General features: G+C 57.7%; 55 protein-coding genes (1 of these 55 only partly in view). 30 read left to right on the top strand and 25 right to left on the bottom strand.

Annotated elements, in window-relative coordinates; genetic code table 11:
- From ACR0KN_RS20990 to ACR0KN_RS20965, 6 genes are all read right to left on the bottom strand, one after another.
- Nucleotides 1-357: the 5' end (the start) of an AAA family ATPase gene (locus ACR0KN_RS20990; RefSeq protein WP_170541618.1), read on the bottom strand. It extends 879 nt beyond the left edge of the window; 357 of the gene's 1236 nt are visible here — the first part of the coding sequence; its start codon is at nt 355-357; the stop codon falls past the left edge of the window.
- Nucleotides 358-561: 204 nt separating this feature from the next.
- Complete coding sequence (locus tag ACR0KN_RS20985; protein ID WP_170473293.1) at nt 562-1182, bottom strand: OmpA family protein; 621 nt, start codon at nt 1180-1182, stop codon at nt 562-564.
- 16 nt (nt 1183-1198) lie between these two features.
- Complete coding sequence (locus tag ACR0KN_RS20980; protein ID WP_480656310.1) at nt 1199-2605, bottom strand: type II and III secretion system protein family protein; 1407 nt, start codon at nt 2603-2605, stop codon at nt 1199-1201.
- A gap of 196 nt (nt 2606-2801) precedes the next feature.
- The gene (cpaB, locus tag ACR0KN_RS20975) at nt 2802-3683 is read right to left on the bottom strand and encodes a Flp pilus assembly protein CpaB (protein WP_480656308.1); all 882 of its coding nucleotides are present in this window, start codon (nt 3681-3683) and stop codon (nt 2802-2804) included.
- 156 nt (nt 3684-3839) lie between these two features.
- Nucleotides 3840-4034 (bottom strand): hypothetical protein, encoded by a 195-nt coding sequence (locus ACR0KN_RS20970; protein WP_170541609.1) that lies wholly within the window; start codon nt 4032-4034, stop codon nt 3840-3842.
- Between the two features lie 92 nt (nt 4035-4126).
- Entirely contained in the window at nt 4127-4321 is a 195-nt protein-coding gene (locus ACR0KN_RS20965; protein ID WP_010441661.1) for a hypothetical protein, read from the bottom strand.
- Nucleotides 4322-4674: 353 nt separating this feature from the next.
- Between ACR0KN_RS20965 and ACR0KN_RS20960 the strand changes: the two genes are divergently transcribed.
- Nucleotides 4675-5541, top strand: coding sequence for a lytic transglycosylase domain-containing protein (locus ACR0KN_RS20960; RefSeq protein ID WP_319545162.1), 867 nt, complete (start codon nt 4675-4677; stop codon nt 5539-5541).
- Nucleotides 5542-5589: 48 nt separating this feature from the next.
- Here the strand turns inward: ACR0KN_RS20960 and ACR0KN_RS20955 are convergent, their stop codons facing one another.
- The 5 genes from ACR0KN_RS20955 to tldD all read right to left on the bottom strand — a co-directional run bounded on the left by ACR0KN_RS20955 (nt 5590) and on the right by tldD (nt 12612).
- The gene (locus ACR0KN_RS20955; RefSeq protein ID WP_010441664.1) at nt 5590-6216 is read right to left on the bottom strand and encodes a 3-oxoacid CoA-transferase subunit B; all 627 of its coding nucleotides are present in this window, start codon (nt 6214-6216) and stop codon (nt 5590-5592) included.
- Nucleotides 6216-6920, bottom strand: a complete 705-nt coding sequence (locus tag ACR0KN_RS20950; RefSeq protein WP_010441665.1) for a CoA transferase subunit A — start codon at nt 6918-6920, stop codon at nt 6216-6218. Before ACR0KN_RS20950 ends, ACR0KN_RS20955 begins: the two co-directional genes overlap by 1 nt.
- Nucleotides 6921-7012: 92 nt before the next feature.
- Complete coding sequence (gene topA / locus ACR0KN_RS20945; RefSeq protein WP_480656304.1) at nt 7013-9634, bottom strand: type I DNA topoisomerase; 2622 nt, start codon at nt 9632-9634, stop codon at nt 7013-7015.
- A gap of 180 nt (nt 9635-9814) precedes the next feature.
- Nucleotides 9815-10951, bottom strand: a complete 1137-nt coding sequence (dprA, locus tag ACR0KN_RS20940) for a DNA-processing protein DprA (RefSeq protein WP_480656302.1) — start codon at nt 10949-10951, stop codon at nt 9815-9817.
- A gap of 239 nt (nt 10952-11190) precedes the next feature.
- Nucleotides 11191-12612: a metalloprotease TldD gene (gene tldD, locus ACR0KN_RS20935; protein ID WP_480656300.1), complete on the bottom strand. Its 1422-nt coding sequence runs from the start codon at nt 12610-12612 to the stop codon at nt 11191-11193.
- A 176-nt stretch (nt 12613-12788) separates the two neighbouring features.
- On the opposite strand from tldD, the gene coxB reads away from it, so the two are divergent.
- The 11 genes from coxB (at nt 12789) to ACR0KN_RS20880 (ending at nt 22737) form a co-directional block, all read left to right on the top strand.
- Nucleotides 12789-13700 carry a cytochrome c oxidase subunit II gene (coxB, locus tag ACR0KN_RS20930; protein WP_480656298.1) on the top strand — a complete coding sequence of 304 codons (912 nt, stop codon included), beginning with the start codon at nt 12789-12791 and terminating at the stop codon, nt 13698-13700.
- Nucleotides 13701-13774: 74 nt separating this feature from the next.
- Nucleotides 13775-14731, top strand: coding sequence for a heme o synthase (gene cyoE, locus ACR0KN_RS20925; RefSeq protein ID WP_480656296.1), 957 nt, complete (start codon nt 13775-13777; stop codon nt 14729-14731).
- The gene (locus tag ACR0KN_RS20920) at nt 14728-14889 is read left to right on the top strand and encodes a hypothetical protein (RefSeq protein ID WP_010441671.1); all 162 of its coding nucleotides are present in this window, start codon (nt 14728-14730) and stop codon (nt 14887-14889) included. The genes cyoE and ACR0KN_RS20920 overlap by 4 nt, the downstream gene beginning before the upstream one ends.
- A complete protein-coding gene (locus ACR0KN_RS20915; RefSeq protein WP_170541589.1) occupies nt 14889-15464 on the top strand; it encodes a cytochrome c oxidase assembly protein in 576 nt (191 codons plus the stop codon). The genes ACR0KN_RS20920 and ACR0KN_RS20915 overlap by 1 nt, the downstream gene beginning before the upstream one ends.
- A 22-nt stretch (nt 15465-15486) precedes the next feature.
- Nucleotides 15487-16302, top strand: a complete 816-nt coding sequence (locus tag ACR0KN_RS20910; protein ID WP_170541585.1) for a cytochrome c oxidase subunit 3 — start codon at nt 15487-15489, stop codon at nt 16300-16302.
- Between the two features lie 156 nt (nt 16303-16458).
- Nucleotides 16459-17136 (top strand): SURF1 family protein, encoded by a 678-nt coding sequence (locus tag ACR0KN_RS20905; protein WP_480656293.1) that lies wholly within the window; start codon nt 16459-16461, stop codon nt 17134-17136.
- Nucleotides 17133-18521 carry a threonine synthase gene (thrC, locus tag ACR0KN_RS20900; RefSeq protein ID WP_480656291.1) on the top strand — a complete coding sequence of 463 codons (1389 nt, stop codon included), beginning with the start codon at nt 17133-17135 and terminating at the stop codon, nt 18519-18521. Before ACR0KN_RS20905 ends, thrC begins: the two co-directional genes overlap by 4 nt.
- The gene (locus ACR0KN_RS20895) at nt 18518-19780 is read left to right on the top strand and encodes a M16 family metallopeptidase (protein ID WP_480656289.1); all 1263 of its coding nucleotides are present in this window, start codon (nt 18518-18520) and stop codon (nt 19778-19780) included. The genes thrC and ACR0KN_RS20895 overlap by 4 nt, the downstream gene beginning before the upstream one ends.
- Entirely contained in the window at nt 19780-20364 is a 585-nt protein-coding gene (locus ACR0KN_RS20890; protein WP_480656287.1) for a GNAT family N-acetyltransferase, read from the top strand. The genes ACR0KN_RS20895 and ACR0KN_RS20890 overlap by 1 nt, the downstream gene beginning before the upstream one ends.
- A gap of 100 nt (nt 20365-20464) precedes the next feature.
- Complete coding sequence (locus tag ACR0KN_RS20885; RefSeq protein WP_480656285.1) at nt 20465-21283, top strand: MBL fold metallo-hydrolase; 819 nt, start codon at nt 20465-20467, stop codon at nt 21281-21283.
- 38 nt (nt 21284-21321) lie between these two features.
- Nucleotides 21322-22737 (top strand): FAD-binding oxidoreductase, encoded by a 1416-nt coding sequence (locus tag ACR0KN_RS20880; RefSeq protein WP_480656283.1) that lies wholly within the window; start codon nt 21322-21324, stop codon nt 22735-22737.
- 36 nt (nt 22738-22773) lie between these two features.
- On the opposite strand, the gene ACR0KN_RS20875 is transcribed toward ACR0KN_RS20880, so the two are convergent.
- The 5 genes from ACR0KN_RS20875 to ACR0KN_RS20855 form a co-directional block, all read right to left on the bottom strand.
- Nucleotides 22774-23256, bottom strand: a complete 483-nt coding sequence (locus tag ACR0KN_RS20875; RefSeq protein ID WP_480656281.1) for a fasciclin domain-containing protein — start codon at nt 23254-23256, stop codon at nt 22774-22776.
- 171 nt (nt 23257-23427) lie between these two features.
- The gene (locus ACR0KN_RS20870; RefSeq protein ID WP_480656279.1) at nt 23428-23967 is read right to left on the bottom strand and encodes an adenine phosphoribosyltransferase; all 540 of its coding nucleotides are present in this window, start codon (nt 23965-23967) and stop codon (nt 23428-23430) included.
- Nucleotides 23968-24195: 228 nt separating this feature from the next.
- Nucleotides 24196-24825 carry a LysE family translocator gene (locus ACR0KN_RS20865; protein ID WP_480656277.1) on the bottom strand — a complete coding sequence of 210 codons (630 nt, stop codon included), beginning with the start codon at nt 24823-24825 and terminating at the stop codon, nt 24196-24198.
- Between the two features lie 52 nt (nt 24826-24877).
- Entirely contained in the window at nt 24878-25078 is a 201-nt protein-coding gene (locus ACR0KN_RS20860) for a DUF418 domain-containing protein (RefSeq protein WP_480656275.1), read from the bottom strand.
- Nucleotides 25063-25893 carry a heparan-alpha-glucosaminide N-acetyltransferase domain-containing protein gene (locus ACR0KN_RS20855; RefSeq protein WP_480656273.1) on the bottom strand — a complete coding sequence of 277 codons (831 nt, stop codon included), beginning with the start codon at nt 25891-25893 and terminating at the stop codon, nt 25063-25065. The genes ACR0KN_RS20860 and ACR0KN_RS20855 overlap by 16 nt, the downstream gene beginning before the upstream one ends.
- Before the next feature lie 222 nt (nt 25894-26115).
- On the opposite strand from ACR0KN_RS20855, the gene ACR0KN_RS20850 reads away from it, so the two are divergent.
- Nucleotides 26116-26973, top strand: a complete 858-nt coding sequence (locus ACR0KN_RS20850; protein ID WP_480656271.1) for an alpha/beta hydrolase — start codon at nt 26116-26118, stop codon at nt 26971-26973.
- 2 nt (nt 26974-26975) lie between these two features.
- On the opposite strand, the gene ACR0KN_RS20845 is transcribed toward ACR0KN_RS20850, so the two are convergent.
- Complete coding sequence (locus ACR0KN_RS20845; RefSeq protein ID WP_480656269.1) at nt 26976-27848, bottom strand: S-methyl-5'-thioadenosine phosphorylase; 873 nt, start codon at nt 27846-27848, stop codon at nt 26976-26978.
- Nucleotides 27849-28053: 205 nt separating this feature from the next.
- Here ACR0KN_RS20845 and ACR0KN_RS20840 point away from each other — a divergent pair, with 205 nt between their 5' ends.
- On the top strand, nt 28054-29688 hold the full coding sequence (locus ACR0KN_RS20840; protein WP_480656267.1) for a SulP family inorganic anion transporter: 1635 nt from the start codon (nt 28054-28056) through the stop codon (nt 29686-29688).
- A 30-nt stretch (nt 29689-29718) separates the two neighbouring features.
- Here ACR0KN_RS20840 and ACR0KN_RS20835 read toward each other — a convergent pair whose 3' ends face one another.
- Complete coding sequence (locus tag ACR0KN_RS20835; RefSeq protein WP_480656265.1) at nt 29719-30363, bottom strand: CatB-related O-acetyltransferase; 645 nt, start codon at nt 30361-30363, stop codon at nt 29719-29721.
- A complete protein-coding gene (locus ACR0KN_RS20830; RefSeq protein ID WP_480656263.1) occupies nt 30363-30968 on the bottom strand; it encodes a flavin reductase family protein in 606 nt (201 codons plus the stop codon). Before ACR0KN_RS20830 ends, ACR0KN_RS20835 begins: the two co-directional genes overlap by 1 nt.
- A gap of 72 nt (nt 30969-31040) precedes the next feature.
- Between ACR0KN_RS20830 and ACR0KN_RS20825 the strand changes: the two genes are divergently transcribed.
- The 5 genes from ACR0KN_RS20825 to ACR0KN_RS20805 all read left to right on the top strand — a co-directional run bounded on the left by ACR0KN_RS20825 (nt 31041) and on the right by ACR0KN_RS20805 (nt 34094).
- Nucleotides 31041-31535 (top strand): GNAT family N-acetyltransferase, encoded by a 495-nt coding sequence (locus ACR0KN_RS20825; protein ID WP_480656261.1) that lies wholly within the window; start codon nt 31041-31043, stop codon nt 31533-31535.
- 53 nt (nt 31536-31588) lie between these two features.
- Nucleotides 31589-32356, top strand: a complete 768-nt coding sequence (locus ACR0KN_RS20820; RefSeq protein ID WP_170473211.1) for an EcsC family protein — start codon at nt 31589-31591, stop codon at nt 32354-32356.
- 101 nt (nt 32357-32457) lie between these two features.
- Nucleotides 32458-32919 carry an NUDIX hydrolase gene (locus tag ACR0KN_RS20815; protein WP_260023036.1) on the top strand — a complete coding sequence of 154 codons (462 nt, stop codon included), beginning with the start codon at nt 32458-32460 and terminating at the stop codon, nt 32917-32919.
- A 71-nt stretch (nt 32920-32990) separates the two neighbouring features.
- Entirely contained in the window at nt 32991-33452 is a 462-nt protein-coding gene (locus ACR0KN_RS20810) for a DUF1178 family protein (RefSeq protein WP_170779378.1), read from the top strand.
- Between the two features lie 3 nt (nt 33453-33455).
- Entirely contained in the window at nt 33456-34094 is a 639-nt protein-coding gene (locus ACR0KN_RS20805) for an SDR family NAD(P)-dependent oxidoreductase (protein ID WP_480656258.1), read from the top strand.
- Here the strand turns inward: ACR0KN_RS20805 and ACR0KN_RS20800 are convergent.
- Complete coding sequence (locus ACR0KN_RS20800) at nt 34088-34444, bottom strand: hypothetical protein (protein WP_010441693.1); 357 nt, start codon at nt 34442-34444, stop codon at nt 34088-34090. The genes ACR0KN_RS20805 and ACR0KN_RS20800 overlap by 7 nt on opposite strands.
- Before the next feature lie 154 nt (nt 34445-34598).
- Between ACR0KN_RS20800 and ACR0KN_RS20795 the strand changes: the two genes are divergently transcribed.
- The 6 genes from ACR0KN_RS20795 to ACR0KN_RS20770 all read left to right on the top strand — a co-directional run bounded on the left by ACR0KN_RS20795 (nt 34599) and on the right by ACR0KN_RS20770 (nt 43423).
- Nucleotides 34599-35837 (top strand): aspartate kinase, encoded by a 1239-nt coding sequence (locus ACR0KN_RS20795; protein WP_010441694.1) that lies wholly within the window; start codon nt 34599-34601, stop codon nt 35835-35837.
- 45 nt (nt 35838-35882) lie between these two features.
- Complete coding sequence (gene ptsP / locus ACR0KN_RS20790) at nt 35883-38126, top strand: phosphoenolpyruvate--protein phosphotransferase (RefSeq protein ID WP_480656256.1); 2244 nt, start codon at nt 35883-35885, stop codon at nt 38124-38126.
- A gap of 164 nt (nt 38127-38290) precedes the next feature.
- The gene (gene zwf, locus ACR0KN_RS20785; protein WP_480656254.1) at nt 38291-39736 is read left to right on the top strand and encodes a glucose-6-phosphate dehydrogenase; all 1446 of its coding nucleotides are present in this window, start codon (nt 38291-38293) and stop codon (nt 39734-39736) included.
- A 2-nt stretch (nt 39737-39738) separates the two neighbouring features.
- Complete coding sequence (gene edd, locus ACR0KN_RS20780) at nt 39739-41544, top strand: phosphogluconate dehydratase (RefSeq protein WP_480656252.1); 1806 nt, start codon at nt 39739-39741, stop codon at nt 41542-41544.
- Nucleotides 41545-41548: 4 nt separating this feature from the next.
- On the top strand, nt 41549-42181 hold the full coding sequence (locus tag ACR0KN_RS20775) for a bifunctional 4-hydroxy-2-oxoglutarate aldolase/2-dehydro-3-deoxy-phosphogluconate aldolase (protein ID WP_480656250.1): 633 nt from the start codon (nt 41549-41551) through the stop codon (nt 42179-42181).
- Nucleotides 42182-42232: 51 nt separating this feature from the next.
- Nucleotides 42233-43423 (top strand): pyridoxal-phosphate-dependent aminotransferase family protein, encoded by a 1191-nt coding sequence (locus ACR0KN_RS20770; protein ID WP_480656248.1) that lies wholly within the window; start codon nt 42233-42235, stop codon nt 43421-43423.
- Nucleotides 43424-43501: 78 nt separating this feature from the next.
- Here ACR0KN_RS20770 and ACR0KN_RS20765 read toward each other — a convergent pair whose 3' ends face one another.
- Nucleotides 43502-44611 carry a pyridoxal phosphate-dependent aminotransferase gene (locus ACR0KN_RS20765; RefSeq protein ID WP_480656246.1) on the bottom strand — a complete coding sequence of 370 codons (1110 nt, stop codon included), beginning with the start codon at nt 44609-44611 and terminating at the stop codon, nt 43502-43504.
- A 93-nt stretch (nt 44612-44704) separates the two neighbouring features.
- On the opposite strand from ACR0KN_RS20765, the gene ACR0KN_RS20760 reads away from it, so the two are divergent.
- Both ACR0KN_RS20760 and ACR0KN_RS20755 read left to right on the top strand, forming a co-directional pair.
- On the top strand, nt 44705-45775 hold the full coding sequence (locus ACR0KN_RS20760; protein ID WP_480656244.1) for an SMP-30/gluconolactonase/LRE family protein: 1071 nt from the start codon (nt 44705-44707) through the stop codon (nt 45773-45775).
- A gap of 67 nt (nt 45776-45842) precedes the next feature.
- Nucleotides 45843-46625, top strand: coding sequence for a crotonase/enoyl-CoA hydratase family protein (locus ACR0KN_RS20755; RefSeq protein WP_480656242.1), 783 nt, complete (start codon nt 45843-45845; stop codon nt 46623-46625).
- Here ACR0KN_RS20755 and ACR0KN_RS20750 read toward each other — a convergent pair whose 3' ends face one another.
- From ACR0KN_RS20750 to ACR0KN_RS20735, 4 genes are all read right to left on the bottom strand, one after another.
- Nucleotides 46626-46958, bottom strand: coding sequence for a DnaJ family domain-containing protein (locus ACR0KN_RS20750; protein ID WP_170772719.1), 333 nt, complete (start codon nt 46956-46958; stop codon nt 46626-46628).
- 39 nt (nt 46959-46997) lie between these two features.
- On the bottom strand, nt 46998-48161 hold the full coding sequence (locus ACR0KN_RS20745) for a benzoate/H(+) symporter BenE family transporter (RefSeq protein ID WP_480656240.1): 1164 nt from the start codon (nt 48159-48161) through the stop codon (nt 46998-47000).
- 140 nt (nt 48162-48301) lie between these two features.
- A complete protein-coding gene (locus ACR0KN_RS20740) occupies nt 48302-51460 on the bottom strand; it encodes a valine--tRNA ligase (RefSeq protein ID WP_480656238.1) in 3159 nt (1052 codons plus the stop codon).
- Nucleotides 51461-51553: 93 nt separating this feature from the next.
- Complete coding sequence (locus ACR0KN_RS20735) at nt 51554-52453, bottom strand: phytanoyl-CoA dioxygenase family protein (protein WP_480656236.1); 900 nt, start codon at nt 52451-52453, stop codon at nt 51554-51556.
- A 176-nt stretch (nt 52454-52629) separates the two neighbouring features.
- On the opposite strand from ACR0KN_RS20735, the gene ACR0KN_RS20730 reads away from it, so the two are divergent.
- The 3 genes from ACR0KN_RS20730 (at nt 52630) to gntH (ending at nt 57237) form a co-directional block, all read left to right on the top strand.
- Entirely contained in the window at nt 52630-54921 is a 2292-nt protein-coding gene (locus tag ACR0KN_RS20730; protein WP_480656234.1) for a xanthine dehydrogenase family protein molybdopterin-binding subunit, read from the top strand.
- The gene (locus ACR0KN_RS20725; protein WP_480656232.1) at nt 54899-55975 is read left to right on the top strand and encodes a DUF2235 domain-containing protein; all 1077 of its coding nucleotides are present in this window, start codon (nt 54899-54901) and stop codon (nt 55973-55975) included. Before ACR0KN_RS20730 ends, ACR0KN_RS20725 begins: the two co-directional genes overlap by 23 nt.
- A gap of 134 nt (nt 55976-56109) precedes the next feature.
- The gene (gene gntH / locus ACR0KN_RS20720) at nt 56110-57237 is read left to right on the top strand and encodes a guanitoxin biosynthesis MBL fold metallo-hydrolase GntH (protein ID WP_480656230.1); all 1128 of its coding nucleotides are present in this window, start codon (nt 56110-56112) and stop codon (nt 57235-57237) included.
- Nucleotides 57238-57477 lie beyond the last annotated feature (240 nt).

Raw genomic sequence — 57477 nt, 5'->3', positions numbered from 1 at the left:
CGGGTAGGGGACAAACTCATCAGCGCCCTTACGCAAAAGCTGATGCAGGGAAGCCGGAGTCACATCTTCTGCGATCAAAACAACCTTTATGCCCTTTTCCTTGGCACGCGTGATGATTTCACCCATCATGGTCAGGTTGTCTTCGTCATCACCATCCAGCGCGAGGGCAACAAACTGAAGCGATTCTGCTTCGGGCTGGCTAAAGAACGCGAGCGCCTCGGCAAACCCCAGATCCCCCCAGCGTTCTCCTAGCGCGGCTTCCATATCTTCGATCAACAGATCGAAATTCTGGACATCACGGCTAATCGTGCAGGCCAGAATGGCGTCGTTTTCATCTTGCGGCGTCGCGCTCGTCATAAACACAATCCTCGTCGAGAGGGCTGAGCAAACCTGATGAACGCGTGAAAGGTCAGTTCTAGCTTGCTGTCGCCCGATGCGGTCAATTTTGGCCGCAGGTCACCCTATTGTTCACAATGTTGCTTGGAAGTGGGGCGAGAATTGGGCGCAAAAGAACCAATTGTAGGGAAATGGGCGACAATGCCGCCCATTTCTTAGGTATTATTATTCACCGGATTCGCCTTCACCGATTTGGATGAAGCTGACCGGGGCCGCGCTTGAGATATACTCGCGGTAGATAACGTCAGCGTATTTCCCATCCAGGATATTCTTGTGACTATCAACAAATCCTGAAACCTCGGTAACCGTCCTACGGTTACGACGATCCCGATCCGGAGTCGCCACAAGAGGGCGGGATTTCCCAAACGAAACAACCGCTTCCAGTCGTGATCGCGAGATCCCTTGCCGCGTTAGGAATGCCACCGCCGCATTGGCACGGCGTTGCCCCAGACGGTTGTTATAAGCAGTTGAACCTACAGCGTCGGTGTGACCGTAAACACGGAACCGCGCTTCGGGGAACTGTTTGATCCATGCGGCTTGCTGCAGCAGAATCTTCTGCGCTGATGCATCCAGCTGTGCGCTATCAAACGCAAAGTTGATCTGCGTCGGAACCTCTGCGGCGAATCTCTGAGCCAGGATCTGGCCATACGTCAACTCGCCATTCATGACCTGAATGTTATTCAGCGTCGCGTTTCCGAAAGTGCCCTGATCGATTTCATACCCAGCTTCGCGAGTACAGCCAGCGACAGCAACCGAAAGGCCCAGTGTTAAGATCCACTTTTCCATTGGTCCTATCCTCCTATCAATCCAGAACATAGCCATAGGAGGCGCCAAAGTCCTGCTTGGCCACTTCCGATGCAGCACCGCTTCCGGCTCGTTCAGTCCGGGCGACTTTGCCATTCATAAACAGATCGAACTCGCTGGGTGGTTTGACCCGGTCAGTTGGCAGGGCAAGCGCCTCACCACGAGTGGGCGAAACCAGATGTGCGGTAACAATGATGATCAGTTCGCTTTGTTCGCGCTGATATTGTGCGCTGCGGAAAAGAGCACCCAGAACCGGCACATCACCCAACCACGGAACCTGACTGTTCAGATCTGTGAAGTCATCCTGGATCAAACCAGCAATTGCAAAGCTTTCACCATCATTCAACTCGATCGTCGTGCGTGTGGTACGCGAGATGAAGCTCGGGACGTTGTCGCCGTTGATCGTGAAATCGGAACTCTGATCGATTGACGATACGGATGCGCCCATTTCCAGATTGATGCGGTCGCCGTCCACGACACGAGGAACGAACAAGAGCTGAACGCCGAAGGCTCGATACTCGATCGCAACCACGCCGTCACCTTGCGGAACAGGGATCGGCACTTCGCCACCGGCCAAAAATTCAGCCTCTTGTCCGGATAGTGCCGAGAGGTTCGGTTCGGCCAAACTGCGGACTAAGCCTTTGGTTTCAAGCGCTTCCAGTAGCAGACGAACCTGCGTCGAGCCTGCGCCGAACCCAAACAAGATAGCACCCGTATTGGTTTGCACGAACGGGATGTTATTCGCCAACGCGTTGTTAAGTGCAGCTTGGTTGTTCAAGCTGTTGAAGCCGCCGGTCGCGTCTCCACCGCCAAAGCCCAGAGATGCCGACAGGCTCTTCGCTACCGAACGGTTCATTTCGGCGAATCGCACTTTCAGCATGACTTGCTGTACGCCACCAACATTCATCAAGTTCGATACACGTTCAGGCGCGTAGCGCTCGGCGAGTTCAAGAGCACGTGCCAGTCTTGCACTACTTGATACCGTACCGGATAGAACAATACCGTCATTTGCGGTCCGTACTTCGATCGGCTCATTTGGCAGAATCTGACGCAGCCGCTCTTTGAACTCAGAGACATCTGGCGAAACGCGCACACGCACGTTTGTGATCAGATTCCCAGCGCCATCGAACATCGTCAGCGTGGTTATGCCGGGTGCACGACCCAATACATATATTGTCCGGTCGGACAGAGTAGAAATGTCTGCAATGCCTGCGTTGGCAATGCTGATATCGGCAAAGGGTTGTTCACTCTCCACCACAATTGCGCGGTTAACAGGAACATCCAGCGATTCAGCTGTCCCCTTTTTCACCACGCGAAGATTTTGGGCCCACGCGGCATCGCCGATTGGGCTCACAACAAGCGACAACCCCAGCAGGGTTGCGCTGATCCAGGAACGTATTGTCATGTGACCTGCCTCTCCGATCACCACTCGATTTTTTATGGGTCTAATGCCCTATGATCTGAACCCTGCGCCAATTCCGGATTTATTGCAATAATCAATGGTTTCTGGAATTTTCCTTATGTGGGTTTCTCGCAACAACACCATGAAAAAGACCGCGCAAAATGTGCGGTCTGTGGGTCGTTAACGGTTTGAATTTTCGTTAGTTTGTACAGGGAATTGGTGTCTCGACAGTTTCGCCGCCACGACGGGTTCGGATTGTACAAACCTTCTTTTCAACCACTACCGGTGCGGGTGCTCGTTCTTGAATTCCCAATAGTGATTGCTGGTCTACTTCAACCACTTCGGCGACTTCATCATCCTGCGCGCCCACTAGCGCCAGAGACATACGGCCGGTGTTTTGTGCCTGTGCCAAAGCCGCAATTTGTTGTGAGGTCGCCGCTACGGTCACAGTGCGGGCAATCGTGGTCCCTGTGACATCTGAACCCGCAATCTGGTCAACTGCGACCAGTTCAATATTTGTCAGAACCAGTCGGGTGATCTCGCCGCGTCCAGCATCAGTTGTACCGCGCAGCGATCCCGTCCAATAGACGTCCACTGTGTCACCAGGGCGCAAGAAGCCCGAAACGCCGGAGGCAACATCGACGCTGATTGCGAACGCACGCATGCCCTTGGGCAATTGCGACCTTAAGCCCGCTGTTTCGCCCGGATTGGTAACTTTGACCTCCATGATGGCTTCGTCTTTTTCCATCGACCGAAGCACATATCGTTCGTTGTTCTTGATATCAGGAAATAATACTGCCGCATCAACGAAAGCGCCCTCGGGAATTGCTGATTCGGGCCACTGGACAACGCGGATATCGTCCTGGTTCAGCCGCTCGCCATACTTAAGAGACCGGTTGGAGACCAGGACTCCGACTGTTGGCACAACGCCTGCTTTAGCATTTGCCAAAGCCTCTTCACGCAGTTTTCGCTCCTGCGCAAGTTTAGCCTGATTCTCGGTAATATATTCGCGTGCCATATAGACAGCACCACCGGCCAAGGCGATCCCGATGATAAGAACAAGTCCAAAAACAGCTCGCATTTGTCCCTCGTCATGTTTCGTTCAAGTAAGTCTCGCGGCTAACTTTGTCGCGATGGTTCAGCGGCTACCCTAGGAGGTAATTGTGTCCAAAAATGGGACAATCCCCACATTTTTCGGAGCAGTATCAAGATCCGTCAAGGAAGCCAGTATATTGGTTTAGTCAAAACTAATTTGCTGGACCTGAATCGACGAGAGGGCTTGCCCGGTTTGCTCGTCGACACTTTGGATGCCTTCGTTCAGGAGCACGTACATCATCCCGGCAATGCCTACGATCGCGGCCGTTAGTACAACCCAATCTACCGTAACAGCGCCGTCTTCTTCGCTAATAAAAATTTTGATTGTGCTAAACATTGTACGTTACCGAGGTAAGGAACTTTTGCAAAAGGGGCCACGTCTTTTGATAAGACATGGCCCCCACATTACACACCAGAGTGTGATGCTAATTAGTTGGTGTTTGGCGTAGTAACGGTAATACCGGACAGCGCGCTGTCGATGTTGCCCGCCAGTGTGCTGGCACCGCTACTAACCTGATTGTAAGCGATGGCTGCCAGCGCAACAACGGCTGCGGTTAGAACAACCCAGTCTACTGTTACGGCGCCGTCTTCGTCTTTGCGGAAGTTCTTGATGAACTTGATCATGTTACGTCCCTCCTAAAGGATCAAATAAGTAATTAACCTCGGCGTCTTCCAGAGCATTCTCTCTCAGTCCGCTCCCGATCGTCTCGGCATGGGTCTATGTTTGACCTTTGCGCGTGGCAGGAATTGGGCCAAACCAATATTTTTTGGATAAATGCTTAAGATTTTATTCGTAGTTATTGTAACATATTGATTGTTAATAGAAATTACCTCACCTTTTTTCGTGCATAGAGGATTGGGCGATGCAAAATAGCGGCAAATGAGGCGAAATTGCCCCATTTCGCTTTGTTTTTCTGGCGTTGCAGGCCGTTATAGGGTTCAAAATGCTTCAAAAGATAAGAAATCGAGGCAGGCAAATGTATTTCCGGGACGCAATCTTTTGCGCTGGTGCAGTCGCATTCCTATTGACGGGTGCAATTTCGGTATCCGCGACTGAGATCGAGCCGCGCGGGGTTTATAAGCGCATCAAAGCCCCCAAACCTGGCACGCGTCCGCGTGTGACCATTCAAATTACCCCAGAACAACACGCGGCGTCGCCTTCGGCACCCAGCACTGGGGCAAAGCTGGATGTGCCCGAGGTTACGACCCCTGCACCCGTCCCGCCGTCGAATCCTCCGAAGATCGCAGGAACGACCGAGCCGGTAGGGACCTATGAGGCTTTCTGGAGCCGAATCTCACCCGAACTGCAACAGGCAAGCGCAGGAAGGCTCGCAGAAGCTGTTCAGGCATTGTCTGCGACCGACGTAGCGGCCCCGCGCCTTCAAACGCTTCAGGATATCGCAGACGCGCGCGGCGTGGACATCCTGCGCTCGACTGTGGGCACAAATGTCTCGCCTGCGCTTGTGCTGGCGGTAATCTCGGTGGAATCGGCCGGGAAAACACAAGCCGTTAGTTCCGCCGGCGCTCAGGGGTTGATGCAACTCATGCCAGCCACAGCCGAACGCTTCGGTGTCGAAGACAGCCTCAAACCGGAACAGAACATAGAAGGTGGGGTCAAATACCTTCACTGGCTGATGGAGGAATTCGATAACGACCCGATCCTCGTTCTCGCGGGTTATAATGCAGGCGAGGGGGCCGTGCATAAACACAGCGGTGTGCCACCTTATGCTGAAACCAGAGATTACGTGCCCAAGGTCCTTGCCGCGTTTCAGGTCGCAAGCGCGCTTTGCACGTCAGCACCGCAATTCGTATCGGACCCCTGCGTCTTTCAGGCTGCCAATTAAAAACAGGCCCGCGTCATTGCGGGCCTTTTGCTTTTTGGAGGAGCGATGTCAGTCGACAATCGTTGCTTGGGTCGCCGCCCTCATATCCGCATCGCTGACACCATCGGCAAGTTCAACGATCTTCAGGCCACCTTCGACCACATCGAGGACGCCCAGATTGGTGATGATCCGATCCACAACGCCCTGCCCGGTTAGTGGCAAAGTACATTCCTTCAGCACTTTCGAATCACCATGCTTGTTGGTGTGGTCCATCACAACGATAACGCGGCCCACACCGGCCACCAGATCCATCGCTCCGCCCATGCCTTTGACCAGCTTGCCGGGAATCATCCAGTTGGCCAGATCGCCTTTCTCGTCGACTTCCATTGCACCCAGGATAGCAGCCGCGATTTTGCCGCCGCGGATCATGGCAAACGAAGTTGCGCTATCGAAGTAAGACGTTCGAGACAGTTCGGTGATCGTCTGCTTGCCGGCGTTTATCAGGTCTGCATCCTCTTCACCCTCAAACGGGAAGGGGCCCATGCCCAGCATACCGTTCTCGGACTGCAGGGTGATGTCCTTGTCACCTACATAGTTCGCCACCAGCGTCGGAATGCCGATCCCGAGGTTTACATACATGCCGTCTTCAAGCTCTTCAGCCGCGCGCGCGGCCATCTGATTACGGTCCCAGGGCATTATGCGTCCTCCTTCTTGCGGGTGGTGCGCTGTTCAATGCGCTTTTCGTGGCTGCCTTGAATGATACGGTGCACATAGATGCCGGGCAGGTGGATGCTGTCAGGGTCTAGCGAGCCGCGCGGAACGATTTCTTCAACCTCAGCCACACAGATCTTGCCGCAGGTTGCGGCGGGGACGTTGAAGTTGCGGGCGGTCTTGCGGAACACAAGGTTCCCAGTGTCATCGGCTTTCCACGCCTTAACGATCGCGAGGTCGGCGAAGATGCCTTCCTCCATGATATAGGTCTCGCCGTTGAAGTCTTTGTGCTCTTTTCCGTCCGCGATCACCGTCCCTACGCCCGTCTTGGTATAGAACCCGGGGATGCCAGCACCACCGGCGCGCATTCGCTCGGCCAGTGTGCCTTGTGGGTTGAATTCCAGCTCCAGCTCTCCACTCAGATACTGGCGCATGAACTCCGCGTTCTCACCGACATATGAGCTGATCATTTTCTTGACCTGCTTGGTCTGCAGCAGAATGCCGATGCCGAAATCATCAACGCCTGCGTTGTTCGAAGCAAAGGTCAGGTCCTTCGCGCCCGACGCTTTGATCGCCTCAAGCAGCATCTCTGGGATACCGCACAGACCGAAGCCGCCCGCCGCGATCAACATGCCATCCGAGATCACCCCATCGAGCGCCTCTTCGGCATTGGCATAGATTTTCTTCATGGAAAACTCCCCCAATGACATGGTGTTGGGCCGAGTTGTGCCGCCACGTCACGGGGAAGTCAACGAATCCAAGGGTCAGGTGGTATTTCTACCTAACCTGCCTTTTTGGTGGTTTTCTTGGCAGCTGCTTTCTTCTTGGGCGCCGCCTTCTTCTTAGTACCCTTCTTGGCCGCACGCTCATTGACCAGTTCAATGGCCATTTCCTGCGTTACATCTTCGGGCTTGATATCTTTGGGGATGGTCGCGTTGACCTTTTCCCATTTCACGTAAGGCCCGTAACGCCCGTCCAGAATCTGCATCATGCCACCATCCGGATGTTCGCCCACTTCTTTCAGCGGTTTCGCGGCCTGTCCGCGCCGTCCCGGATTAGCCCGTTTTTCGGCCAGCATTTCGACCGCCCGGTTCATGCCGATTTCAAACACGTCATTTGGGTCTTTGACATTGACGTAGACGGGTTTGGCCTCCTCCGGCAGCTGGTGCATGATATATGGGCCAAACCGCCCAAAATTCGAGCTGATCATGCCACCCTCGGGATGTTCGCCGATCTGGCGCGGCAAAGACAACAAAGTCAGCGCCTTTTCCAGATTCATGTCATCTTTGTTCCAGCCACGGGGCAAGGAGGCGCGAGGCGGCTTCTTGTTCTCGGGCGTGGGTTCCCCGCGTTGGACGTAGGGCCCAAACCGACCGGATTTTAGCCAGATCTCATCGCCCGCATCCTCGCCTAGCAAACGTTCATCACCTTCCGCACCTTCGCCAGCGATCGGACGGGTATAGGTACATTCCGGGTAATTGCCGCAGCCCACGAATCCGCCGGTACGCGACGTTTTGAGGTGCAACTGGCCCACACCGCATTTCGGACAAATACGCGGATCGGATCCGTCTTCTCGCGGGGGATACAGCTGGGGCGCCAACGCCTCATCCAGCTTGTCCAGCACTTCTGATATGCGCAGTTCCGAAGTCTCACCAATTGCAGCCGAGAAATCTCGCCAGAACTTACCGAGCAGATCCTTGTAGTCACGGTCCCCAGCGCTGACGTCATCGAGCTCTTCCTCGAGGTTGGCCGTAAACTCATAGCCCACATACTGGCGGAAGAAGTTCAGCAGAAAGATCGTGACGATCCGCCCCTTTTCTTCGGGGATCAGGCGGTTCTTGTCTTTGCGTACATATTCCCGATCCTGAATCGTGGTGACGATCGAAGCATAAGTCGATGGTCGTCCGATCCCCAGTTCTTCCATCCGCTTGACAAGCGTCGCCTCGGTATAGCGTGGCGGCGGTTGAGTGTGGTGTTGCAGCGCGAGCACGGCCTCGTTGTCGGACAGAATCGCGGCTTTGTCCGAGTTGCTGGTGGCCTTGATGAACTGATCCCGCAATGATGTCTTGGCAAAGCGCGCTGGATCGCCTTGCATGATCTGAGGCAAGCGCTTGTCATCGTCATCAACAACGTCATCTCGGCCTTCTTCATAGACACGCATGAAACCATCAAACAAGATTACCTGACCGGTGGCGCGCAAGCCGACTTGGCCGTCATCACTGCCGATTTCGACTGTCGTGCGCTCCAGTCGTGCCGCAGCCATCTGACAGGCAATGGTGCGCTTCCAGATCAGGTCGTACAGTTTACGCTGATCTTCATCCGTCACTTTCAGCGCTTTGGCATCACGCGACATATCCGTCGGGCGGATACATTCGTGCGCTTCCTGTGCGTTCTTGGCCTTGTTTTTATACATGCGCGGGCTGTCCGGCACATATTCGGGGCCATATCGATCCGAGATGGCATCACGCGTGGCGGCGACAGCTTCGGGCGCCATGTCGATACCGTCAGTCCGCATATAGGTAATGTAGCCCGCCTCATACAGCCGTTGCGCCACCTGCATTGCATGGCGCGCACCCATTCCAAATTTACGACTGGCTTCCTGCTGCAGGGTTGAGGTCATGAACGGGGCACTTGGGTTACGTGCGGCAGGCTTGGCCTCGACTGAGGTGACACTCAGCGCCCGGCTGGTAATCGCCTGTACAGCCAGCTCGGCCTGCGTGGCGTTAGTCAGATCGTGTTTGTCGAGCTTTTTGCCGGCCAGAGTAACAAGACGGGCTTCATAGGTCTGGCCGCGTGGTGTTTCGAACAAGGCCCTTACGGACCAATATTCAACAGGCTTGAATGCCTCAATCTCCATCTCGCGTTCGACGATCAGTCGCAGACAGACCGATTGTACGCGGCCAGCAGACTTTGCGCCCGGCAGTTTGCGCCATAAAACGGGCGATAGGTTGAAGCCCACCAGATAGTCCAGCGCACGGCGGGCCAGATAGGCCTCAACCAGCGGCATATCGACCTCGCGCGGGTTCTGCATCGCTTCGGTCACGGCGTCCTTGGTGATCGCGTTGAACGTCACGCGGCTGACCGGCGTGTCCTTCTTGATCGAACGCCGCTTGGTGAGCGCTTCTTGCAAGTGCCAACTGATCGCTTCGCCCTCGCGGTCAGGGTCAGTTGCGAGGATCAAAGCGTTGTCTTCTTTGAGAGCGTCGGCGATCGCTTTGACATGCTTGCGGCTGTCGTTGCCCACCTCCCATTTCATTGAAAATTCATGCTCGGGATCGACCGAACCATCCTTCGGCGGCAGGTCACGGACGTGGCCATATGAGGCCAAAACAGTGTAGTCGGGGCCAAGATACTTATTGATCGTTTTTGCTTTGGCCGGAGATTCTACAACAACTACGGGCATTTAAAGGGAATCCTCACTCGACGGATTTTGCGCTTTGTATGACCGTGCAAAATGTGTGGGGCAAGATCGAATTGTCAATGCGTTCGTTTTCCGCGCCCAAAGCCACTGATTTTCAAGCCGATTCTGGCAGTTTGCACCGTGTAATCAGTCGCTGGTCCCAAAATCTCTGCTTTTCGGATATTAGGCGCTAAGGGCCAAAAGCCCGCCCGGTTGCCGCTGAATCTTACCATCAAGTTCCAGATCGACCAGCACTGGGCCTATTTCGCCAGCGGATGCGTCGACATCCCGAATCAACTGGTCCTCGGCAATTGGAGATGGACCAAGGCAACTGAGAATCACGTCGTGTAGTGCGCGTGGGGCATTTTCGGATTGTGCGGTCTCCAGTCCGATAGGCGGGATTTGTTGGGGCAGTATCTGATGCTGCTGCGTCGGCAATGCGTCAATCACATCTTCAGCGGAGCGTACCAATGTCGCGCCGTCCCGGATCAGCAGGTTGCACCCCGCCGCCCTTGCGTCGAACGGGTGCCCAGGGACGGCCAGAACTTCTCGTCCCTGGTCTAGCGCGTCTCGTGCGGTGATCAGGCTGCCTGATTTGGCTGCAGCTTCGACCACGACAACAGCCTGTGCCAGACCTGAAATAATGCGATTGCGGCGCGGGAAATGCCGGGCCTGTGGCGTAGTGCCCATCGGTTGCTCGGACAGGCGCAGGCCGGTTTTTGCGATGTCGCGCGCCAGATCAGAATTCTCGGCTGGATAAATCACATCGACTCCACCAGCCATCACCGCCACAGTTCCTGTCTCCAAAGTGGCAATATGGGCCGAAGTATCAATACCGCGGGCCAGTCCCGAGACGACGACGTAGTCTTTCTTGCCCAACTCAGAGGCCAACGCCCGTGCCATGCGGGCACCCAGTGAAGAACAGTTCCGTGCCCCGACCATAGCGATCGCCTGTCGATTCAGAATCGTCGGATCACCAATCGCCCAAAGCATTGGAGGTGCGTCAGAAATGTCGATCAGTGCATCGGGATAGTCAGCGGCCCCAAGGCACAAAAGCCGCGCTTTGGCTGCTTTTGCGGCCCTGAGCTCCGCCTCGATCACGCCGGGGGGGCAGATTTCGTACCCTTCAATTCCGGCTGCGCGCGCCATTTCCGGCAGCGCGGCCAGCGCATTCTGCGCCGAGCCATGTTCGCGCAATAGGCGCCGAAACGTCGCCGGTCCAACTTTGCGTGAACGCAACAGGCGGAGCCACGAAAACCGGTCCTCTTCCGTGGTGGGTGGGAGTGGGGGGTGATTGGAAGAAAGCTGCTCTTCGGTCATCCGATGCTCCGCCTGATTGCAAAACTGGTTTACGGTGCAGCGGGTTAACAGCCTGTAAATCTTGGATAATTAGAACTGAATTATTCGGATTTTGAAATTAGATGTCACGCTATACATATGAAAATAAAGCAAAAATTTGCATGAATTTTTTTTGCGCAAGTTACCGTTGATCGGCAACTTCTTCAACCGATAAGGCGCAGCGTTAACCCTGCGCCTCATTCGTCGCATTGAATTTCGACTCAAGCAGCAGAGCCGCCAACCGTCAGTCCGTCCATCAGGACGGTTGGTTGCCCCACTCCCACCGGCACCCATTGCCCGTCCTTGCCGCAGGTGCCCATGCCCGGATCAAGCGCCATATCGTTCCCCAGGCCTCGAATACGCTTTAGCGCTGAGGGACCGTCACCAATGAGTGTCGCGCCTTTGACCGGAGCACCGATCTTACCATTTTCGACGCGATAGGCCTCGGTGCAGGAAAAGACGAACTTGCCATTGGTGATATCAACCTGACCGCCGCCAAAACCGACGGCCCAGATGCCGTCTTTGATGTCTGATACCAGCGAGGCTGGGTCTGAATCACCGCCCAACATGATCGTATTGGTCATACGAGGCATGGGTTTGTGGGCATAGCTCTGTCGCCGCCCGTTCCCCGTGGGTGAAACCCCCATCAGACGTGCGTTTTGGCGGTCCTGCATATATCTGGTCAGTATACCGTCTTCGATCAGGACCGTGCGCGAACTGGGGGTACCTTCGTCATCCACCGAAATCGAGCCGCGACGGTCCGCTATCGTGCCGTCATCAACCACGGTCACGCCTTTTGAGGCGATCTGTTGTCCCATCAGCCCGGCGAAGGCCGAGCTGCCCTTGCGGTTGAAATCGCCTTCCAGACCGTGTCCAATGGCCTCGTGCAACAGAATTCCGGGCCAACCGGGGCCCAATGCGACCTCCATCACGCCCGCCGGGGCCGGTATGGCATCCAGATTAACCAGTGCGATCCGCAGAGCTTCGCGCGCTTTATCTTGCCAATCGGCAGGATCAATCAGCCCATCCAGACCCACGCGCCCACCGCCCCCGGCTGAGCCGCTTTCGCGCCGTCCGTTCTGTTCTACAATGACCGAGACGTTCAGGCGGGTCATCGGGCGCACATCGCGCACCTGCACGCCGTCGGGGCGCAGAATCTCGATCTCCTGCACTGCGGCGGCAATCGTGGCGCTGACTTGCACGACCCGAGGGTCCAGATCGCGGGCAAAGGCGTCAATCTCGCGCAGAGTCTCGATCTTGACCGGAAAACTGGCGGATTCGATCGGGTCCTCATCAGTATAAAGCCGTGTGTTGGTGGCCTGTGGCGGTCCGGCCAGCGTCCCTCCACCATCACCGACAGCCAGCCGTGCGGTTTCAGCGGCTCGTTTAAGTGAGGGAATCGAAACATCCGTCGAGTGTGCGTATCCCGCAACTTCACCCTGCACTGCACGCAGGCCGAATCCCTCGGATGCATCGTAGGAAGCCGACCGCAGACGACCGTCATCGAACACCAGTGACTCGGACTTTCGCCGCTCGACAAACAGCTCTCCGTCCTCCGCGCCATTGGTTGCGGCCTGCAGCACAGCAAGCGCCTCGTCCTTCGGAAGAACGCTTTCAAAGGGGCGAAATGGGGCCTGAGACATAGGTTGCGACCTTTCGGGTTTGATCCAGATCAAAAATAGCGTCTGTTTGACGCAAGCATTTTGCTTTATCTACCCGACGGAATATGGTTTTTAACGCGGCCAAAGACAACGGGAGAGGTGCGACCGATTCACACCTTTTCGCCAGAGACGCAAAGATCAAACGATCAGGACAGAAAATGAAGAATGCTTTGATGCTTTCCGGGCTTGCAACAGCCCTCTCCAGCCTTCCCGCCATGGCTCAGGAGCTTGAGATTATTGGCAAGCCGGTGGCAGGCGGCGTTGGTTTCCAGCCTGCGACCACCAGTCTTGCCGAAGGAATTCAGAGTCTCGACAATATGATTCTGGTGATCATCACGGTCATCTGCCTGTTTGTCGCCGGTCTGCTGCTCTACTGCATCGTGCGATACAATCGGCGTGCGAATCCTGAGCCTGCGCGGTTTTCCCACTATACCCCGGTTGAGATTGCGTGGACCCTTGGGCCAATCCTAATTCTGGTTTTCATTGGCGCATTCTCGCTGCCGGTTCTGTTCAAGCAACAAGAGATCCCGGAGGGCGACATCACCATCAAGGTCGTGGGTAACCAGTGGTACTGGACTTACGAATATGTCGATCACGATTTCGCATTCGACAGCTACTTGCTGGGCCACCCGGCCACTTTGGATGAGGGCGCGCGCCCTGCGGATGCAGATGTAACGCCATTTGTGCTGGATGACGCAATGCGCGCCAAGCTGGCCGATGCGGGCTACAGCCAGGATGAGTGGCTGCTCGCGACGGACACGGCGGTAGTTGTTCCAGTTGGTAAGATCATTGTCATGCAGGTTACTGCGTCTGACGTGATCCATTCGTGGACCATCCCGTCATTCGGCGTAAAGCAGGACGGCGTACCAGGTCGTTTGGCCGAACTGTGGTTCCAGGCTGAAAAGGAAGGCGTCTACTTCGGCCAGTGCTCGGAACTGTGCGGCAAAGACCATGCCTATATGCCGATCACGGTCAAGGTGGTCAGCGAAGAGGCATATGAGCAGTGGCTACAGGGCGCTCTGGAAGAGTATGCAGGTCAGCCTGTTTCCTATCAGGTGGCCTCCAACTAAGCCGACTGAGGCCTAGGTAAACATGTGCGGGCTGCGCGGGATTCGCGCAGCTTTTGCCCCGAAAAGGACCAAAGATGAGCGACGCAAGCTTCAATGCCAGCACCGTTTCCGCGCAGACCCGCGCGGACGAGGCCAGCTTTGGCGATTATTTTGCCCTGCTGAAGCCACGCGTGATGTCGCTGGTGGTGTTTACGGCTTTGGTAGGATTGCTTGCGGCCCCGGTTCCGGTACATCCGTTTGTTGGATTCTGCGCCATCCTGTTCATCGCGATCGGCGGTGGTGCGTCTGGCGCGCTGAACATGTGGTGGGACGCGGATATCGACCGCGTGATGAAGCGCACCAAAGGCCGCCCGATCCCGTCCGGCAAGGTCGAGGAAGGCGAGGCTTTGGCATTGGGACTGGCTCTGTCTGGCCTGTCCGTCATCATGCTGGGTCTGGCAACCAACTGGTTCGCCGGCGCGTTTTTGGCCTTTACCATCTTCTTCTATGTCGTCGTCTACACAATGTGGCTAAAGCGTTCGACACCGCAGAATATCGTAATCGGTGGTGCCGCAGGGGCGTTCCCGCCGGTGATCGGATGGGTCGCGGCCACAGGTTCGATGACGCTTGAGCCGTGGTTGATGTTTGCCCTGACCTTTATGTGGACGCCGCCGCATTTCTGGGCATTGGCGCTGTTTATGCGCTCGGACTATGACGACGCAGGCGTGCCGATGCTGACCGTTACGCACGGCCGCCGCGCCACACGCTGGCACATTCTGGTCTATACCGCACTGCTTGCGATGCTGGCGGTGGGCACCGCGTTCTCGGATATCGGAGGCCCGATCTATCTGGTGGTCGCACTGGTTCTGAACGGCCTGTTCCTGCGGGGCGCCTGGCAGATTTCCCGCCGAAACGAAGACGATGCCGAATCCGACAATTTCAAGGTCGAGCGCAGCTTCTTCAAGCTGTCGTTGCTGTATCTCTTCCTGCATTTTGGCGCGATTCTGGCTGAGGCGCTGCTGAAACCCTATGGGCTGGGAGGCTGGTCATGAGCCTGCGCAAAAGCCACGAGCTGCATCAGCGTCGGTTCAGCCGCAATCTGGGCGTGGGCCTAACACTGGCCGCGTTCATCGTGATCATCTTTGGACTGACGATCGTGAAGGTCTCGGGCACTGATTTCAACATGGCTCCACAAGAGGTGCAGAACTGATGGCGTTGACCGGTCCTCAGAAAACCGTTGCACAAACGGTTGGCGTGGTTGTCCTGATGGGCAGCCTCGCTTGGGCAGCTGTGCCGTTTTATGACTGGTTTTGCCGGGTCACCGGCTTTGGTGGGACCACCGGCGTGGCCGAAGTGGCACCAGACGAGATTCTGGACCGCACCGTCACCGTGCGTTTTGACGCATCAAAAGCCAAAGACATGGCCTGGGAATTCAAGCCGGTCGAGCGCGAGATGGAGGTCCGCATTGGTGAGACCGGGCTGGCCTTCTACGAAGCCTATAACCCAACTGATCGCCCGATTGCGGGACAGGCGTCATACAATGTCGCCCCGTATTCTGCCGGTGGATATTTCCAGAAGATTGCCTGTTTCTGCTTTGAAGAGCAGGTTCTGCAACCCGGAGAGCGGGTTGAGATGCCGGTGACTTTCTTCGTCGATCCAGAGATGGTCGAAGATTTGGAAGCCAAGTATGTGCATACGATTACTCTGTCGTATACATTCTATGAAATTGACCTGCCCGAGGGCTATGCAGCCCTGGACGTGCAGGCAGAAACAAACAAGAACTAACGCCTGTAGGTGAGGGACGCTGATGGCACACGCAAAAGACCATGATTATCACATTCTGAACCCGTCGATCTGGCCACTGATCGGCGCGGTATCTGGCTTTGTGATGTTGTTCGGGGCTGTTCTGTGGATGCACGGAGTTACTCCGTGGATCTTCTGGATGGGACTGATCGGTGTTCTTTACACCATGTTCGCATGGTGGTCCGAAGTGGTGGTCGAAAGCCGTCAGGGCGACCATACGCCGGTTGTGCGTATTGGTCTGCGCTATGGCTTCATCCTGTTCGTGATGTCCGAAGTGATGTTCTTCTTTGCCTGGTTCTGGTCGTTCTTCAAGCATCGCATGTACCCGATGTACGACTATGCTGGCACCGAGTACATCCAGCCCGACATTCACGCGGTTGACCCGTTCCACCTACCGCTGATCAACACTCTGGTGCTGCTGCTGTCGGGTTGTGCGATCACTTGGGCACACCATGCTCTGGTGCATGACAATGACCGCAAGGCACTGATCAATGGCCTGGCCATTGGCATCGTTCTGGGTATCGCGTTTACTGCATTGCAGGGCTTTGAGTACTATGAGTTGCTGGCCCACGAAGGCTGGAAGTTTGGCGATGACCAGTTCTACTCGAACTTCTTCATGGCAACCGGCTTCCACGGTTTCCACGTCATCATTGGAACCATCTTCCTGTCGGTCTGCTTGATCCGCGCCCTGAAAGGCGATTTTACGCCTGAGAAACACGTCGGGTTCGAAGCGGCAGCCTGGTACTGGCACTTCGTTGACGTCGTCTGGCTGTTCCTGTTCTTCGCCGTTTACATCTGGGGTCAAGCTCCGCTGATGTGATGCCGGTCAGGTGATCCAATTGCAAAAGCCGCCCCAAGGGGCGGCTTTTTCTCTATAAGGTGCGCAAGATTGCGCCCCATACAATTGCGTGGTTGCAATTAGACCAACACGCGCCGTAACAAGACGCCGATTTCTGCAACAAGGTTTGGCCCCGCCATGCGCCGCATTCTGTTTCTGCTGATTTTCGGCCTCGCGGGTTTGGGCGTGCTGATATCGCTCGGCGTGTGGCAAATGCAGCGTCTGGCTTGGAAACAGGGCATTTTGGCCGAGATCGAAGCGCGCATTGCGGCTGATGCGGTTGATCTCCCCGAGACCGTCACGGAAGCAGATGACAAGTATCTTCCTGTCACACTCTTCGGAGAAATGAAGCCAGAGGAAATCCACGTTCTGGTCTCGGTCAAGCAGGTTGGGGCTGGGTACCGGATCATTCAGCCCTTCAGCACCGCGGATCGGACTATTCTTGTGGATCGGGGCTTTGTACCGACGACCGCCAAGAAAGCCGACCGTGTGATCGGCCCGATGGAGGTCTCAGGCAATCTGCACTGGCCTGATGAAATCGACAGCTACACGCCCGAGCCAGATATCGATGGCAACATCTGGTTTGCGCGTGACGTGCCCACTCTGGCTACGGCACTAGGTACAGAGCCTGTGCTGTTGATCGCCCGGTCCAAAACGGACCCTGACATAACACCTCTTCCGGTGGACACGGCGGGTATCCCGAACGACCACCTTCAATATGCAATCACATGGTTTGGTTTGGCTCTGGTTTGGGCCGCAATGACCGGATACTTCCTGTGGCGCAACCGCGCCCCTTCTGAGAGAGAAGAGCAATGAGATACATCTCGACCCGTGGCCAAGCGCCGGAACTAAGCTTTGAAGAAGCGATGCTGACCGGGCTGGCACGTGATGGTGGCCTGTACCTTCCCGCCGAGATCCCTGTGATGTCGCAGGACGAAATTGCTGCGTTGGCGGGTTTGCCCTACGAAGAAATCGCATTCCGCGTGATGTGGCCCTATGTCAGCGGCTCGTTCGCCGAGGATGAGTTCAAGGCTATCATCGCCCGGGCCTACGATGGTTTTGGACACGACGCCCGCGCGCCGTTGAAGCAGCTGAACGAGAACCATTTTCTGCTGGAGCTGTTTCACGGACCCACGCTGGCCTTCAAAGATTTCGCCATGCAGCTAATCGGCCAGCTGTTTCAGGTAGCGCTGAAACGGCGCGGTGATCGCGTAACTATCGTCGGTGCGACAAGCGGCGATACTGGTTCAGCTGCCATCGAGGCGTTTCGAGGGCTGGACGCGGTGGATGTGTTCATCCTGTTCCCGCATGGCCGTGTTTCGGAAGTGCAGCGCCGTCAGATGACCACGCCCGCCGATAGTAATGTGCACGCGCTGGCCGTTGATGGCGATTTTGATGATTGTCAGGCTGCACTGAAGGATATGTTCAACGATTTCGACTTCCGCGATAGCGTTAAGCTCGCGGGTGTGAACTCGATCAACTTCGCGCGTGTTCTGGCACAGATCGTGTACTATTTCTCGGCAGCTGTCAGTGTGGGCGCGCCGCATCGCAAGGTCAGCTTTACCGTGCCGACTGGCAACTTTGGCGACATCTTCGCAGGCTATCTGGCCAAGCGTATGGGATTGCCCATCGACCGTCTGGTCGTGGCAACCAACCAGAACGACATTCTGCATCGCTGTCTGTCGGGCGAGGGGTATTTCAAGGGCGACACGATCCCCTCGATCAGCCCGTCGATGGATATTCAGGTCAGTTCCAACTTTGAGCGCGCACTGTACTTTGCCTATGGTGAGGATGGTGGTGCCGTTGCGCAATTGATGGACGAACTGAAGAACGGTGGCTTCAACGTCAGCCAAGGCGCGATGGAAGCGCTACGGGAAAGCTTCGACTCGGGTCGTGTATCTGAGGATGAGACACTGGCCACAATCAAACACACTCTGAACCACAGCGCCGAACTGGTTTGTCCGCACACTGCCGTTGGTATCAAGGTCGCTGAAGAACATCGCTCTGCCGACGTTCCGATGATCACTCTGGCCACCGCACACCCCGCGAAATTCCCGGCAGCGGTTGAGAAGGCAAGCGGCGAACATCCGCCTCTTCCATCCCGCATGTCTGATCTGTATGAACGTCCGGAACGGGTGACACGGATTGCCAACGATCTGGGTGCCCTTGAGGATCATATCAGAAGGCATATCGCTGAGTGACTGTCAGACAAGACCAACTGAAGAACGGCTTTCGTATCGTCAGTGAACATATGCCGGGGTTGCAATCAGCGGCCATCGGCATCTGGGTGACCGCCGGCGGGCGGCATGAGCGGATCGAGCAGAACGGCATCGCGCACTTCCTTGAGCATATGGCGTTCAAGGGGACCGAGCGGCGCTCAGCCCTTCAAATCGCCGAGGCGATCGAGGATGTGGGCGGATATATAAACGCCTACACATCGCGAGAAGTTACGGCCTATTACGCGCGCGTTTTGAAGGACGATGTGGCGCTGGCGATGGACGTAATCGGCGACATCGTTCTGAACCCGATCTTTGATCCGCGCGAGATCGAGGTCGAGCGCGGCGTGATCCTGCAAGAGATTGGTCAGGCCTATGACACGCCCGACGATGTGATCTTTGATTGGCTGCAAGAGCAGAGCTATCACGACCAGCCTCTGGGCCGGACCATTCTGGGGCCGACCGAGCGGGTCAGCGCATTCTCGCGTGAGGACCTTTCAGGATTTGTATCCGAGCATTACGGGCCGGAACAAATGATCCTGTCCGCTGCGGGCGCTGTGGATCATGACGCCCTGATGAAGATGGCGGAAGAAATGTTCGGCCATCTGCAGCCGCGCAAAGGTCTGACCCCTGAAATTGCCCGCTTTACCGGTGGTGAGGCACGGCAGGAAAAAGATCTGGAACAGGCCCATTTCGCGCTGGCTCTGGAGAGCCCAGGCTATCGCGATGATGCGATCTATACCGCACAGATTTATTCGACGGCTTTAGGCGGCGGCATGTCTTCGCGCCTGTTTCAGGAAGTGCGCGAAACGCGTGGTCTCTGCTACACGATATTTGCACAGACGGGCGCCTATGCCGACACCGGTACGACCACGATCTATGCGGGCACCTCCGCCGATCAAGTTGCAGAACTGGCCACGATCACCATCGACGAGATGAAGCGCGCCGCCGACGACATGAATGACGAAGAAGTGGCCCGTGCCCGCGCACAGATGAAGGCCGGAATGCTGATGGGGCTGGAAAGCCCCTCGAACCGGGCCGAACGTCTGGCGCGTCTGGTGCAGATTTGGGGGCGGGTGCCGTCGCTTGAGGATACGGTCGCCAAGATCGACGCGGTCAGTACCGAGAATGTGCGCGCCTTTGCTGAAAAGATGGCCATGCAGGCCCCGGCGGCGCTGGCGCTGTACGGGCCGGTTTCGGGTGCGCCATCGCTGGCTGAGCTGCAGGAGAGGCGTGCGGCGTGATGCTACTGGGCAGACGCAAGCTTAAACTCGAAACCGAGCGGCTGAGCCTGCGCCCGCCTGTCCATTCCGATTTCAATGATTGGGCGGCGCTGCGGCGCGCGTCAAAAGAATACCTGACCCCGTGGGAACCAGTTTGGGCGAAGGATCACCTGAGTCGCAAATCTTTTACCAACCGGGTTTACTGGGCTCAGCGCTCGGTTGCCGGCGGTACGGCGATTCCGCTATTTCTGTTTCGCCGTACGGATAATGTCCTGCTGGGGGCCATCACGCTGGATAATATCCGCCGTGGTCCAGCGCAGGCCGGAACACTGGGATACTGGACGGGGCAATCCTTTGCCCGTCAGGGCTTCATGCGCGAAGCGATTGGAGCGGTGGTTCATCACGCCTTTACCCGCCTTGATCTGAGTCGGATCGAGGCCGCCTGTTTGCCGGAAAACAAGGCCTCGCGCGGATTGCTGGAAAGCTCGGGCTTCAAGTACGAAGGCGTGGCGCAGTCCTATTTGCAGATCAACGGGCGTTGGCGGACGCATGTTCTGTATGCGTCTTTGCGGTCTGATCGGCGCGGGAAGACCAACGTAGGTTAGGGGGCGCTGCCCCGTCGTGGCAGGCCACGCCTCCCCCGGAGTATTTTGGCCAGATGAACAAGGGGCATGACTTGCGGGCGTTCTGCGCTACACTCGACGCATGTGGCGGGTTGTTGCGGTATTGATGATGATCTCGGGCGGGGCTGTGGCGCAGGAGCGGCGGCCTAGTCACTGTATCGCTATTGCAGATGCATCGCCGGGGATTGAATATCTTCACAAAGCGGCCTGGCAGGATCCCGTGCCAGAGTTTTCGGTTCGGATCAGCTATGTCGCGCATGCATCGTTTTTGATCCAGACACAGGGTGGATTGAACGCGGTGACCGATTTCACCGGCTTTATCGGCGGCGTAGCGCTGATTCCAGACGTAGTCACGATGAACCATGCGCACAGCACCCACTGGACCGCCCATCCCGATCCGGCCATCCCGTACGTCCTGCCTGGCTGGGGTGAGTTCGGGCAGGGCATTGAACATCATCTCGATCTGGGAGAGCTGCTTGTGCGTAATGTGTCGACCGATATTCGATCGGCCTACAGTGGGGTGGAAGAGCGCGGGAACTCGATCTTTGTGTTCGAAGTAGAGGGGTTGTGCATCGGTCATCTGGGACATCTTCATCATATACCCTCGGACGAACAATTCGCGGCATTGGGTCGGCTTGATGTGGTCATGGCCGCAGTGGATGGTGGGACGACCATGCCTCTGCCCGAAATGATCCAAGTTCTGAAGCGGCTGAAAAGTTCGATCATTATTCCAATGCACTGGTTTTCAGACTTCTCGCTTGAACGATTTCTAGTGGATATACGCGAGGATTTTCCGGTTGAGCGAGATGGAGTTTCGGAACTCATCGTCTCATTGCGGACTTTGCCAGACCGACCGACGGTCGTCGTGTTGGAACCCCAGTATCTGATTGAGCAGGAATAGGGCTTGCCGCTGCCGTTGGCCTTTGGCAGGGAGTGGGTATGACTCTGTACCCCGCCGATGACCGCTTTGCCGAAGCAGTACGCGCCCAGCTGGGCGATGATGTACTGAGGCCCGTTTCCGAACGCTATCTTGAAGAGCCACGTCAGCGGTTTGTGGGGCAGGGCGGGTTGCTGGCCTTGCCTAAGACCGTAGAAGAGGTATCGGCCCTGGTCCGGTTGGCTGCTGAAGCGTGCGTGCCCGTTGTTCCATATGGCGGCGGCACCGGTCTGGTGGGTGGGCAGGTTGCGCCGGATGGCCCTACGCCGTTGATCATCTCGCTAGAGCGGATGTCAGCAATCCGTGCGATCTACCCGACTGAAAACATTCTCGTTGCTGAAGCGGGTGCCATTCTGGCGGATGTACAGGCAGCAGCCGAGGATGCCGAACGGTTGTTTCCTCTGTCGCTGGCGGCACAGGGATCTTGCCGGATCGGGGGCAATCTGGCCACCAATGCCGGTGGCGTGAATGTGCTGCGCTATGGTAATGCACGCGATCTATGTTTGGGGCTTGAGGTGGTATTGCCAAGCGGTGATATCTGGCATGGGCTTAGTCGTTTGCGCAAAGACAACACCGGTTATGACCTGCGCAACCTGATGATCGGGTCCGAAGGGACGCTGGGGATCATCACGGCGGCGGCACTGAAGCTGTTCCCGCAACCCAAAGGGGGCGGAACGGCGATGTTAGAGGTTGCCTCGCCTGAGGCAGCAATTGATCTGTTATCATTGGCGCGGGATCAGGTGGGCGAGGCGATCAGCACGTTTGAGCTAATCCACAGGCAAGGGCTGCAGTTTCTGACCGAGGTTCTGCCAAACATTCGGCAACCCTTTGCAAAGCCACCGGAATGGAGCGTCCTGATCGAGTTGGGCCTGTCCGCTGGGCAAGATCCTTCGGACATGCTCGAGGCAATCTATGTTGCGGCCGATGAACGCGGTCTGGTGGGGGATGCCGTCATTGCTCAGAGTGAGGCTCAAAGAGCCGAATTATGGGCGGTGCGCGAGCAGATTCCCGAGGCCAACCGCTTGATCGGGTCTGTCTCAAGTCATGATATCTCGGTTCCGATCTCACGAATCCCCGAATTTATCCAGCGCGGCGCGCGTGTGGTTGCCAAACAGGGGCCGTTCCGGGTGAATTGCTTTGGCCATTTGGGTGATGGGAACCTGCACTACAACGTGTTTCCGCCTGCCGGTCACGACAAGGCCGAGTTTGATGCACAACGCAGTGCCGTTAAACGTGCCGTGCATGATCTGGTACATGAATTTGAAGGATCGGTAAGTGCGGAACATGGTGTTGGTAGGCTCAAGACTGACGATCTTGAAGACTATGGCGATCCAGTAAGATTGCAGGCCATGCGTGCCATCAAGATGGCGCTTGATCCGAAGGGGATCATGAACCCCGGTGCGGTTCTGAAAAACTAAGCGCGACCCGGTCGAATACCGGGCCGCGCCACAAGTTCATGACGCAGGCAGAATAACTTTGTCGATCACATGGATCACGCCGTTCTCGGCCTCAACATCGGCTTGCACCACGTTGGCATCATTCACCATGACGCCATTGTCCAGATCGATAGTAATATCCCCGCCTTGTACGGTTGCGGCGGTCATGTCATCGGACAAGTCACCCGACATCACTTTGCCAGGCACAACATGATAGGTAAGGATCGCGACAAGTTGGTCCTTGTTTTCCGGCTTTAGCAGATTTTCTACCGTGCCTTCGGGTAGCGCTGCAAACGCCTCATCCGTGGGCGCGAACACAGTGAACGGCCCGTCACCCTTTAACGTTTCAACCAGTTCGGCGGCCTGTACCGCAGCGACGAGCGTTGCGAAGCTGCCCGCACCCACTGCAGTATCGACGATATCTTTAGAATGCCCGTCTGCCAGGGCAGAAGTGGTCAACAGAAGACTTGCAACTCCAGTAACAGCGAATTTGCGAAACATGACGTGATTTCCCTTGTTGAGAATGCCTTAGGTGGCATCATTCGGGGTACGCAGTATGTTCACAAAGAGATCAGAGATATTAAGCGTCGCAGTTTCTTGAAATCCGCCTTACCCGGGCTAAGCCTGCGGGTTGCACGAATTCCAGTCACGAGTCCGTGAATTGTGTGATGGTCAGAGCCCTTCGAACTCGCACAGAACGTGCACATCCATACCCAGATCTTCCAGCGCTTTGCGACCACCTAGTTTGGGCAAGTCGATGATGAATGCGCAAGAGATAATCTCGCCCCCCAGCCGTTCGATCAACTTGATGCCAGCGGCAGCGGTGCCGCCTGTAGCGAGCAGGTCGTCAACGACCAGAATTTTTTCACCCGGCTGGATGGCATCATCATGAATCTCAACGATGGCTTCGCCATATTCCAGCTTATAGTCTTGGCTGATCGTAGTGCCGGGCAGCTTGCCTTTCTTGCGAATTGGCACAAATCCAACGCTCAACTGATGTGCTATGGCACCGCCCAGAATGAAGCCGCGTGCCTCAAGACCCACGACCTTATCGATCCGCTCGCCCGCATAGGGGTGCAGCATCTGGTCGATTGCCATACGAAACCCGCGTGGATCAGCAAACAGGGTGGTGACATCCCGGAACATGATCCCCTCATGCGGGAAATCGACAATGGTCCGAATGTAATCCTTGACCGTTTTGTTTCTGGACATGGGCCACCCCTTTGGCATCAAACACGCAGGGGTGTTTGACCCATCAAAGTCGGTCATGCAAGAAAACTTTGGCGCCTGCGGCTACTTGCGGCGGCGGCCGATGGCGTTTGGCAGGCCATGGTAACGAAACTGAGCATTCGAGAGCCACGAGTTGCGCGGTTTACGTCAGCCACGCGCAATCCGCCGGTTCATCCGGGCGTTCATGAAGGAAAATGCCAAAGACTGACCTTAGGCAGGGCGGCGCAATACAGCTGTAGCGACGCCCATCCCGATCAGAGTCAGCCCTCCGAACCGGGTCATGGCAGTGATGACGTTTGTACGTCCGATCATGCGGCGCAGCCGATCCGCCAGCAGCGCATAGGCGAGTGCGTTTAGCCCGGCGAGACCGACGAAGGTGGCGATCAGTATTGCAAATTGCGGCCCCAGCGGATCAGTCGGGCGCAGGAACTGCGGTACAAACGCAATGAAGAAAGCGATTGATTTCGGGTTCAACGCGGTGACGGCGGCGGCATGGCCAAAGACACTGCGGGCGGTGACATTTCGTTCAGTCTCAATAGCCTGTACACCGCCAGAAGGCGCGCTGCGAAGAAGTTTGATGCCTAGCCAAATCAGATAAACAGCACCCACCCATTTCAGCACAGTGAACATGGTAGCCGAGGCCAATACCAACGCGCCCAGCCCCAACAGCGATGCAGTCATCGCCACCAGATCTCCCAAAGCCACACCAGTTGCCGAGGCAACCGCAACGCTACGCCCTTTCGACAGCGCATAGCTGAGAACCAGCAGAACCGTCGGCCCGGGGATCAGCAGCAGAGCGGTCGATGCGGCCACAAAGGCGAGCCAGAGTTCAAGTGACATTGGAAATCCTATCGATGCGTCGCCCACACCAAGCCTCGCCGCAACGGCGAGGTCAAGCCTTTGCGTGTTCTGTTAGGCGGCGCATCACCGTCTCTAATGGTCCGTGCTTGAATTTACTGAACCAAAGCAGGGCAAATAGTGACGACAAGACACAGAAGTACAGTGCGTACATCGCGATTTGCGGCGCGCTCAGCGATCCGTTTAGCAGTCCGAGTTCTTCCAGCAGCCCCATTCCAATCAGGATATGGGCCAAAAAAACGTCAGGCTTTGTCGTCCCGGCGCGGTCAGAAACGTCGCGATCCCACTCCGCTCGATCATTGGCCAGAGCTTCAATAACAACCCGATCACCATACAGGCGGTCCCAGTCCCCGCCATTATGTAGAATGGGCCGGGCGGGATCGACTCGGTCCCCAAATAGGCCGCCAATTCCGGGTCTGATGTTAACATCTGCGGAAACAGAGCCAGCACCGCTGCGCCAAAGCCCCACATGATCAACCGATGCTGAATGCAAAGGATATGAATGTCAGACCGCCCGATCGCCATTCCGATCAATAGGAATGCTGCCCATGGCAAGACCGGATGCCAGCCGTTGAAAATTGCGTTGCGAAAAAATCCGGGCAAGCTCCAGAGATCGGTATACACCAGCGTTTCCCAATCCCAGCCCTGATCATAGTTGAAGATCAGGTTGGCGAATACTGCGAGGATCAGGATTCCCAACGCTCCCAGCCACAGCCCGCGTTTCGAAGCCGTCAGAAACGCGGCACCGACTACAAAGTAAAGCGCATAGAAATGCAGGATATCGGCGTCGAATATGGTCATATTTATGAGACCGATCACAAACAGAAACGCAGCTCTGCGTAGCAATAATCCTGCTGAGATACGTGACAATCCGATACCAATCCCGGCGAGAACTACGAATAAAGCAGCTGCGCGCCCTTCCAGCGCATCAATCAAAACAGAGGCCCAATCAGTGCCCGGAGCGACTTCGGCTGCGATACGGAAGTTAACCAACACCATACCGCAAAAGGCTAAGAAGCGGGCAGCATCCAGCGCGTCCAAACGTTTCATAACGCCTCTCTATGCTCGGGTTGGGTTGGCTAAGTGTATGCCTTTTCGTCGATAATTGGCTTCAACATGGCGTGGCATCAGGGCAATTCAACTGCCGCTATCTCAAACGCCAGGGGTTCTTGCATTGCGGCAGCAGATTTAAGATTGGATGAAGCTTGGCTCATGCATCTTGAAACGCGCTTAAGACTTCCCACACTCGCAGTGCGACCAAAGGAGGGGGCAATGGTTCAAACACAACATGCAGATACTAAGGCAGGTTCCAGCCACTTTGGCGTTGAGCGCGTAAAAAACATTCTGGTTGGGCTGCTGCTGACCGGTGCGATCATCTATGCAGGCATCGTCGGTTACATGTTTCTTAACCAGCAATCCCTGCTTTACAAACCCGATGGTGAATTGCCCGACCCGTCCAGCGTTGGATTGGCAGATGTTGAGATGCAATCGGTCCCGATGACCGATGGCACAGTGCTGACAGTCTGGGTCGCGCCGGCTGCGGTTCCCGATGCACCGACAGTCCTGTTTTTCCACGGCCAAAGCGGCAATCTGGGTGATCGCGCTGATCGTTTGCGCGAAATTCTCAACTCAGGCTATGGCTTGCTGGCCCCCAGCTATCGTGGCTTTCCGGGCAGCGAGGGTGAGCCTACGGAACTGGCGCTGATCTCTGATGGCGTGCAACTTTTTGACCGACTGACCGGAAAGGGTGAAGCCGTTGTTTTGCACGGACAAAGCCTCGGCACCGGCATCGCGGCCGCCGTTGCTGCCGAGCGCCCCGAGGCGGAATTGCTTGTGCTCGAAGCCCCATTCACTGCAACCGTCGATGTCGCTGAGGAACGCTATCCGTTTCTTCCTGTCTCTGTCCTGATGAAGGATCAGTTTGCCACCCGCGACCTGATCGAACAGATCTCGGTGCCGACGTTGATCTTTCACGGCACCGAGGATGAAACCATCCCGCTGCACCACGGACAGGCTTTGGCCGAGATGTCTGATATCGCGCAGCTTTACGTGATCCCGGACGGAACCCACAACGATCTGTGGTCATATGGCCTGTGGGACGAGGTGCAAAAGAACCTGTCTCAGAACTGAGATCACAGGACCCGCCCAGCCACCGCATCCAGCTTGACCAACAAGGCCGGGTCACGCTTTTCTGGCGCAGTCAGGATGGCATATTCCAGCGCCCGGTCGCAGCCATGAGGGCAGGGTGCGCGCTCTGCCCCCAGCACAGCGGGCAGACCTTTGACCAATGCTCGGCCTTTTTCCGCATTACCGGTCAGCGTGGCGATGATTGCGGTTACGTCGACCTCGCCGTGGTCCGGGTGCCAGCTGTCATAATCGGTGACCATGGCGATCGAGGCATAACAAAGCTCGGCCTCGCGGGCGAGTTTCGCTTCCGGCATATTGGTCATGCCGATCACATCACAGCCCCAGTGCTCGCGGTACATCTTGGATTCCGCCAACGAAGAAAACTGCGGCCCTTCCATCGCCAGATAAGTGCCGCCCCGGTGGATCGTGATGCCTGCCGTCTTGCCGGCGGTCTCGCAAGCGTCCGATAGGCGTGGGCAGGTTGGATGGGCAACGCTCACATGAGCAACGCAGCCGGTTCCGAAAAAGCTCTTTTCGCGGGCAAATGTCCGGTCGATGAACTGATCCACGATCACGAAATCACCCGGCGCCATATGTTCGCGGAATGACCCGCAGGCCGAAACCGAAATCACATCCGTTACGCCCAGCCGCTTCAACGCGTCGATATTGGCGCGATAGGGCACTTCGGTCGGTGAATGCACATGACCGCGCCCATGACGCGGTAGAAAGGCCATCTCAATACCGTCCAGTGACCCGGTCAGAATCTGATCTGAGGGATCGCCCCATGGTGTCTCCACAGTGACCCATTCGGCATTTTCCAGACCATCGATGTCATAGATACCCGATCCTCCGATGACGGCGATTTTTGTTTGGGTCACGTTTGCTCTCCGTTGAAAATATCTTCTTGGTGAGTTCTGCGGGCCACGGCCTCTTTTGACAAGTAGGTTCAACGGTTTGTGTGCACCTGCGTCAAGCTATGCGCCGGGCGCATATCAGGGTCCCGCTTAGCGCAGTATCTCGAGGCTGGTTTGACCGCTAGAAGGCCCCTTTCGCGCGAACAAAACCGACCAACAGGACCGATCCATGCCCCGAGCCATGCTGGCAAGCTTTGCCAATCGTATAGCCAAACCCGATTTGCGCTGGGTCCCGGACGAAGGGCTAACCTTTTCCCGCCTGCGGATCGAGCTTTTGTCTGGCCTCACCGTCGCTTTGGCTCTGGTCCCCGAAGCTGTGGCCTTTGCCTTTGTTGCGGGGGTGCACCCTCTGGTCGGATTGTACGCGGCATTTCTGGTTGGTCTGATCACCGCGCTGATCGGTGGCCGTCCGGGCATGATTTCGGGCGCAACCGGGGCACTAGCGGTTGTCATGGTCGCACTGGTCGCGCAGCACGGGGTCGAATACCTGTTCGCAACGGTGGTGCTGATGGGGATCATGCAGATTATCGCAGGAGCAATGCACTGGGGCCGGTTTATCCGCCTAGTGCCGCATCCGGTCATGCTGGGCTTTGTGAACGGTCTGGCGATTGTGATCTTTCTGGCGCAGCTGGGCCAGTTCAAAGTACCTGGCACCATGGAAAACACCGGCCACGGAATGAGTGGTGGTGAGTGGTTGTCAGGCCTGCAGCTTTATACAATGCTTGGCTTGGTCGGACTGACCATGGCGGTGATCTGGGTCATGCCCCGCATCACTCGCATCATCCCTGCACCGTTGGCCGGGATCGTAGTCGTCGCTGCGCTAGTAATCGGCATTGGGCTGGACGTCCCGCGCGTCGGCGATCTGGCATCGATCGAAGGCGGTTTGCCTAAATTACATATCCCGATGGTTCCACTAAACTGGGAAACCTTTGAAATCATCCTGCCCTATGCGCTGATCCTTGCGGCAATCGGCCTGATCGAATCTCTGCTGACACTGAACCTTGTGGGTGAAATCACCGGCAAACGCGGCGGTGCTTCGCAGGAGTGCATCGCGCAAGGAACCGCCAACGTGGTCACCGGCTTTTTTGGCGGTATGGGCGGCTGTGCCATGATCGGCCAGTCGATGATCAACGTGAAATCCGGTGGGCGTACGCGTATCGCAGGCATCGCCGCGGCGCTGTTCCTGTTACTGTTTATCCTCGTCGGCTCTCGGTTGATCGAACAAATACCGCTCGCAGCGCTGGTAGGTGTGATGTTCATGGTGGTGATCGGCACCTTCGCCTGGAACTCGCTGAAGATCATGCGCAAGGTGCCTTTGATGGACGCGTTCGTGATCGTACTGGTGACAGTCGTGACCGTAATGGAGGACCTTGCGGTGGCTGTTGTGGTCGGGGTGATCGTCTCGGCATTGGCATACGCTTGGAATAACGCGAAACGCATCCATGCGGTCACGCGCGACTCGGAAACGGAAGAGGGTGCGAAGGTCTATGAGATCCAGGGCCCGCTGTTCTTTGGCTCGTCCGAAGGATTCGTGGAACTGTTCGAGGTACATAACGACCCCGAGACCGTCATTATCGACTTTGCAGCCAGCCGCGTGGTGGATCAATCCGCGCTGCAGGCCATCGAGAATATCGCTTCAAAATATGAGGCGGCGGGCAAGCGGGTTATGCTGCGGCATCTCAGCCGCGACTGTCACACGCTACTGAACAAGGCCGGCCACCTGATGGTCGATAGCGATGATGACCCGGATTACGAGCTGGCTGTCGATTATTCGGTTCGGACCGGAATTCTAGGTGGGCACTGAATACTGGGAAAGGCGGCCTGATTGGCCGCCTTATTTCTGCAAAGCGATCTGCTCCAATGCGTTGATATCACCCGAGAGCAGCGCTTCTTCGGCCTGTGCGATGGTATCAGCGGGCCAATCCCACCAGCGCAATGCTTGCAACCGCTCGATCACATGGCGATCAAAACGGTAGCGTCGGATTTCCGCTGGATTACCGGTAACAACCGCATAGGGTGGAACCTCACCGCGCACGATCGAGCCTGCGCCGATGATTGCGCCATTTCCGATCCGTGCGCCGGGCAGGATCAGCGCCCCGAAACCGATCCAGACATCGTGCCCAATAACCGTGTCACGTGTGTCAGGCTGGTAGCCTGTCATGCGATCCGGATTGAAGATCGGAAACGGAAAGCAGGTCAACCCATCGGTCGCGTGGTTTGCTGAAGCGGTGATAAACCTTACCCCATGAGCGATCTGGCAGAACTTGCCGAGCACCAGTTTTTCTTCCGAAAAGGGAAACAGATACGGTGCAAGCCGCTGCGCCCAGTCCTGCGGCGCATCAAAATCTGAAGCATACGTGTAAGCTCCGGCCTCGAACCGGGGATGATCGACGGCCTGAGATAAGAATACCGTTCCCTTGTGGCTAGATCCGTCGGGTAGAGAGATCGGATATCTGCGAAGTGGATCGGGCAGCGGCATCAGTCATCCGGTCGTGAAAGGCTGAACAATTCTGTCACTACAGAATAGTCCCGATATCCCAGCCGCGCGAGGGGATTGAACGAGGTCACGTCAAACTTGCCATCGCGAATATGGTCGTCCTGCAGATGAATGCCGGTGACCTCTCCGAATACCACTCGATTTGCCTCACCCGGTAGGGTCACGATCCGCGTCAGTTTGCATTCCAGCGCTGCGGGCGCGCCTGCGACCCGCGAGCAGGCGATCGTTTCGCATTCAATCGGGGTCAGCCCGGCATGGGCGAATTCGTCAATGTGCTTTGCCAGACCTTCCGAGCTGGCATTCATCGCGTCACGATGCGCATGGGCCACGACGTTCACGCAGAACACGCCGGTTGCCTCGATATTGGCGATGCTGTCCTTGCCGCCGTCCTGATCGTGCTTTGTGCCCGTTGTGGCAAACATCACCTGAGGCGGCGTGTAGGCGACGCCGTTAAAGAAGGAATAGGGGGCCAGATTGTTAATTCCATCCGCATCGCGCGTTGAAATCCAGCCAATCGGGCGCGGCGTGATGATTGCGTTGAAGGGATTGTGCGGCAGGCCGTGGCCGTCTTCGGGGCGATAGAACATAAGATCTCCAAGCGTTTGCCCAAGGCGTATCGAAGTGCTAGGGCGAATTCCAGCAAGGAAAAGAGGGCGCGCGTGCAGCAATTCATAATCAGGCCGGAAGAGCCAGAGGACTGGTGGGAGGTTGAGGCACTATATGACCTGTGCTTTGCACCGGGGCGTGAGGCACTGTCGTCCTATCGGCTGCGCGATGACGTGCCTCCGGTTGCCGGGCTATCGCAGGTTGCGCGTGATGGGCAGGGTATTCTGGCGGGTGCGATCCGGTTTTGGCCCGTGCACATAGAGGATCACGACGCATTGCTGCTAGGTCCGGTGGCCGTGCATCCAACCCATCAAGGTGAGGGGTTGGGCGGCTATCTGATCCACCAGGGCGTTGAAGCCGGGCGCGCCAAAGGCTGGGATCGTGTCATGTTGGTGGGTGATGCGCCCTATTATGCGCGATTTGGTTTCAATCGGCTCACCGGTGTTGAGATGCCCCCACCCACCAACCCAGATCGCGTGCTTGGGTTAGAGCTAATTCCTGGAGTTTGGTCTGGAATCCAAGGAGTTGTCACCCGCTGGACGCGCTGACCCATTGAAAACCCGCCGCAAAGTGCCGATGTTTTCAGAACAGGAGGGCACAGATGCAGGACGTTGTTCTTGTCGAAAAACTCGATCCCGAGGCCGAACTTGACCGGCTGGCGCAACTTTATGGATCGGCAGGTGGTGCGGGGGTAAACCTGTTGAACAAATTGGGCGGGTCTGCAGAATCCCTGCTGGATCAGCTGCCAAAACCAGTGCGGGAAGGACTGACCGAAGCAACCGAACAGGCGCTTTGGCTGGCCATGCATGCCGCCGAAGGCACGCGCCGGGCGGTGCCGGATCAGAAACCTTGGGTCAATACGGCGCTGACTACCGCCATGGGCGCAGCCGGAGGCCTGGGCGGCGTGTCAACAGCTTTGGTTGAACTGCCCGCGACCACAGCAATGATGCTACGTGCCATCCAAGGCGCGGCAGCACGCGAAGGGTTCGATCCGAAGGCTGAAAACGTGAAATTCGACTCGATCCGGGTGCTGTCAGCCGCAGGGCCGCTGGCCGAGGATGATGGGGCTGATCTGGGCTTTTTCTCGATGCGTCTGACCCTGACGGGGCCAACCATGCAGCGCCTGATTGCGCTGGTTGCTCCGCGATTGTCGGTCGTGCTGGGCCAGAAGCTCGCGGCGCAGTCCGTACCGCTGCTTGGTGCGCTTGCCGGGGGTGGCACGAACTTTATTTATACCCGCTACTATCAGCAGATCGCGCAGGTGCATTTCGGGCTCCGTCGATTGGCAATTGACGCCGACATCCCTCATGACGAGTTGGTGCGCCGATTGTCGGGACGGATGGACCTTAGGCAAGGAACTTTCCCGTAATGCTTGGCAGATTCCACCAGATATGATAAATATCACTTTATAAACCGCAACATAAGCGGAGCGAGCAGTAGGTATGAACCGTGTTTGACGGGCGCAGTGGCGTGGCTAGCAGGCTTTCGGCAGAGGGGCTTTCTCTGTCCGGGGCGCTGCCTGTGTTTACCCAATCTGCTGCACTTTGTTATCGCATCAAATGTGGTGCGCCTGAAATTTTGTTGATCACGACCCGTCGGGCGCAACGCTGGATCATTCCAAAAGGGTGGCTCATCAACGGGCTATCTGCGCCAGAAACTGCCGCGCGGGAGGCCTGGGAAGAGGCGGGCGTGCTTGGAAAATGTGGAACTGAAAGTCTGGGCCGATTTGCATACGTAAAGAAGCGATCTAACAATGCCTCTGCGTTGTGTCTGGTTGATGTTTTTCCGCTGTATGTACAGCAAATGGAAACTCGTTTCCCCGAAGCCGGTAAACGCAGAAGGAAGTGGTATTCGCCTGAAAAAGCATCGGCGAAGGTGTCATCCCCTGAGCTTGCTGCACTTTTGGACGGATTCGGCGGCCATTCGCACTAGTGGGTCAAGATCAAGACTTGATATTGCCATGTTGGTCGGTATCTATTCGCCAACCGTAAACTGGAAACACCATGATTCAATACGCATTGAAATGTAGCCAAGGCCACAGCTTTGATAGCTGGTTCCAATCAGCCGCTGCGTTTGACAAGTTGGCAAACACCGGGTTGGTCACCTGCGCCGTTTGTGGTTGCGATCAGGTGGAAAAGGCGATCATGACACCGCGGGTTCGGCCTGCACGAGATACCGTTGCCAATACAACTCCGGCGCCGACGCCAGCGCCAACAGATGAGATCAATATGGCAAAACCTTCGCCCGAGATCCAAGAAGTGTTGAGCGAACTGCGTCGCAAGGTCGAAGAAAACTCTGACTATGTAGGCAAGGATTTCGCCAGCGAGGCGCGCAAAATACATTTGGGTGATGCGCCCGAGCGCGCCATCTATGGTGAGGCACAGCCCGAAGAGGCGCAGTCACTGATTGAAGATGGCGTGCCCGTCGCGCCACTGCCGTTTGTCCCCAGCCGTAAGACCAACTGACCAATGCATATCGTTATTACTGGCGCGAACCGGGGGATCGGAAAAACCCTGGCGGATCAATACCGTGCCGCAGGCCAAGATGTGATAGGGACGTCGCGAGACGGTAGTGCCGACATCGTATTAGATGTCACAGATCCGGCCCATCACGCGGCGATGGCCGAGCAATTACAAGGTCGCCCGATCGATCTTCTGATCTGCAATGCGGGTGTGTATTTGGATAAAGGTCACGACCTTAACGGTTATCCCGCTGAGATGTGGGCGCAGAGCTTCGCCACCAATGTGACCGGCGTGTTCCTGACTATTCAATCACTATTGCCGAACCTGCGTGCGGGGCGGGGACGAATTGCGATTGTCTCTTCTCAGATGGCATCACATACGCGCGCACCCGGTGGCAGCTATATCTATCGCGCTTCAAAAGCAGCGGTTCTGAATCTGGGTCGCAACCTTGCGTCGGATCTACAGGCAGATGGAATTGCGGTCGGAATCTATCATCCGGGTTGGGTGCAGACCGATATGGGCGGAACCAGCGCAGAGATCAGCGTAGATCAAGCGGCGGATGGCCTGATCGAGCGCTTTGCGGCGCTTTCGCTCGACACCACCGGTTGTTTTGAAACATGGGACGGTCGCGCACACCCTTACTGAGTGTTCAAGGCCGCTTTGGGGAGTTCATAGACTTCTCCGGGCTCGATGAAAATTACCATAATGTCGCCGCGTGTTTCATATGTCAGATTCGATGTCGAACTGCTGGAATCAGGCACGCCCTTGGTAAAATAGATCCGCCGCACCTCGCCGGTGTTCAACTGTACCGCCAGCGTCGCGGTCCCATCTTCACGCTTGCGCAATTCGGCAGGACAGCTGGCCAGTGTGTCACCCGCCAAAGCCGCGCAAGGTACCGTGCCCAGTGAATTCTCACCGTCCGTTCCCGACAGGGTGGCCACTTGGGCATTGGCAGCGGTTGAGATCAGAGTCAGGGCAAGGGCAAAGCGGAACATGGAAATCCTCTTGGAATAAGATGTTGATGGAACGCTTACATCACGTGCGATCAAAGTAAAGCACTGCTGCGCAGACTTTGCCCACTTGCCCTTACGCCCCCCCTCGCATAAGACGCACGGGATCAGAAATTCAAGGCGCGGAGACTTTGGCCTCATGCCCGTACTCGTGATGAAATTCGGCGGCACGTCGGTCGCCAATCTGGACCGGATCCGCCGCGCTGCAAAACGGGTCGGTGTCGAGGTCGCCAAGGGCTATGACGTGATCGTCATCGTTTCGGCCATGTCGGGTAAAACCAACGAGCTGGTAGGTTGGGTCGATGAAATCTCGCCCCTCTATGATGCGCGAGAATACGATGCCGTTGTCTCTTCGGGTGAAAATGTTACCGCAGGCCTGATGGCGTTGACGCTGCAAGAAATGGAAATCCCGGCGCGCAGTTGGCAGGGCTGGCAGGTGCCTCTGATCACGAACGGCGCCCATTCGGCTGCCCGGATCGAAGAGATCCCGCCGGAGAACATTACTCAGAAGTTTGACGAAGGCATGCGTGTTGCGGTGGTGGCAGGCTTTCAGGGCATCAGCCCCGAAGGACGGATCACCACATTGGGCCGCGGTGGGTCTGATACCACCGCCGTGGCATTCGCTGCAGCGTTCGACGCCGAGCGCTGTGATATCTACACAGATGTGGACGGCGTCTACACCACCGACCCGCGCATCTGCGAGAAAGCGCGCAAGCTGGATCGGATCTCGTTTGAGGAAATGCTCGAACTGGCCTCTCTTGGGGCCAAGGTGCTGCAGACCCGCTCGGTCGAGCTGGCGATGCGCTACAAGGTGAAACTGCGCGTTCTCTCAAGCTTTGAGGAACAATCCGACGAGGCTGGTACGCTGGTCGTCGACGAGGAGGAAATCATGGAATCCAATGTAGTCTCGGGCGTGGCCTATTCACGGGATGAGGCAAAGATGACCGTTGTCTCGGTTGCCGACCGTCCCGGAATTGCCTCGATCATCTTCACCGCACTCAGCGATGAAGGCATCAACGTTGACATGATCGTCCAGAACATCTCGGACGAAGGGCGTACCGACATGACGTTCTCCTGCCCGACCAATCAGGTTGCGCGGGCCGAAAAGGCCCTGCTGGCGATCAAGGAACAGGGTGAGCTGAACTATGCCGAACTGGTTGCTGACGAAGATGTCTGCAAGGTGTCGGTTGTGGGGATCGGCATGCGCTCGCAATCCGGTGTTGCGGCCAAGATGTTCAAGATTCTCTCGGATGAGGGGATCAACATAAAGGTCATTACAACCTCCGAGATAAAAATTTCCGTCCTGATCGACAGGAAATACATGGAACTTGCGGTTCAGGCACTGCATGATGCCTTTGAACTGGACAAGGCGGCCTGAGTTTTCAGCCACGTGTCCCGTCTGAAACCGTAACGTGGGTGGGCCATGGCGGAAGGCACGGAAACAGAATCTCGCAAGCTGCTGGGGCGGCTGCGCGAAGAAATGGCCAGCGAGGCCGCCGGTCAGGAACGTCTTGACCGGATCACGCATCTGATCGCAGACAGTACCGAACGCGAAGTGTGCTCGATCTATCTGTTCCGCGATGAAGACACGCTGGAGCTTTGCGCCACAGAAGGTTTATCACCCGAAGCCGTGCACCAGACCCGGATGCGCATGGGTGAGGGGCTGGTTGGACGCGTCGCCAAATACGGCAAGGTGGTCAATACCGCCGATGCGCCGTCAGCCAAGGGGTTTCGGTACATGCCGGAAACCGGCGAGGAACGGTATTCGTCGTTCCTGGGTGTTCCGGTGCAGCGTCTGGGGCAGAAGCTTGGCGTACTGGTTGTGCAGTCACGGGACGCGCGTGAGTTTTCAGCGGATGAGGTCTATGCGCTGGAAGTGGTCGCGATGGTTCTGGCTGAAATGGCCGAACTGGGCGCATTCGTGGGCGAAGGCGCAGCCTTGTCACCGCTTCATCAGCAGTCGGTGCAATTGAATGGGGGACCTGCGCAGGAAGGGTCTGCTGAAGGTCATGTCTGGCTGCACGAGCCACGCGTCGTAGTCACCAACCCAATCGCCGAAGATCCGCATCGTGAGCGCGAGCGGCTGAGCGAAGCTGTTGAAGAGCTACGCGTTGGCGTCGACAAGATGCTCGAGATTTCTCAGGGTGGCGACAAGGAGCAGTTGCAGGTTCTGGAAGCTTACCGGATGTTTGCCAACTCCAAGGGCTGGATGCGCCGGATGGAGGAAGACATCGCCCTTGGCCTCAGCGCCGAGGCGGCGGTCGAGAAAGAGCAATCCCAGGCCCGCGCCCGCATGGGGCAGGTCACTGATCCGTACTTGCGTGAACGGTTGGCGGATCTGGACGATCTCAGCAACCGGTTACTGCGGATTCTGACCGGTCAGGGCAATGGCAACGGGGCTGATCTACCGCCCGATCCGATCCTGATCGCCCGTAACATCGGCCCTGGAGACTTGCTGGAATATGGCCGATCGCTCAAAGGCATCGTGTTGGAAGAAGGCTCGGTTGGCAGCCATGCAACCATCGTGGCACGCGCTCTGGCAATCCCGCTGGTGGTGCATGTGGGCCGTATCACAACCGAAGCACTGAATGGTGATCACATTCTGGTTGATGGGGATAGCGGCGTCGTGCATCTGCGCCCCGAAGACACCGTGGTCAGTGCCTTCCGCGACAAGATCGCGATGGAAGCCAAGGCGCAGGAACGCTACGCGTCGATCCGCGAAACGCCGACAGTGACGCAGGATGGTGCGCGTATCAACATGGTGATGAACGCGGGTTTGATGGCTGATTTGCCATCACTGAATAACTCGGGTGCCGAAGGCGTGGGTCTGTTCCGCACCGAGCTGCAATTCCTGATCCGCAATCAGATGCCGAAACGATCCGAGCTTGTAACGCAATACAAACGGGTCCTGGATGCGGCGGGCGAAAAGCGAGTGGTGTTCCGAACACTGGATATCGGGTCGGACAAAGTTCTGCCCTACATGAAGCACGTGGAAGAACCGAATCCGGCGCTGGGCTGGCGCGCGATTCGCGTCGGACTGGACAAACGCGGCGTGATGCGGATGCAGCTACAGGCGCTGATCCGTGCCGCCGATGGGCGACCCCTGACGGTCATGTTCCCGTTTGTCGCGCAGGCAGATGAATTCAGGGAAGCGCGCTGGGAGGTCAAGAAAACCATCGAACGTGAACGTCGGCTGGGTCACGTTTTGCCCGAAACACTCGAGGTTGGGGCGATGCTGGAAACGCCCTCGCTCGCCTTTGCGCCACAGAAGTTCTTTGACGAGGTGGGCTTTATCTCGATCGGTGGCAACGACTTGAAACAATTCTTCTTCGCCGCCGACCGCGAGAATGAGCTGGTGCGTCGTCGTTATGATACGTTGAATGTCAGCTTTCTGAGTTTTATCGAACGTATTGTGGAACGATGCGCGATTTCCGAAACTCCGCTTAGCTTCTGTGGTGAAGATGCCGGTCGCCCGGTCGAGGCGCTGTGCCTCGCTGCGATGGGTATTCGGACGCTGTCGATGCGCCCCGCTTCAATCGGGCCGGTCAAAAGCCTGATGCTGCGATCGAACCTTCAGGAAGTGCGCAAGATTATCGCCGATGCCCGCCATCGCGGCGAACAATCCGTGCGACCTGCGGTGATGGATTGGCTGCGAACACAATCCTGACCGGCCTTCTGCGATGTTGATTGTAAATCCGAGCTTGATTTTTGCGTTCGGGTTTCTTATTCAGCCGATGAATGTTAGCGATAACATTAATTATGACGCACATGCGTTTAGTCCCGGGCTGAATCCTTGCCTAATCTGGCGGGGAAGTCGAAAGGAGCCTTGCAATGGTCTCACGCGTAATTCCGGTTGATCCGTTCGACCTTGTTTTGTTCGGTGCGACGGGCGATCTGGCGCAACGCAAGATCCTGCCGGGCCTGTATCACCGGTTCGAGGTCGGCCAGATGCCGGAGGATGCGCGCATCATCGGAACCGCCCGATCCGACATGGACAGCGATGGCTTCCGCGAACAGCTGCGTGCTTCGATGCAAGAGTTTGCGCCAGGATTCAAAAAAGACACGCTTGATCGCTTTCTGTCTCGCGTCGAGTACGTTCCGGTAGATGCGCTGGGTGACGCAGGTTGGTCCGATTTGGCCAAGGCGCTGCGTCCGGATGTGGTTCGCGCATTTTACCTGTCCGTGGGCCCCAGTCTCTTCTCAGGTATCGCACAACGGCTAAACGATAACGGGTTGGCCACGCCGGACAGCCGTATCGTGGTCGAGAAACCTTTTGGTCACGATCTGGCATCAGCCAAAGCGTTGAATGAGGGCCTGCGCGCCTGTTTCGAAGAGCATCAGATTTACCGGATCGACCACTATTTGGGCAAAGAAACCGTGCAGAACCTGATGGCTTTGCGCTTTGCCAATTCCCTGTTCGAACCGCTCTGGAACGCCACCCATGTGGACCATGTTCAGATCACCGTGGCCGAGACCGTGGGCGTCGAAGGGCGCGGCGCTTATTACGATCAGTCCGGTGCAATGCGGGACATGATTCAGAACCATCTGGTTCAATTGCTGTGCCTGACAGCGATGGAACCGCCTTCGAAATTCTCACCCAACGCGGTGCGCGATGAGAAGGTCAAAGTGATCGAAGCGCTGGAGCCGGTGGAACCCAAGGATATCGCTCGTGGTCAGTATCGCACCGAAAAAGGGGGCGATGGCTATCTGGATCACGTCGGCAACCCCGCCAGCCGTACCGAAAGCTTCATTGCGCTGAAGGCGCATATCGGCAACTGGCGCTGGGCCGGAGTGCCATTCTATCTGCGCACGGGTAAACGGTTGCGGGCACGCGAATCCGAGATCGCGGTGTTCTTCCGCGATCCTCCGCACACGATCTTCCCGAATGTCGGCCCGCTGCATGGCAACGTGCTGGTGATCCGCCTGCAACCGGACGAAGGCATCACTCTGCGCACGACGATTAAGGAACCGGGGCAGGGCGGTTTCCGCCTGTCAGACGTTGCGCTCGACATGAGCTTCGCGGACGCTTTGGGCGATGATGGCCAATCCCCGGACGCCTATGAACGCTTGATCATGGATGTGATCCGGGGTGATCAGACTTTGTTCATGCGTGGGGACGAAGCCGAAGCCGCCTGGGCCTGGGTCGATCCGATCATTCGCGGCTGGGAAGATCGTGGAGACAAGCCTGCGAAATACGATCAGGGCAGTTCCGGCCCCGAGGAAGCACTGATGCTGATGCATCGCGATGGGCGCCGCTGGCGTCAGATCGGAGGGTAATCATGGTCAACACAGTTATATCCGACGTCACCAAACGCATCATCGACCGCAGCGCAGATCTGCGCGGGCCGCATCTGGAACGGATGGAGCAGGCCAGATCCAAAGGTCCAGCCCGCGCGCACCTGTCCTGCAGCGGTCAGGCCCATGCCTATGCAGGCGCGGGTGAAGATCAGAACTCAATGGCCACCGGCACAGCCGGAAATCTGGGTATCGTCACGGCCTACAATGACATGCTGTCCGCGCACCAGCCGTTCGAGCGCTATCCCGCCCTGATCCGCGATGCGATACGCGCCTCAGGCGGCACCGCTCAAGTTGCAGGTGGCGTACCCGCTATGTGCGACGGCGTCACCCAAGGCGAGGCGGGGATGGAACTGTCACTGTTCTCGCGCGACGTGATCGCGCTGGCAACGGGTGTGGCGCTGAGCCACAACACCTACGATGCGGCGGTGTTCCTCGGAGTCTGTGATAAGATCGTGCCCGGTCTGATCATCGGCGCGCAGGCGTTCGGCCACCTGCCAGCCGTCTTCCTGCCCGCCGGCCCGATGACCAGCGGTTTGCCTAACGACGAAAAAGCCAAGGTCCGCCAGAAATTCGCCGCCGGAGAAGTAGGCCGCGAAGAGCTCATGAAAGCGGAAATGGCCGCCTATCACGGCCCTGGAACCTGTACGTTTTACGGCACCGCGAACACCAACCAGATGCTGATGGAGTTCATGGGCCTGCACCTGCCGGGCTCCAGCTTTATCAACCCCAACACGCCCCTGCGCGATGCGCTGACCGAAGAAGGTGCGCGCCGCGCCCTTTCCCTCAGTGCGTTGGGCAATCACTACACGCCCGTCTGCCAGATCCTTGATGAGCGTGCTTTTGTCAATGGCATCGTTGGCCTGATGGCCACCGGCGGTTCCACCAACCTACTGATCCACCTGATCGCCATGGCGCGTGCCGGTGGTATCGTGCTGGATTGGGAGGATTTTTCGGACATCTCCGCCGTCGTGCCTTTGGTCGCGCGAGTCTATCCCAACGGTCTGGCGGATGTGAACCATTTCCATGCCGCTGGTGGGTTGGGATTTGCCATCGGTACTCTGTTGGAAGACGGCCTTCTACACCCCGACACGCTCACCGTCGCCGGTCAGGGCCTGCACAACTACACCAAGGAACCTAAGCTGAAGGACGGCGAATTGATCTGGGAAGACGGCGCGGGCCACAGTCTGAACGAAAAGATCGTCCGCCCCGCCAAAGACCCCTTTCAGGCCACCGGCGGCCTCTCTCGCCTGACCGGCAACCTGGGTACAGGCGTCATGAAGGTCTCGGCCGTGGCGCCTGAACACCAAGTGGTCGAAGCGCCCGTTCGTGTGTTCAACGATCAGAACGCCGTGAAAGAGGCTTTCAAAGCCGGTGAGTTCACCGATGACGTCATCGTCGTCGTCCGCTTCCAAGGCCCCAAGGCCAACGGTATGCCCGAGCTCCACTCTCTGACACCCATCTTGTCAATCCTGCAGGGCAGGGGACAGAAAGTGGCTCTGGTCACTGATGGCCGGATGTCCGGTGCCTCTGGCAAGGTTCCCGCTGCCATCCATGTTTGCCCCGAGGCGCTGGACGGCGGAGCCATCGCCTATCTGCAGGACGGTGATCTTTTGCGCGTCGATGCGATCAAGGGCGAGTTGGAAATCCTGACCCCCAGCGTTCTCGACCGTGCACCTGCTACTGCAGACCTCACTGCAAACCAACACGGCGTTGGCCGTGATCTCTTCGGCGCCTTCCGCCAGAATGTCGGCTCAGCCGACACCGGCGCCAGCATTTTCGGAGTGTAACCCCATGTCCAAAACTCAACGCACCCGTGAGATCTGCGCGCTGGCCCCGATCGTCCCGGTTCTGGTCGTGGATGACGCCGCCCACGCGCGCCCGTTGGCCGAAGCCTTGGTCGCCGGAGGCCTCCCGGCGCTTGAAGTCACCCTGCGCACCCCCGCCGCGCTCGACGCTATCCGCGCGATGGCCGACGTCCCTGGTGGCGTAGTAGGTGCGGGTACACTCGTCACCCCCGAAGACGTCCGCGCCGCCAAAGATGCGGGGGCGCAGTTCGGTGTCTCACCGGGCGCAACCGATGCGTTGATCGCCGCCTGCGAAGCCGAAGACCTGACCCTTTTGCCCGGCGCGGCCACCGCAAGCGAAGCTATGGCACTGCTGGAAAAGGGCTATGATATGCTGAAATTCTTCCCCGCCGAGGCCTCGGGCGGAGCGCCCGCCCTGAAAGCCATCGGCGCGCCCTTGCCGCAGATCACCTTCTGCCCAACCGGTGGCGTATCGCCGTCAAATGCCCTCGATTACCTGTCTCTATCGAATGTTGCCTGCGCCGGAGGCAGCTGGGTCGCGCCCAAACAAATGGTACAAACTGGCGACTGGGCTGGAATCGAAACACTTGCGCGCGAGGCCGCCAGTCTGGTGGATTGACGTCGCAGGGCGAAACGCTAGGGTAAGCCTCAATTCAAACAGGTTGCCCTCATGACAAACCAAATCTCCCTCGCGCAAGGGCGCGAGTATCTGGCCATCCCTGGCCCCTCGGTCATGCCAGACGCGGTGCTACAGGCGATGCACCGTCCGTCGCCCAATATCTATGACGGCGAATTGATTGAGATGATGCCCGCGCTGACGCATGACCTTAAACGCGTTGCCGGAACCCAGAACAACGTCGCCATCTACATCGCCAACGGCCACGGCACGTGGGAGGCCGCGCTCTCAAACGTGATCGCGCCCGGCGAAACCGTGCTGGCCCCGGCCTCGGGCCGCTTCACCCACGGTTGGGCCGAGATGGCCGAGGGGATCGGCGCCAAGGTCGAATTGATTGATTTCGGCATGTCCTCTCCCTGGGATCTGGAGCGCATCGCCGAAGCATTGCGCGCCGACTCCAGCCACAAAATCAAGGCCGTGCTTGCGGTTCACGTCGATACCTCCACATCGATCCGCAACGATATCCCAGCCCTGCGCGCCTTGCTCGACGACCTCGACCACCCCGCTTTGCTGATGGCCGACTGCATTGCATCCATGGGCTGCGATCGGTTCGAGATGGATGCCTGGGGTGTCGACGTCACGGTGACTGCCTGCCAAAAGGGGCTGATGACCCCGGCAGGCACCGGCTTCGTCTTCTTCAACGACAAAGCGCAAGCCAAACGCGCTTCAATGCCCCGCGTCTCGCAATATTGGGACTGGCAGCCGCGCGCGCATCCCGATCTGTTCTACCAGTATTTCAACGGCACCGCGCCAACACACCACCTCTACGGCTTGCGCGCCGCGCTTGACTTGATCCACGGCGAAGGCCTCGAACAGGTCTGGGCTCGCCATGAACACCTGGCAAAGGCCATCTGGGCCGCCTGTGAAATCTGGGCGCAAGGTGGCGCGTTGCAATTCAACGTCGCCGACCCGGCCCATCGCAGCCATGCCGTCACCGCCCTCCGCTTGACCGAGGGGCGCGGCACGCCGCTGCGCAGCTATACCGAAACCCAACTCGGCCTCACACTGGGTATCGGACTGGGAATGGACGACTGGGACGGCTGTTTCCGCCTTGGTCACATGGGCCACGTGAATGCCCAGATGGTCATGGCCATGCTGGGCGGCATGGAAACCGCAATGGCTGCGCTCGATATCCCCCGTGGCAAAGGCGCGCTCGAAGCTGCAGCCGCCGCATTGGCGGCCTAAAACCCGATCCGCCTCTTCAACTGGCTAAAATATCCTCGCGCGGAATCAGGCTTAGACGCGATGAGGGCAGACAGCCCCCTAAACAGACCGGGCCTTCGCCAAGGCCTTGGGCAAAGCAGCCTCAAAGGCCACCATCTCCCTCTCGCTCCCGCAGCTCACCCGAATGCAGCGGTTTTGGGGTGCCGCGAACGGCATGCGCACAAACACTCCCTGTTCGACCAGCGAGTCCAGAACGGCCTTAGCAAACACCCCATCGTGCCCGCAGTCAATCGCCACGAAATTTGTGGCTGATGGCAAAGGTTCCAACCCATTGGACCGTGCAATCTGCGCGATCCTGTCTCGAGCCTCGGCAATTTGATCCTGAACCTGCGCCAGCCAATCGCTGTCCTCAAGCGCGGCCAAAGCCCCGGCTTGGGCAGCCCGGTTCATACCGAAATGGTTGCGCACTTTGTTGAAGGCGGAAATCAACCCGGGCGCACCGATGGCATAGCCAACCCGAGCCCCGGCCATCCCATAGACCTTGGAAAACGTCCGCATTCGGATGACCCGCGGATCATCAGCCGCAACAGGCGCGGCGGTTCCCTCCGGGGCGCATTCTACATACGCCTCGTCCAAAACCAACAAGCAGCCTTCTGGTAACGCTTTCATCGCGGCCACGATATCCGCGCCGGAATGCCAAGTGCCCATCGGGTTGTCAGGGTTGGCCAGATAGACCAGCTTTGCGTTCACCTCTGCTGCTTTGGCAAACAACGCCTCCGGGTCCTCGTGATCGTCGCGATAGGGAATCTTGTGCAAATCCCCTCCGAACCCCGCCACATGGTAGTTGAAGGTGGGATAGGCCCCGTCCGACGTCACAACCGCATCTCCATGCCCGACCAACAGCCGAACCAGATAGCCTAGCAAGCCATCAATGCCTTCGCCGACCACGATATTCTCGGGTGCCACGCTATGATACGCGGCCAACGCGTGGCGCAATTCGTAATTCTCAGGATCGCCATACATCCATATCTCATCCGCCGCCCGCTGCATCGCCTCTATGGCGCGCGGCGAGGGGCCAAAAACGCTCTCATTTGCACCGATCCGGGCGATAAAGGGCGCGCCACGCTGACGCTCCTGCGTTTCGGGGCCGACAAATGGCACGGTTGCGGGCAGGGATTGGGCAAGCGGGGTGTAACGAGGACCGGTCATGGCGGCAGATAAGCGCAACCTCCGCAGCGGGGCAAGCCTTGCACGCAGATGCAATCACGGTCAGTGTGCTCGCAACCGCAGTTCGGAGGCGTTATGCGTTATATACTGGCACTTGTCCTTATCGGTCTTGCCTATCTCGTGTTCTGGCCGGTCCCGGTTGACCCAGTGGCCTACGAGCCACCCGAACCGCCCGGATTCACGGGCGATTTTGCCGAAAACAACTATCTTGACACAGCGCAGTTGATCTCGCTACCGGCGGGGGAGATTGGCCCAGAAGACATCGCAGTGATGCCAGACGGCGCGGTTTATACCACCGGCCAATCCGGCACCCTCTATCGCATCGACGGTGACCAGCCGGCCGAGGTCGATCAACTTGGCGGCCGCCCCCTGGGTCTGCGGGCGGGACCAGATGGCGCGCTTTATATCGCCGACAGCTTTCGAGGGCTGATGCGCTGGGCCGGGCCCGGAACGCTGGAAACACTGGTCTCCGAGATCGATGGCGCGCCTATCATCTATGCCAACAACCTCGACGTGGCACAGGACGGCACGGTCTATTTCTCGAACTCCTCAAACCGGTTCGATCCTGAAACCATGGGCGGCACCAAACCCACCTCGGTCATGACGATCTGGGAGCAATCGCCAACCGGCTATGCGGCACGTTATTCGCCTGACGGCACTGCCGAAAAAATCGCCGAAGGGTTCGTCTACGCCAACGGCATTGCCCTTTCACCGGATGAAGATTTCCTGCTGATTGCCGAGACGGGTCGGGCAAGGGTGCACAAGCTGTGGCTGGTCGGCCCCAAAGCCGGAGCACAAGAGGTTCTTTTGGATAACCTGCCGGGTTATCCGGACAACATCAAAGCGCAAGGTGACGGCACCTATTGGATGGCATTCGCCAGCCCGCGCGTGCCCGCGGAAAAGCTGATGCCCTATCCCTTCCTACGCAAGGTGATCTGGCGGTTGGGACCCAAGGTGCGCCCCGCGCCGATCCACCGCGGTATGCTGGTGCAGTTTGATGGTGACGGAATCATCCTGCGTACGCTGCAAGACCCCCAAGGGCGGCTGGGCATCACCACTGCGGGCCAGGCGGCTGGCGACCAGTTCTATGTAATGACACTGGACTCTCCTTGGTTTGGTCGGATGCCGATCGCCGATTTGCCCTGACGTCGTTGTAGCGCTGCTTGCCTCTTACTGGCATGCTTGACGCAACAAAGAACGCACCGGAGGTCCCATGTCCCGCGTATCCGTCGAATACAAAGATCACATCGCCCATGTCACGCTGACTCGCGGCGACAAGATGAACGCTTTGGACGATGCGATGATCAAGGCGATCCTCTCGGCGGGGCAAGAGGTCGCCGCCGCCGATATCCGGGCGGTGGTGCTGTCGGGAGAGGGCAAAAGCTTCTGCGCCGGGCTCGATATGGCCAGCTTTGCCAGCATGGCCCAAACAGACCCGACCAAATGGCTGATGACCCGCAGCCACGAAGATGCCAATGAGCTCCAGGAGATTGCCCTGATCTGGCGGCGTGTCCCGGTCCCGGTAATCTGCGCCATTCAGGGCGTTGCCTATGGTGGTGGCCTGCAGATCGCGCTGGGTGCGGATATCCGCATCGCGCACCCCGAGGCCAAGCTGTCGGTGATGGAGATGAAATGGGGCCTCATTCCCGACATGGGCGGGATGGTGCTGCTGCCTGAGCTTGTTCGCTCGGACGTTCTGCGCCTTCTGACCTATACCGCCCGTCCGATCGGTGCGCCGCAGGCCGCAGACTGGGGGCTGGTGACGAAACTCTCGGATGATCCGCTGACCGAGGCACTTGCGCTGGCCGAGGATATCACGGGCAAAAGCCCCTCGGCCATCCGTGCCGCCAAGCGTCTGATCGATGTGGCCGAAACCCGAGACCGCGCACATGTGTTGATGGCCGAATCCTCAGAGCAGGTCGACCTGATTGGAAAGCCAGATCAGATGGAGGTTGTCATGGCGCAGATGCAGGGCCGCAAGCCCGAGTTCAAGTAGTCACCGCATAAAACTGCGTCGCGCATCGCGGGCCATATTGTATCTCATCTCCAGATCGGCGATGCGGGACATCGCCGACTTGCGCTCTTCGGGATCCGTCAGAACAGCGTAATCCTTGCGTGCCGCGTCGAGCTGTTTCTTGATGTTGAACTCTTCCGGCAGAACCCCGGCCTGCGCCATGATCCGGTGACCAGCGGCAATGGCAGGATCACCTTGCGCCTCACTTGAACGGTCAGGAAGCGGCGCACCTTCGCCTTCAAGCCCCTGTAACTGGCCCTCGGCCTGTGCCTTCTTAATCTGGCGTTCCACCAGTTTTCCAAGCGATCCGAACATGTTTGTATTCTACTGCCTGTGACAGTCGGGCGAAAGGGATTACCGCACTCTGTTTGTCACGAAATACGCTATTCCGCCGGCCAAAAGCCCCCAGACCGCCGCACCCAATCCAAAGACCGTGATACCAGAGGCGGTGATGACCAAGGTCAGAATGGCCGCCTCGCGCTCGGCAGGGATATCCAACGCGGCATGCATGGCGTTGGCCATGACCCCGATCAGAGCAACCCCTGCCAGAGCACCCATCAGCAATGGGTTGGCATGGGCAGCAAAGCTTGTGATTGCCACCGCAAAGACGCCGAACAGGCAGTAAAACACACCCCCCATTACGGCGGACCAATAGCGCTGCGCCGGGTCAGGATGGCTGTCCTGATTGGAACACATCGCCGCGGTGATCGCAGCCAGACAGGTTGCGGGCGCTCCAAAGGGGGCCGAGAGCATGCTTGCGCCACCGACGGATGAAAACAACCGGCCGGGAACTGGATCGAAGCCAAAGCTGCGCATCACAGCGACGCCGGGAATGTTCTGTGTCGCCATCGTGACGATAAACAGCGGTACGCCGATTCCGATGGCAGACGCGACCGAGAACGTGGGCATGGTCCAGACCGGAGCAGCGATCAGTCGGTCCGGCATTAATTGTGCATCTCCGGCGTTCAGCGACACAATGATAGCCGCCGCGACCACAGCTGCCGGAACCGCGATCAACCGATTGAAACGGCCCGCAACAAACCATGTTAGGATCACCGGCAACGCCTGCCATGGGATCTCGACCGCCGCTTTGAATGGTACAAGACAAAGCGGCAAGAGCACGCCTGCCAGCATCGCTTGCGCCAGAGTGATTGGGATTGCTGCAGCCAACCGACCAAGCGGTTTCCACAGCCCTGCCAGAACGGTCAGGGCTCCGGCGCAAAGGAATGCGCCGATTGCGCCTGAAAACCCTTCGGTCGGTGTAGCAGACACAGCCAGCAGCGCGACACCTGGCGTGGACCAGGCAACGCTGATAGGTAGCTTGTGAAACAGGCTCAACACAATGGCGGCTAGCCCCATAGCGATGGCTGCACTCATCAGGCCCGAGGCGGCTTCCTGCGATGAGGCTCCCATCGCGTTCAGCCCCTGCAACACAATTGGGAATGAGCTGAAGAACCCGACGATGGCCACGACCAGCCCGGTCGAAACGGTCTGCATGGGGGGAAATGCGCGTGTCATCCTGTCCTCGGCTATAACCACCCGCACTTGCTAACAATCACAAGCTGCTGCGAACAAGGTGAAATACGTCATTGCACAGTAAAAACCCGCCGGGAGAACGGCGGGCTTTTGAACTTTGAGTGCTTATGAAAAGTAGAGGATCAGGCGATCTCGGCCAGACGTGCAAGCGCCTCGTTCAGCTTGGCTTCTTCTTCCTCACGGGCTGCAAGATTCGCTTTGGCTTCAGCAACAACCTCTTCCGGGGCCGAAGCCACGAATTTGGGGTTGTTCAGTCGCCCGCGCAGACCACCAAGCTCTTTTGCGAGCTTGCCCATGGCTTTCTCCAGCCGTTCCTTTTCCGCGCCGATATCGATGATGTCCGCCAGCGGCAGGCCAAAGCTCGCACCCGGGGCGGCGATCGAGATGGTCCCCTTGGGCAATTCATCGGCCTTGGTCAGGCTGTCGATCCGCGCAAGACGCTTGATCAGCGCTTCATTGCGGTCCCATGCAGCCTGCCCGTGGGCGTCGATCTCGGTCACCAGCATAGGGACATAAAGGCCGGCAGGAACACGCATCTGCGCGCGGGCTGAGCGGGTGTTTTCGATCACCGAGATCACCCAGTTCATCTCACGATCCGCTTCCGCGTCGACCAGTTCGGTGCCGTAAGTTGGCCAGTCGGCGTGGACGACCATCTTGGCGCGGCTGCCGGTCAGCCCCCAGAGCTCTTCGGTGATGAAGGGCATGATCGGGTGCAGCAGGATCATGCACTGATCCAGAACCCAGCGCATGGTGGCGCGGGTCTCGGCCTGTGCTTCGGCGTCGTCGCCTTGCAGCAGAGGTTTCGACAGTTCCACATACCAGTCGCAGACCTTGCCCCAGACAAAGGCATAAAGCCCGTTGGCCGCGTCGTTGAAGCGATAGCTTTCCAGCGCTGCATCGACTTCTTCCCGCACGCGGGCGGTTTCGCCAATGATCCAGCGGTTTACGGCGGCTTTGGGTTTCAGATCAGCCACATCCAGTTGCGGGACGCTGTCGGTGAAGACCTCGTTCATCTCGGCAAAGCGGACGGCATTCCAAAGCTTGGTGCCGAAGTTGCGATAGCCGGTGATGCGCTCTTTGGAGAGTTTCAGCACTCCGCCGATGGCCGCCATCGAGGCATTGGTAAAGCGCAGCGCGTCGGCGCCAAATTCGTCCACGATCTCCAGCGGGTCGATGACGTTGCCGGTGGTCTTGGACATCTTCTTGCCCTTCTCGTCGCGGACGAGCTGGTGCAGGTAAACGGTGTGGAACGGAATCTGATCGACCACGGCCAGTTGCATCATCATCATCCGGGCGACCCAGAAGAACAGGATGTCGAACCCGGTGATCAGAACGTCTGTGGGGAAGTAGCGTTCCAGTTCCTCGGTCTGCTCGGGCCAGCCCAGCGTGCCGATGGGCCAGAGGCCGGACGAGAACCAGGTGTCGAGGACGTCGGGGTCGCGCCAGACGGGATAAACCAGCTTGGTCGGGTCCTGATCGACTGCGTACTGAGCAAGGCTCTCAGCGAATTGATGGATGGCCTCATGCTTGTCGGCGACCTCAATAACGGTCGCATGGCTCAGCGGGCTGGGGATATTGGCATTGTCGTCCAGGAATTTATCGACAACAGCATCAAAGTTGGGCGCACATTCCATGACGTTGCCACGATGGAGCATACCGCCTTCGTTCAGCAGGCGGCCGAGTTCGACCAGGTCAAGATCGCCATCGTTCTCGTCATCCCTGAAACCTTCTGCGGACAGATCGAGGCCATACCAAACCGGGATCTGATGTCCCCACCACAACTGGCGAGAGATGCACCAAGGTTCGATGTTTTCCAACCAATGGTAATACGTCTTTTCACCGGACTCGGGGATGATCTTGACGGTGCCGTTCTTGACCGCATCCAGTGCAGGGCCGACGACCTTTTCTGCATCGACGAACCACTGATCGGTCAGCATCGGTTCAATCACAACTTTCGAACGGTCGCCGAACGGCTGCATGATCGGTTTGGATTCGACCAGCGGAACAGTTTTGTCCGCGCCTTCGTGGTCCGGCTTCAGCGCGGTCGACCCCAGACGCGGGTCATCGGCGCGAGTCATGACGGCCAGACCATCGCTGGTGATCTCGTCGATCACTTTGGCGCGCGCCTCGAACCGGTCTAGTCCGCGCAGGTGATCTGGCACCAGGTTGATTGCGTCAATTTCGCCTTCGGTAAAAGACTGACCGCGTGCGTATTGACCGGCTTTGTACGCCTCGTTCGCGTAAGGGGCGCCATCGGCCCGCATGTGGCCGCGTGTATCCATCAGTCGATACAGCGGAATGCCGCCACGTTTGGCGACCTGATAGTCGTTGAAATCATGCGCCCCGGTGATCTTAACCGCGCCCGAGCCGAAATCGGGATCGGGGTATTCATCGGTGATGATCGGGATCTGACGGCGATGCTCTTTCGGACCAACGGGGATTTCACAAAGCTTGCCGACGATGGGGGCGTACCGTTCGTCCGAGGGATGAACCGCAACCGCGCCATCACCCAGCATGGTTTCGGGGCGCGTTGTGGCGATCGAGATGTAATCGCGCTCTTCCTCAAGCACTACGTTCCCGTCCTCGTCCTTCTCGACGTAAGTGTATGTCTCGCCCCCGGCCAGCGGGTATTTGAAGTGCCACATGTGGCCGGCGACTTCGATATTCTCGACTTCCAAGTCCGAAATGGCAGTTTCGAAATGCGGATCCCAGTTGACCAGCCGCTTACCGCGATAGATCAGGCCTTTTTCGTACATCTCGACGAAGACCTTGATGACCGCGTCGTGAAAATTCGCAGAATTTTCGTGTCCGGTACGCGGATCGCGCGGCGCGCCAGCCATGGTGAAAGCATTGCGCGACCAATCACAGGACGACCCCAGTCGTTTCAACTGTTCGATGATCGTGCCGCCGTATTCGCCTTTCCATTCCCAGACCTTGTCCAGAAATGCCTCACGCCCTAGTTCGCGCCGACCAGGTTGCTGAGTGGCCGCCAGCATCTTTTCGACCTGCATCTGCGTGGCGATACCAGCGTGGTCCTGACCGGGCTGCCACAGAGTGTCGAAGCCGCGCATCCGGTGCCAACGGGTCAGAATATCCTGCAACGTGTTGTTGAACGCATGGCCCACATGCAAGGCCCCCGTCACGTTGGGCGGCGGGATCATGATGGTAAAGCTCTCGTCGCGCGATTTGTTCGCGCCTGCCTTGAAGGCTCCGGCCTGTTCCCAGGCCTGATAGATGCGGGCCTCGGCCTCGGCCGCGTTGAATGTCTTTTCCATCGCCATGGGATGCGTCCTGCGTCAACAAATTCGGGTCAGCGCCTGCAATAGCGAATGGACGCGGGAAGGGGAAGGCCCTGTGCGGCAGTCGGGCCCGTCTCAGCCCGGATTCGATTGGGCCTGATCGTAAAGCTGCAGTTTCTCGCTGGCCCCCTGGGCCATCGCTTTGGCCTGATCGGCGCGAATGCGCGCGTGAAGGTCCAGAGCGTCTTGTGCAAACAATTCCTTCGGCGCCGGGATGTGAATGAAATTCCCCACCCGGTCTTCGCCGCGCGCCAGAATGGCGTAGTCACGGTCGGCGACCTTTTGCTGCGCGTTGGGGTTGAGATAGCGGATGGCCAGACCGATCCGACGATCATCCGACGCGTTTGGACCTGATCCGTGGATCGTCAGCCCGTGATGCAGTGACATCTGACCGGGCTGTAGCTCGATATGCGTCTTGTCCTCATCTGCAACGTCCACTGCAACTTCCTGCCCACGCGACAGCAGGTTGTTGTCGGAAAACGTATCATTATGCGGCAGGATCGGATTCTTGTGGCTGGCTTTAACAAAATCCATGCAACCGCTTTCGACTGTTGCGGGGGACAGGGCGATCCATGCGGTCAACTGGTCCGAGGTTTCACCCATCCCCCAATAGGTCAGGTCCTGATGCATGCCCACCACCTGCGTTGTACGTGGTTCCTTGATGAACAGTTCAGCCGACCACAGCAGCAGATCGGGACCCAGCACGCCTTCGACCACGTCCAGAACGCGCGGGTCCAGAGAAATGCGCGTGGCCAGAGGCATCACCACATGCGCGTTGATGCGTTTGTACATGTTCAATGGCAGTGGCAGGTCCGCCTCGCGCCAATTGGCTTCGACATCTTCCAACTCGGCACGGAACCCAGCGGCTTCTGCGGCAGAGAACACGGGGATCGGAAAGATAAACCCCTCATCCCAATAGGCCTCGACAGCTTGGCTCTTCAATCGGCCATTCGTCAGCTTGATTTCTGTGGTCACGGGAACCTCCGCAAGACTGAATATGGGTTCAGCCTAGGCGTGCCCAAGTTGGGCGCGCAACGCGGTTTCCAGACATGAATGTCGCTTTCAGACCGCGCGCAGGGAAATTTTCAGCCTCTGGACAAGGAGCAGCTTCACGCTAGGGTCGCGCATTCAGGCAGCCAAAGGATCATCCCATGGAAAAATTCGGCAAAAGCCAGCCCGTCAAACGAACCGAAGATCAGCGGTTTCTGACCGGGCAGGGGCGGTACATGGATGATGCGGTGCCCGAGAATGCCCTGTTTGCTGCTTTCTTTCGAAGCTCTGTGGCGCATGCCACGATAACTGCGCTGGACCTTGAAGAGGCGCGTGCGGCTGATGGGGTGCGTCTGGTCATGGCACTCGAGGATCTGACCGATGCCGGGATCGATACAGTGATGAATGCCACCACGGTTGCCAACCGCGACGGCAGCCAAGGCGCAGCGTCCGAACGGAACATGTTGGCCAAGGATCGCGTGCGTTTCGTCGGGGAACCCGTTGCGGTCGTCATTGCCGACTCATTGTTGCAGGCGCGCGATGCAGTCGAATTGATCTGGATGGAAACCGAAGACCTGCCGGTCAAGACGGATGTCGCTGCGGGTGGGGAACCTTTGCATCCACAAGCCCCCGACAACCGCGGCTTTGACTGGGGCTTGGGTGATGAGAAGGCGACCAATGCGGCCTTTCAGTCTGCGGCGCGCACCGTCGCGCTGAACGTGCATGACAACCGGGTCATCGTGAGCTCGATCGAACCGCGTGGCTGTCAGGCCGATTGGTCGGGTAGCCGTTTGCATTTCTCCTATGGCGGGCAGGGCGTCTGGGGGATGAAAGCGCAACTGGCACATAAGCTGAAACTGGATCCCGAGGCGATCCGCGTTACTACGCCCGATGTCGGCGGCGGATTCGGTATGAAGGCGATGCCCTATCCCGAATACTTCACCGTTGCTGTTGCTGCTATGAAATTGGGCCAGCCCGTGCACTGGATGTCGGACCGGTCCGAAGCGATGCTGTCCGATCACCACGGCCGTGACCTGACCTCGCTGGCGGAACTCGCATTTGATGCGGATCACAAGATCACCGCTTACCGGGTCCACAGCAAGATCAACCTTGGTGCCTATAACAGCCACTTCGCGCAGGCCATCCAAACCCAATTGTTCAGCCGCGTTCTGATGGGCGTCTACGATGTGCAAACCACCTATTTGCGGGTCGAGGGCTTCTACACCAATACCACTCAGGTTGATGCCTACCGCGGCGCAGGTCGACCCGAGGCGATCTATGTGCTGGAACGCGCCATGGACCGTGCTGCGCGTGAGTTGGGCGTCGACCCGTGGGAACTGCGGCGCAAGAATTTCATCCGACCCGAAGCTTTCCCCTACAAGACCGCAACCGGTGAAACCTATGATGTGGGTGAGTTCGACATGGTCCTCAGCCGCGCCGCCGAGCAGACCACCGGCTTTGAGGCCCGCAAGGCGGCGGATGCCAAAAACGGCCTGATCCGGGGGCAGGGGCTTTGTTACTATATCGAAAGTATTTTGGGGGATCCTTCCGAGGGGGCAAAGGTCGAGTTTTGCGAGGATGGAACGGTGAACCTCTATGTCGGCACGCAGTCCAACGGGCAGGGGCATGAAACAGTCTATGCCCAGTTCCTGTCAGATCAGACGGGCATTCCGGCGCACCTGATCAATGTTGTGCAAGGCGACACGGACAGGCTGGCGCAAGGTGGCGGGACTGGAGGGTCACGCTCGGTCACGACCCAAAGCAACGCGACACTGGTGACGGTTGATACGATGATTGCCGCATTCACGCCCTATCTTGCGGATAAGATGGGGGTCGAGGAAAGCGATGTGACCTTCGACCATGAAACCTTCCGCGCGCCGGGGTCCAACCTGACCCCCACGCTGACCGAGGCGGTTGAGATGGCGCGCGCAGACGGGCGCACCGATCTGTTGCAACACGAGGCGCGCGCCAAGTTAGAGGCGCGCAGCTATCCCAACGGCGCACATGTTGCTGAAGTTGTTATTGATTCTTTCACTGGTGAAACATGGGTCGATCGCTACACGGTCGTGGATGATTTCGGTAACCTTATCAATCCGATGCTCGCCGAAGGGCAAGTGCATGGAGGAGTGGTGCAGGGCATCGGTCAGGCGCTGAATGAACATGTTGTGCATGATGCCGAGGGGCAACTGCTCACGGCATCGTTCATGGACTACGCCTTGCCCCGTGCGGCGGGGATACCCATGATAGAGTTTACCTCGGTGCCAATTCCATCAACCGCCAACCCGATGGGGATGAAAGGCTGTGGCGAGGCCGGCACCGTGGGCGCATTGGCCGCTGTGGCAAACGCGGTTCAGGATGCGCTCTGGGATCACGGGGTGCGGCAGGCGGATATGCCTTTCACACCTCATAGAGTTTGGGAATTGTTGACGCATGGTTCTGTCGCGGCTGAGTAGAAAGGTACTGGGATGGCTCGGGCGGCCTCTGCGGTCCGAGCACTCGGCCGAAACACGCCATCGCGAACCGATCAGCCATGTCATCATCCTTGATGGCACCATGTCGACACTTGTACCGGGTTATGAAACTCACGCCGGCCAGACTCTGCGTCTGTGCTGCGAGATGGGCAGTAAGGTTTCGGTCTTCTACGAATCAGGTGTGCAGTGGGAAAGCTGGAAGTCCACTATGGATGTGATGATGGGCCGGGGCATCAATCGCCAGATCCGCCGCGCCTACGGCTACCTCGCATCTCGCTATAAGCCCGGCGACAAGATCTTTTTCATCGGCTATTCACGCGGCGCTTACGGGGTGCGCAGCCTTGCGGGCGTGATTGACGCGATCGGGCTGCTCAAGGCCGAACACGCCACGGTTCGCAATATCAAGCAGGCCTACCGACATTACGAATGCACCGCCAACGGCAAGGCGGCGGCTGAATTCCGGCAAGCCTTCTGTCACGAGGATGTCGCCATCGAGATGGTTGGTGTCTGGGATACGGTCAAAGCGCTGGGCCTGCGCCTGCCGCTGCTCTGGCGCTGGGCCGAGGAACGCCACGCCTTCCACAACCACCAGCTTGGCCCCGCCACCCGCCACGGTTATCACGCCATGGGTCTGGACGAGACCCGCGAGGTGTTCGAGCCGGTGTTGTGGAAATGTACCCCCGATTTTAAGGGCCATATCGAGCAGGTCTGGTTCCGCGGCACCCACGGCGATGTCGGCGGCCAACTGAACGGGTTCGAAGAGGCCCGCCCCCTCAGCAACATTTCCCTGATCTGGATGCTGGACAAGGCCGAGCTACACGGACTGCCCTTGCCCGAAGGCTGGCGCGACCGTTTCCCCACCGACCCCCACGCCCGTTCGGTCGGTACATGGCGCGGCTGGGGCAAGATTTTCCTGCTGCGTAAGCATCGGAAGGTCGGGAAGGACCGGTCCGAGCGGCTGCATGTCTCGGTCTCACCAGACGAGTTGCCCGGCTGGGTGCCGATGCCGGACTTACCGTCGCATCCGGCTCAATGAAGAGCTGATCATGTGCCAGCGGCTCCAAGATCACCGGCACTTCAATGTCAAGTTCGAGCCCAAAGCAGACGTCCGACTTTGGACTGAAGTGATTTAGTTGTACCATAGATTGCGTCAGAAAGTCGGAGGAAGCTGTGCGTCTAAGATTATTACCGGCATTGGGTTTTGTATTTGCATGGATTTGCTGCGGCGCAGCTTCAGCTGGTTCATCCGGAGAGAGAAAGTTCTATTATCCAAACACAGAGCCGCTCGGTGAAGCGGAGATGCGAGTTATCTCGCTGGGAACTGGAACACCTAATTTTCGACATTCCCAAGCGTCAGCGTCGTGGTTGGTTGAACTTGGCAATGGCGACAAGTTCCTATTCGATGTCGGAACCGGTTCGTTAGCAAATTTGGCTGCTTTGGAGATTCCATACACCTATCTCGACAAAGTTTTCATTAGCCACTTGCACGTAGATCATATTGGAGATCTCGACGCACTGTTTGTGGGCGGCTGGGTGTCAAACCGAACGGTTCCACTAAGGGTTTGGGGGCCAAGCGGCTTAGAGCCAGAATACGGGACCGCAGCAGCCATGGAAGGCCTCCAGAAAATGCTGGCTTGGGACGTGGCAGGACGGCGCGGGAATATGCCCTCGGCAGGTGGACACCTTTCGGTGACTGAGTTCGACTATTCTCAGACACAAGTAGTTTATGAAAGCGATGGTGTTGTTATTCGATCTTGGCCCGCGATCCACGGCATAGACGGTTCAGTTTCCTACAGCTTGGAGTGGAAAGGACTTAAATTCGTCTACTCAGGAGACACCAACCCGAACAAGTGGTTCGTGGAGAACGCTAAAGAAGCTGATCTTGTCATTCATGAATGTTACTTAACGATCCAACAATTCATCGATATCAAAAACTACGACCCTGAACGCGCCAGACTAGTGGCAACGGTGGTTCACACGCCACCAGACGCGTGCGGAAAACTATTCTCGATGATCGAGCCGCGCCACGCGATTGCATACCATACATTTGCCGATTTCGATATTGCTCCCGACACAATTGCAGCAATCCGAAAGACCTACGACGGCCCGCTCACTTTGGCTCAGGACATGCTTGTTTGGAATGTTTCGGAAGATGCCGTAGGTGTTCGAGAGATCATTGGATCAGACAATCCATTGCCTGTTGACCCTCCAACTCCTGCGGGCCCACCTGACCCTAACGAAAGAACAGAGTTGTCAGATTGGCTTAATGCAGGTCGCCTAAATCTTAGCGGAGACTAGCCTGCAATGTGCTATGCGAATCTATCGGCTGCTTTGACTGCAAAGTAGACTTTGAGCAGAATTCACTGACTGACCGGTATAAGCCCAATCTGTCTTATGCTACGGAACAGCCGAATGTGCGCTTTTCTCCCAGGCGGCCATCACGGCACGCGCCATCGCAATGACCTTAAGCCAACGTGGAATAAACCTCGGAAACCCGCTGAAAGGTCCAATAGCAGGCGATAGCCGCACATCCACCGG

The sequence above is a fragment of the Ruegeria sp. AP7 genome (assembly GCF_056539905.1).
Note: the sequence above shows the minus strand (reverse complement) of the source record. Positions and strands in the feature narration are given on the sequence as shown.

Bases quoted from the DNA above. Each gene is read 5' to 3' on its own strand.
- ACR0KN_RS20985 (WP_170473293.1), bottom strand. From the start codon at position 1,182: ATGGAAAAGTGGATCTTAACACTGGGCCTTTCGGTTGCTGTCGCTGGC.
- ACR0KN_RS20980 (WP_480656310.1), bottom strand. From the start codon at position 2,605: ATGACAATACGTTCCTGGATCAGCGCAACCCTGCTGGGGTTGTCGCTT.
- cpaB (WP_480656308.1), bottom strand. From the start codon at position 3,683: ATGCGAGCTGTTTTTGGACTTGTTCTTATCATCGGGATCGCCTTGGCC.
- ACR0KN_RS20970 (WP_170541609.1), bottom strand. From the start codon at position 4,034: ATGTTTAGCACAATCAAAATTTTTATTAGCGAAGAAGACGGCGCTGTT.
- ACR0KN_RS20965 (WP_010441661.1), bottom strand. From the start codon at position 4,321: ATGATCAAGTTCATCAAGAACTTCCGCAAAGACGAAGACGGCGCCGTA.
- ACR0KN_RS20960 (WP_319545162.1), top strand. From the start codon at position 4,675: ATGTATTTCCGGGACGCAATCTTTTGCGCTGGTGCAGTCGCATTCCTA.
- ACR0KN_RS20955 (WP_010441664.1), bottom strand. From the start codon at position 6,216: ATGCCCTGGGACCGTAATCAGATGGCCGCGCGCGCGGCTGAAGAGCTT.
- ACR0KN_RS20950 (WP_010441665.1), bottom strand. From the start codon at position 6,920: ATGAAGAAAATCTATGCCAATGCCGAAGAGGCGCTCGATGGGGTGATC.
- topA (WP_480656304.1), bottom strand. From the start codon at position 9,634: ATGCCCGTAGTTGTTGTAGAATCTCCGGCCAAAGCAAAAACGATCAAT.
- dprA (WP_480656302.1), bottom strand. From the start codon at position 10,951: ATGACCGAAGAGCAGCTTTCTTCCAATCACCCCCCACTCCCACCCACC.
- tldD (WP_480656300.1), bottom strand. From the start codon at position 12,612: ATGTCTCAGGCCCCATTTCGCCCCTTTGAAAGCGTTCTTCCGAAGGAC.
- coxB (WP_480656298.1), top strand. From the start codon at position 12,789: ATGAAGAATGCTTTGATGCTTTCCGGGCTTGCAACAGCCCTCTCCAGC.
- cyoE (WP_480656296.1), top strand. From the start codon at position 13,775: ATGAGCGACGCAAGCTTCAATGCCAGCACCGTTTCCGCGCAGACCCGC.
- ACR0KN_RS20920 (WP_010441671.1), top strand. From the start codon at position 14,728: ATGAGCCTGCGCAAAAGCCACGAGCTGCATCAGCGTCGGTTCAGCCGC.
- ACR0KN_RS20915 (WP_170541589.1), top strand. From the start codon at position 14,889: ATGGCGTTGACCGGTCCTCAGAAAACCGTTGCACAAACGGTTGGCGTG.
- ACR0KN_RS20910 (WP_170541585.1), top strand. From the start codon at position 15,487: ATGGCACACGCAAAAGACCATGATTATCACATTCTGAACCCGTCGATC.
- ACR0KN_RS20905 (WP_480656293.1), top strand. From the start codon at position 16,459: ATGCGCCGCATTCTGTTTCTGCTGATTTTCGGCCTCGCGGGTTTGGGC.
- thrC (WP_480656291.1), top strand. From the start codon at position 17,133: ATGAGATACATCTCGACCCGTGGCCAAGCGCCGGAACTAAGCTTTGAA.
- ACR0KN_RS20890 (WP_480656287.1), top strand. From the start codon at position 19,780: ATGCTACTGGGCAGACGCAAGCTTAAACTCGAAACCGAGCGGCTGAGC.
- ACR0KN_RS20885 (WP_480656285.1), top strand. From the start codon at position 20,465: ATGTGGCGGGTTGTTGCGGTATTGATGATGATCTCGGGCGGGGCTGTG.
- ACR0KN_RS20880 (WP_480656283.1), top strand. From the start codon at position 21,322: ATGACTCTGTACCCCGCCGATGACCGCTTTGCCGAAGCAGTACGCGCC.
- ACR0KN_RS20875 (WP_480656281.1), bottom strand. From the start codon at position 23,256: ATGTTTCGCAAATTCGCTGTTACTGGAGTTGCAAGTCTTCTGTTGACC.
- ACR0KN_RS20870 (WP_480656279.1), bottom strand. From the start codon at position 23,967: ATGTCCAGAAACAAAACGGTCAAGGATTACATTCGGACCATTGTCGAT.
- ACR0KN_RS20865 (WP_480656277.1), bottom strand. From the start codon at position 24,825: ATGTCACTTGAACTCTGGCTCGCCTTTGTGGCCGCATCGACCGCTCTG.
- ACR0KN_RS20855 (WP_480656273.1), bottom strand. From the start codon at position 25,893: ATGAAACGTTTGGACGCGCTGGATGCTGCCCGCTTCTTAGCCTTTTGC.
- ACR0KN_RS20850 (WP_480656271.1), top strand. From the start codon at position 26,116: ATGGTTCAAACACAACATGCAGATACTAAGGCAGGTTCCAGCCACTTT.
- ACR0KN_RS20840 (WP_480656267.1), top strand. From the start codon at position 28,054: ATGCCCCGAGCCATGCTGGCAAGCTTTGCCAATCGTATAGCCAAACCC.
- ACR0KN_RS20835 (WP_480656265.1), bottom strand. From the start codon at position 30,363: ATGCCGCTGCCCGATCCACTTCGCAGATATCCGATCTCTCTACCCGAC.
- ACR0KN_RS20830 (WP_480656263.1), bottom strand. From the start codon at position 30,968: ATGTTCTATCGCCCCGAAGACGGCCACGGCCTGCCGCACAATCCCTTC.
- ACR0KN_RS20820 (WP_170473211.1), top strand. From the start codon at position 31,589: ATGCAGGACGTTGTTCTTGTCGAAAAACTCGATCCCGAGGCCGAACTT.
- ACR0KN_RS20810 (WP_170779378.1), top strand. From the start codon at position 32,991: ATGATTCAATACGCATTGAAATGTAGCCAAGGCCACAGCTTTGATAGC.
- ACR0KN_RS20805 (WP_480656258.1), top strand. From the start codon at position 33,456: ATGCATATCGTTATTACTGGCGCGAACCGGGGGATCGGAAAAACCCTG.
- ACR0KN_RS20800 (WP_010441693.1), bottom strand. From the start codon at position 34,444: ATGTTCCGCTTTGCCCTTGCCCTGACTCTGATCTCAACCGCTGCCAAT.
- ACR0KN_RS20795 (WP_010441694.1), top strand. From the start codon at position 34,599: ATGCCCGTACTCGTGATGAAATTCGGCGGCACGTCGGTCGCCAATCTG.
- ptsP (WP_480656256.1), top strand. From the start codon at position 35,883: ATGGCGGAAGGCACGGAAACAGAATCTCGCAAGCTGCTGGGGCGGCTG.
- zwf (WP_480656254.1), top strand. From the start codon at position 38,291: ATGGTCTCACGCGTAATTCCGGTTGATCCGTTCGACCTTGTTTTGTTC.
- edd (WP_480656252.1), top strand. From the start codon at position 39,739: ATGGTCAACACAGTTATATCCGACGTCACCAAACGCATCATCGACCGC.
- ACR0KN_RS20775 (WP_480656250.1), top strand. From the start codon at position 41,549: ATGTCCAAAACTCAACGCACCCGTGAGATCTGCGCGCTGGCCCCGATC.
- ACR0KN_RS20770 (WP_480656248.1), top strand. From the start codon at position 42,233: ATGACAAACCAAATCTCCCTCGCGCAAGGGCGCGAGTATCTGGCCATC.
- ACR0KN_RS20765 (WP_480656246.1), bottom strand. From the start codon at position 44,611: ATGACCGGTCCTCGTTACACCCCGCTTGCCCAATCCCTGCCCGCAACC.
- ACR0KN_RS20760 (WP_480656244.1), top strand. From the start codon at position 44,705: ATGCGTTATATACTGGCACTTGTCCTTATCGGTCTTGCCTATCTCGTG.
- ACR0KN_RS20755 (WP_480656242.1), top strand. From the start codon at position 45,843: ATGTCCCGCGTATCCGTCGAATACAAAGATCACATCGCCCATGTCACG.
- ACR0KN_RS20750 (WP_170772719.1), bottom strand. From the start codon at position 46,958: ATGTTCGGATCGCTTGGAAAACTGGTGGAACGCCAGATTAAGAAGGCA.
- ACR0KN_RS20745 (WP_480656240.1), bottom strand. From the start codon at position 48,161: ATGACACGCGCATTTCCCCCCATGCAGACCGTTTCGACCGGGCTGGTC.
- ACR0KN_RS20740 (WP_480656238.1), bottom strand. From the start codon at position 51,460: ATGGCGATGGAAAAGACATTCAACGCGGCCGAGGCCGAGGCCCGCATC.
- ACR0KN_RS20730 (WP_480656234.1), top strand. From the start codon at position 52,630: ATGGAAAAATTCGGCAAAAGCCAGCCCGTCAAACGAACCGAAGATCAG.
- ACR0KN_RS20725 (WP_480656232.1), top strand. From the start codon at position 54,899: ATGGTTCTGTCGCGGCTGAGTAGAAAGGTACTGGGATGGCTCGGGCGG.